Genomic DNA, 56,833 nt, shown 5'->3' with positions numbered 1-56,833 from the left:
GCCTGGGCATCGCCCTGACCGTAAAGCACCTGGGCCTCACGGTTGGCCTCGGCAAGGATGAGGGCCTTCTGGCGGTCGGCATCGGAACGGATGCGCGTGGCCTCTTCCTGGCCTTCGGAACGGTACTGCTTGGCCTGGCGCTCACGCTCGGCCCGCATGCGGTCAAAAATGGAGCGCTGGTTCTCCGTGGGCAGGTCGGTGCGCTTGATGCGCACGTCCAGGACCTCCACCCCGTAGGGCTTCATGAGGTCGGAGACCTTTTCCGTCACGCGGGTCATGATGGTGGCGCGCTCCTTGGAGACCACCTCGGTCAGGGTGTAGGCGCCCACCAGGGCCCGCAGCTGCGAATAGACCACGTCGTCCAGGCGGGCCTGCGCACCGGGGATGGTACGCATGGTGCGGTAGAACTGCAGGGGATCGCTGATGCGCCAGCGGGCGTAGTTGTCCAGCACGATGGTCTTCTTGTCCACGGTGAAGGCCTCGCGCGAGCTGGCGGCGTAGTCGAGCACACGGGCGTCGAAATAGACGACCTTCTGGATGAAGGGCAGCTTGAAGTGCAGGCCGGGCCGGTAGATCTCGGGCAGAGGATCGCCCAGCTGGAGCACCAGGGCCTGCTGGGTCTGGTGCACGGTGAAGCAGCACTGGGTCACGAAAACGGCCAGCACCAGCAGCAGGACACCGTAAAGGAGGGGATTCTTGGTCATTATTTCTTCTCCGAGGGCAGGACGCCGAAAGCGGGCGTACCCGGAAGAGGCATATGCGGCAGCACCTTGCCGGAGACCCCGCTGTCCAGCAGGGTCTTGTCCTTGGAAGCGGCCAGGATCTCTTCCATGGTTTCGTAATACAGGCGCTGGCGGGTCACGTCGGGAGCCTTTTCGTATTCCTGGCGCAGCGCGTCGAAACGGCGGGACTCGCCTTCGGCCTGCTGCAGGCGCGCCACCCGGTAGGCTTCGGCCTTGTTGAGGATGGCCGCGGCCTCACCGCGGGCCTGCGGCAGCAGGGCGTTGCGGTAGGCTTCCGCCTCGTTGATGATGCGGCTCTTGTCTTCGCGGGCACTGGCCACGTCCTTGAAGGCATCGCTCACTTCCTGCGGCGGATGCACGTCCTGCATCTGTACGGCCAGCACCTGGATACCGGCCTCGTAGCGGTCCAGGACCTCCTGGAGCAGCACCGTGGCGTCGCTCTGGATCTTCAGCTTGCCGTCGGTGATGGCCGAGTCGATGAGGCTGTTGCCGATGACCTCGCGCATGGCGGCCTCGGCGGCGTTACGCACCAGATTGGTGGGGTCGCTGATGTTGAACAGGTACTTGACCGCGTCGCTGATCTTGTACTGCACGCTGAACTGGACGTTGACGATGTTCTCGTCACCGGTGAGCATGGAGGCTTCCTTGGGCACGCTGCGCAGCTCGCCCTGGCGGAAGGTGGTGGCCTGCCCGGTGGAGCGGAAGCCCACCTCGCAGCGCAGCACCTGGGTCACCTGGGGTTTGTAGACGGTCTCGATGGGAGCGGGCAGCGCGTAATGGGGGCCGGGGCCTTCGGTGCGGTCGTACTTGCCGAAGCGCAGCACCACGCCCTCCTCGTCAGGGTTGACGATATAGATGCCCGACAAGAGCCACAGGCCCACCAGGCCCAGTACCAGCCAGATCACCATGCCGCCCGGCATCTTCATGCCGGAAAGCTTTTTCAGGGCATTCCTGCCGTCGAAGCCGTTACCGTCGCCCCCGTTGCCGGAAGGCGAACGCCGGGCGCGCCGGGGCTGCTCGTCCTGAGTGTCGTTATCATCATCACCGAAGAGCGGACGGGAGGGGCGCTGCCCCTGCTGCCGTTGCCGTTTTTCCTGCAATTTATCCCAATCCCAAGTCATGTGGAGGACATCCCTTTTGCTGAATGGGGTTAAAGAACGCCTTAGGACCGGCGATCACAGCCGGAATGTCCGGCCCGTACGCCGTTGCCCGCGGCAGGAACCATCCTGCCGGAAGCCCGCTCATCCTGCGGGACAGGCCTGACGCGCACGGTAAAGGCTACAAATATTAAGTTGATACGTCACTGTGGTCAAGGCGAACGGTCTTTCTTGACGACCGGGCGCAAAAGACAGGCATTATGGCAAGAAATACCTGTCCTCTGTCAGCATGCCCGCCTTTCCGCATCATGCCAAAAAAAGTAAAACAGGGCCGCGGCGGCACCACTCCTCTGTTCATTCCTGTAAAGATTCAAAAGAGTCATACCTCGCTGACGATGGGGACGACCACCGGATCACGTTCCAGGACCCGGCGGAAAAAGCGCCGCAGCGAGGCCCGGATGCCTTCCTGCAGACGGGTGAGCTGGCCGGGGCGGACGGATTCGATCTCGTCCAGCACCAGGCATTTGGCATCTTCCAGCACATGGCTGTAGTGCTGCTCGAACACGAAGCCCTTGGAGAACATCTCCGGCCCGTGCAGCACGCTGCCGGTCTCGGCATCCAGCACCAGCACCACGATGACCATGCCCTCGTCGCCGAGGATGCGGCGCTCGCGCAGCACGGCCGAGCCCACGTCGCCCACGCCCTTGCCGTCCACCAGCGTGCATTCCACCGGCACGGGCGGCTCCAGACGGATGCCGTCCGGCAGCAGGGTCAGGGGACAGCCGTCCTCCAGCAGGACCACGTTGTCGGGCTTGACGCCGCACTCGCGCGCCAGCTGCCCGTGCTTGAACAGATGGCGGTACTCCCCGTGTACGGGCACGAAATATTCAGGCCGCACCGCGCCCAGCAGTTCGCGCAATTCGTCACGGTGGGCGTGGCCCGAGGCGTGGATGGCCCGCACGCTCTCGTACAGGACCGTGGCCCCCAGGCGATACATCTCGTTGATGAGGCGCGACACGGCCTTGACGTTGCCGGGGATCATGCGCGAGCTCATGACCACGGTGTCGCCCTTGCGGATGCTGAGCTGGCGGTGGCCGCCCAGCACCATGCGCGACAGCGCGGACAACGGTTCGCCCTGGGCGCCGGTCACCACCAGCACCAGCTGCTCGTCGGGCAGATCGGGCACGCCGTTATGGGCGTTGAAAAAGCTGGGCGGCAGCTTGGCGATGCCCAGATCGCGGGCCATCTCGATATTGTTGGCCAGAGACTTGCCGCTGATGACCACGGTGCGCCCGCGCTCGCGCGCCAGGTCGAAGACTTCCTGGATGCGCTGGATGTGGCTGGAGAACAGCGTCACCACGATGCGGCCCGGGGCCTCGTCGAAGACCTTGCCCAGGGACTCCATGACGGCCCTTTCGGTAAGGGAACGGCCGTCGCGCTCTACATTGGTGGAATCGGAGAACAGCAGGCGCGCGCCCTCCGGCCCGGCGAAGTCGCGAAATGTCGCCAGATCCGTGCCGCTGCCGGCCAGGGGCTGGGGATCGATCTTGAAGTCCCCGCTGTGGACGATGCGGCCCACGGGCGTCTCCACGCCCAAGCCGAAACCTTCGGGGATGGAATGGCACACGGGGAAAAAATGGAAGGTCATGTCGCCCAGGGCCACCTGGTCACCGGGCTCCACCGGGCACAGCTCCACCCAGTCCAGCAGCTCGTGCTCCCTGAGTTTGTGCTCCACCAGGGCCAGGGTGAAATAGGAGCCGTAGATGCGCGTGCCGCGCAGCTGGGGCACCAGCCACGGCAGGGCGCCGATGTGGTCTTCGTGGCCGTGGGTCAGGACGATGCCCAGCAATTTGTCGCGCACGGCGCTCACCGCGCCGAAATGCGGGATGACCACGTCCACGCCCAAATGGAAATCATCCGGGAACATCAGGCCGCAGTCCACCATGACCACGCCCGCGGAAGTCTCCCACAGCTGGCAGTTGAGACCGATCTCCCCCAGACCACCCAGGGGGGTCACTGTCAAAAATTGTTCAGAATCACTCATACGGGACCGTCTATTTTCTTCTGGCGGCGCCACCTTCCCGCAGCAGGTCGGGATGATATTCGCCCATGGCTACATAGATCTGGGAAAGGGCCGTCAGGTAGTCGGCCTTGGCACCGGTCAAAGAGGACTGGGCCGAAGTGAGATTGGCCGAGGCGTCCAGTACGTCGAAGTTGGTGCCCACATGTTCGTGGTAACGGGCCAGGGCCACGTTATAGGCCTCCGTGGCCTGCGCCACGCTGTTCTGGGCCACGGCGATGCGCTTGCGGGCCTCCTGCACGGCCAGATACTTGGACTTGATGTCGTAGCCCACTTCCAGCTTGAGGTTCTCCTGCTCGTAACGCATCTTGGTCACCTGCCAGCCGGCCTGCTTGTCGGCATAGTAGGTGGTGCCCCATTCGAACACGTTCCAGGTGGCCTGCGCCCCCACTTCCCAGTTGGTGACGTGCGAGCCGTTCTCGCCGGAACGCTGCATGCCGGGCGTATTGCCGCTCTGCGTCATGCTGTAATAGCCCTCGATCTGGGGATAGTAGTCGCTCTGCACTTCCTTCTGGCTCTTGCGGGCGATCTCCACGGCCTTCTGGGCCACATACAGGTCGGGGCGCTGGCGGTAGGCCAGCTCCAGACACTGCTCCAGCGTATAGCGGAAGCCCACTTCCTTGAGCGTACCGGTATAGGTATTGACGGCCGTGGCGTCGAAGCCCAGCAGGGTATTGAGCCTGGCCAGGGCGGTGGCCTGGGTGTTCTCGGCCTCGATGAGCAGGCTCTCGGCCTCGCTCACGTCCACCTCGGCCTGGAGCACGTCCAGACGGGGGCTCAGGCCCACTTCGAAATAGGCCTGGGCGATGCGCAGCTGTTCGCGCAGGCGGGTCAGGCTGTCGCGCATGCTGCGGGTGTTCTCACCGGCTTTCAGGTATTCCAGGAACGCCGTCTGCACCTGCTCGGTCATGTCCAGCTCGGCCTTGCGCAGCGAGGCCTTGTCGCTGTCGGCCTGCAGGGCGGCCTTCTGGTAGGTGGAGAGCAGGCGGAAGCCCTGGAAGATGGGCTGGGTCACTTCGATGCCCCAGCTGTAGACGCCCATCTTGGGGTTCTTGGTGCCCATGGTGGCGGAAGGATCACGCTTGCTCTCGGTCTTGGTGGCGGAATAGCTCACGCCCAGGCGCGGACCGAAGGCACCGCGCGCGGATTTTCGCCCTTCTTCGGAGGAACGGCTCTCGGCTTCCTGCGCCCCCAGGCCGGGGTTGAAGCGCAGGGCATGCTCCACGGCATCGGACATGCCGATGCTCTTGCCCGCCACGGGCCTGTCCGCCGTCTCGGCCGAGCGCTGGCCGCTATAGACGGGCTGCCGGGCAACGGCATCCTGCCGGCCGGCGGACGCGGCAAAAGAAGTCTGGGAAGACCCCAGCAGGACCACGCACAAGACCGCCGTGCCCAGATGCCGGACACAGCGTCCCCGGAAGGAAGAAAAGCTTTTCATCAACATAGGTCGCAGCATACACCCTCACCGGCGGGCTTGCAATGCGCTTGTCGGCGGCCTGGGCAAGGGCGGCGCGGGATAGCGGCCTTTTGTCCGCAACACTCCACATTTCGATCGTTTCACCTCTTTTTTGCAAAAAACGCATTGCGGCAGCCCGGCCCATATGCAGAAAAAGACATAATAAAAACAATATATTAAATATTATTTTTTCTTTGGCACGCTGCTTGCTCAGCTTGTGAACAACATCACATCGGAGCAAGCCATGATCATTATCCTCCTGGCCGTCGCCCTCATCGTCGGCGGCCTCATCGGAACAGTAGGCGTGGGCGGCATCCTGCTGATCCCCGCCCTGAGCGGCCTTGGCGGCCTGACGACCCATGCGGCCATGGCCACGTCCCTGTTCAGCTTCATCTTTACCGGGCTTCTGGGTACCTGGCTGTACTGCAAACACGGCAGCATCCACTGGGGCATCACCATACCCGTCTGCATAGGCGGTCTTGTGGGCGGCTACCCCGGGGCCCTGGCCAACGCCATCGCACCGGCCTGGATCCTCAACCTCATCCTGGGGTGCATCATCATCTTCGCGGGCATCTATGCCCTGTTCCCCGCCAAAGGCGGCACCATCACCTACCGCCCCGGTGACGGCCGGCAGCGTCTGCAACTGCTGCTCATCGGCGCCACCGTGGGATTCGGCTCGGGCCTGACCGGCGTGGGCGGCCCCGTGCTGTCCGTGCCCCTCATGGTCATCCTGGGATTCACCCCCCTCACCTCCATCGCCACCAGCCAGGTCATCCAGATCACGGCTGCCACTTCCGGCTCCATCAGCAACTTCGCCAACGGTTTCGTCGACCTGCACATGGCGCTTCTGGTCACGGTGGCCGAGCTCGCCGGTGTCGTGGCCGGCGCGAAGCTGGCCCACAGCGTCTCGTCCGGCATCCTGAAAAAAATGGTTTCTGTCGTCTGCATCGTCGTGGGCGCATTCATCTTCGTCCGCGCCCTGCTGCAGGCCTGATCGAAAAGACCCCCAACGTCAAAAAATCCCCAACAAGGAGAAAAACCATGCCTCTCAACCTCCAAGAACGTCCCATCTTCATGATTGGTGCCGAACGCTCCGGCACGACCCTGGTCATGGCCCTGCTGGGTTGCCATTCCCGCATCGCCGTTCCGGAAGTGGTCTGGTACTATCCCCGCTTCTACCCCTATCTGCACACCTACGGCGACCTGTCCGTCGAAGCCAACTTCCGCACTCTGGCCCAGGAGATGGTCTTTGGCCTCAAGACTCCTTTCTGGGGGATGAAGGTCAACCCCCGTACCATCGTCGATGAAGTCATCGAGCTGGCCCCCGAACGCAGCTTTGCCGGTCTGTACGCAGGTATGCACATGCGTTTTGCCCAGTATGTGAACAAGCCCCGCTGGGGCGAAAAAACGCCGCACAACCTCTACTTCGTGGGCCCCATGCACCACGATTTCCCCAATGCCCAGTTCATCTACATCACCCGGGACGGCCGTGACGCCAGCGTAGACTACATGGAATCCTCCTTTGGCCCCACCAACATCTATTGCGCGGCCCAGTCCTGGAAGCGCTGCTGGAACGCCGTCAAGGAATGGCGCGAACCTCTGCGTGAAAAAGGTCTGTGGCTGGACGTGCGCTACGAAGAGCTGGTGCGTGAACCGGAAAAAGTCATGCGCGGCGTGTGCGAGTTCCTGGGCGAGGACTTCGAAGAAGGCATGTTCGATTTCTACAAGACCGATATGTGCAAGGCTCGCGGCGCTTCCCGCGACCATGCGCCTCTGGGCAAGCCCATCAGCGACAAGTATATCGGTATCCACAAGGATCTGCTCTCCCTGCGTGACCAGCGCATCTTTGCGGCCGTGGCCGGCAAGGAGCTGGAAGAAGCCGGCTATACCAACACGGTGGAGCCCGAGATGCCCAGCCAGCGCATGGTCGAAAAATATCTGGAATTCGACGGCCGCATCCGCGCCGCCACCCTGGATGGTTTTGAAGGCCACATCGTCTTCGAGAGCTATAATGACTGGCTGGTGGACCAGCGTGAAGAACGTCGCAAGCAGGGCCTGTGGGATCCCGCCACGTCCCCCAAGGTTTTCCCTGCCGGCGATCCCGACGAGGAATACATCATTGGCCTGCGCGCGTCCGACAAGTGGAAGAAGCACTTCTCCATCAAGCGCCGCTATGTTGGTGATGTCGTCCTTTAGGACGCCCGGCCATCTGTAGTCTGCCCGGATCCCTGCGGGCGGCATGATATCGAGGGGCGGGCCACACGGCCCGCCCGGAATAAGGACTGGAGCCCGTCATGTCTGAATCGTCGTCTTCTTCCCGTCTGCTGTACCTCCTAGGAGGGCCGGCCCTGTTGCTGCTTGCCTTGGCCATGCCCATTTTCGGCCCCATCGAATCCCGCTTCGGCTTCGGCATCCTGTTCTGGATGGTCTTCTGGTGGATCACCTGCGTCGTTGACATCAAACTGACCTGCCTGGTGCCCATCTTTGTGGCCTGCGTGTACAGCTACATGCCGCTGGGCAAGGTACTGCAGGCCTATGTGCATCGTGAAGCCGTCCTCATCGTCGGCGCCACTGCCATCACCTGCGCCTGGGTACGCTGGGGCTTTGCCCGCCGTCTGGCCCTGAACTTCCTCATGCGCGTCAACGGCAGCGTGCGTGCCCAGACCGCCGGCTGGTTCCTCCTGTGCGGCGTCACGTCCTTCGTGGTGGGCAACACCACGGTGGCCGCCATGTTCGCGCCCGTGGCCGTGGCTTCGCTGATGTACTCCGGCTTCAATACCAATGAGCAGCGCTGGCATTCCAAGGCCGCGTCGAACATCCTCATCGCTGTGGCCTGGGGCGCCAGCGTGGGCGGCATGGCCACCCCGCTGGGCGGCGGCCAGTCCGTGGTGACCTATGGCCTGCTCAACAAGTACCTGGGGCACGACATCTATTTCATCGACTGGACCCTGCGCATGGTGCCCGTCTCCCTGCTGGTCATCGCCGGTGTGGGCCTTATGATGTACTTCATGCACACGGATATGGAGCGCTTCAGCGGCAGCAAGGAGTTTTACCGGCAGGAGCTGGAAAAGCTCGGCCCCATGACCTATGAGGAAAAGGTCTCCCTCTACGGTTTCGCCCTGGCCATCCTCCTGGCCGTCCTTCAGCCCCTGTACGCTCCGTACACCAAGGGGCCCCAATGGGCCTGGCTCAAGCCGACCCAGCTGTTCTGCATCATCCCGCTGCTCATGCTGTTCTGGCCCGCCCGCAACGCCAAGGATGAGACCATCCTGTCCGTCAAGGCCCTGCGCGAGCATTTCCCCATCACCATCCTCTTCATGTGGCCCGCCTCTGTGGCCCTGAGCAAGATCTTGGCCACCACGGGCGCCGGTACGGTGTTCGGGAGCTGGATCACGCCCCTGGTCGGCATCAATGACACCCTGTCCATCGTGGCCTGGAGCGTGGCCTCCAACGCCCTGTCCCAGGTGACCAGCGATACCGCGGCCGCCGGTGTCATGGTGCCCCTGGCCATCGAATCCATGGCCAACTGGCGCGGGCTGGCCTTTGGGGCCGTGCCCTGGGTCTGGGTGACGGGCTCGGCCATCAGCTGGTCGTACGCAGTGGCTTCCGCCACCGGTGCCCAGGGCATCGTGGCCGGTTATGGCGCCAACCTCCGCACCATGTTCGTCTGGGGCATGATCGCGGCGCTCATCTCCGTGCTGCTGACGATCCTCTACTTCTGGTTCACCGTCGTGGTCCTCGGTCTGGACTTCTACATCATGCCGCCGGTGTAGCGACCATGTTTCCCGCCATGTCCGGCCTGTTCCCTCGCTTCCGGGCCCGGCATGGCGGCAGATATTCGGCAAGGCGGCCGTGCCGCCCTTCCGATCCCGCGGCGGGGTACACCACACCTCCCCCGCCGCTCCGGGGCTGTCGTACCGAGCGACAGTCCCGGACCTGCATTGACAGCCGCGACATCCCAAGGCAATTTTATGGATAAAGATGAGAAAACTAGCTAATGCATAGACGATACTGAAAGATGTCGTCCGTCGCCTGTCTTTGCGGGCCCCCTGCCTCTTGAAGCCGTATGCCCGGTGTCATTCCGACGGCCCGCACCATATCCCATCGGAGCAGGAGACATTATGTTGTCTACTTCCTTTTCCTTCGCCTTCGTTTCGAACTCCGCTGTGGTGGCAGAAAAGGTCCAGACCTATGCCCAGGAGCATGGGTGGCCGCTGGAAGAAGTCCGTCTGGCTACCATGGAAGAGGCGCTGCCCGTGGCCAAACAATTGTTCGACCAGGGTGTGGATGTGATCCTGGGCGGCGGCGGAACCGGGAAGCTCCTGCGCCGTCATCTGAACGAACCCGTCGTCACCATCTCCCGGAGCCATATGTCCATCTTGCAGGCCCTGATGGAAGCCCGCGAATATACGGACAATGTGGCCGTGACATGCTATAACGCCACCCCCCCCTGGTCGGAACTGTTCTCCCGCCTGCTGCACATCCGCCTGCAGCCTATCCGTTTCACCAACTCCCGGGAACTGACCCTGGGCATCACCCAGGCCATCGCCCAGGGCGCCGGCTGCGTCGTGGGGGGCGGCGTCTGCGTCTCCATCGCGCAGGCCCACCACTGCCCGGGCATCGTGGTCTGTCCGGGCAACGAGGCCCTGGAACGGGCCTTCGAGGAAGCGTCCAACATCGCCCAGGCCCGCCGCCGTGACCGCGAACACGCGGCCTGGCTCCAGGACGTGGTCGATGCCCTCCATGAAGGAGTCATCGGGGTCGACCCTGCGGGCAAGCTGGCCCTCAGCAATCCCGTGGCCAGACAGGCCCTGGGACAGGATCGGCTCCGGGACGGCTGGGCACTGCAGCACCTTGGCCTTGCCGAAAGCCTGGAAACGGGACGGCCCACAGAAGGGACCCTGAAAGGCGAGAACGGCCAGGACCTTGTCTTCACCAGCAGCGCCGTCGTGGTCGATGGCATCCAGAAAGGAGCCCTGAGCGTCCTGACACCCGATGTTGTCCTGACGGATCTGCAACGGCGGCTCAAGCATTCCCGCCAGGCAGGCCTGCGGGCCAAGTTCACGCTGAACGACCTTCTTGGCGAAAGCCCTTCCATGAGGACCCTGCGGGTACACGCCCAGCGTTTCGCCGAGTCCGACGCGGGGATATACATCCACGGGGAAAGCGGGACGGGCAAGGAACTGCTGGCGCATGCCATCCACAATGCCAGCCCCAGGCGCCACGCGCCCTTCGTGGCCGTCAACTGCGGCGCCCTGCCGGAAAGCCTGCTGGAGAGCGAACTGTTCGGCTATGCCGAAGGGGCGTTCACCGGCGCCCGCCGCGGCGGCAAGCAGGGCCTGTTCGAACTGGCGCAGGACGGCACCATCTTCCTGGACGAGATCGCGGACATCAGCGCCGCCGTGCAAGTCAGGCTCCTGCGCGTTCTGGAAAGCGGCGAGATCTTCCGCCTTGGCGGAGACAGGCCCGTGACCGTCAATGCCCGCGTGGTCTGCTCTTCCTGGAAAGATCTCGTGCAGGAGGTCAGGGAAGGGCGCTTCCGGGCGGATCTTTATTACCGCCTGACGCTGCTGCGCCTGGAGATGCCCCCCCTGCGTGAACGCCTCCAGGACATGACCTTGCTGGTCCGGCATATCATGCGCCGCATGGGGATGATCCACAAAAAGATGCCCCCCGAAGCCATCGAGCTTCTTTGCAGCTATCCCTGGCCCGGCAACGTGCGCGAGCTGGACGCATTGCTGCGCCGCTACTGCCTGATGTCCACCAGCGATGCCTTCCAGATGCCCCTGCTGCAGGAGCTGCTGCTCGACATGCGCCAGACGCAGGGCATCCTGGCCTCGCCCCGCAGGGTACCCGAGAACCGGGAGGAACAGGACCTGCCCGCAAGCGGCAGCCTGCGCCAGCGCCTGCGCCTCATGGAAAAGAAGATCATCCGCCAGGAACTGGTCCGCCAGCAGTACAGCAAAAAAAGCACTGCCCGCTCCCTGGGGATCAGCCTCAATACCCTCTGGCGCAAGATGTGCGATGCGGACTAGGGCGGGAGACAGCGCTCCCTGCCGCCGTCCTCCCCGTCGACACAGAAAAAACGCTTGAAAAAAGACGGCGAACGTTGCATTCTCCGGGCGGTTCAACGCCGCGCACAGCCGTTGTCTTCCGGGTCGCCGGATGACAGGGGCTCTTTGGCGTTTCTCTTTTTTCCGATACCTGCCACGGCGTGTCCGGCAGGTGCAGGATCCAACCAGGTACACCATTTTCCATCTCCAGGAGTGATACATGGAGTTCAGTTTCTTTTCGATGATCAGCCAGGCCAGTCTCGTGGCCAAGATCGTGCTGTGCATCCTGGTGCTCATGTCCGTGGGCAGCTGGGGCATGATGATCCAGAAAACCCTGGCCCTCAACGCCGCCTACCGCAAGGCCCTGCAGGGCACCGACCTGTTCGAGAAGGCCCCCAGCCTGCGTGAGGCCGTGCTCTCCCTGGGCTCCGACCGTGCGTCCCCGCTCTATTTCGTGGCCCATCAGGGCGTGATGGAGTTCAACCGCTCCAAGGAAGCCGGCAACAGCAGCGAGATCGTGGTGGACAACGTGCGCCGCTCCCTGCGCCAGGGCGTGGCCAGCGAGATGGCCCGTCTGGAGCGCTCCCTCTCCCTGCTGGCCACCGCCGCCAACACGGCTCCCTTCATCGGCCTGTTCGGTACGGTGTGGGGCATCATGCACTCCTTCCACTCCATCGGCATGCTCAAGTCCGCCTCCCTGGCCACGGTGGCCCCCGGCATCTCCGAAGCCCTGGTGGCCACGGCCATCGGTCTGGGCGTGGCCGTGCCCGCCACCATCGGTTTCAACATCTTCATGGGCAAGCTCTCGCAGGTGGACACCCTGCTGGTGAACTTTGCCGGCGTGTTCCTCAACCGCGTGCAGCGCGAACTCAATGCCCACCGCCCCGTGCAGCGCACGGGCGCCACGGAGATGTAAGATGGGCGCCAGCGTGGGCGGCAACAACCGCTTTGTCTCCGAGATCAACGTGACGCCCTTCGTGGACGTCATGCTGGTGCTGCTGATCATCTTCATGGTGGCCACTCCCATGATGAGCCAGGGGCTGGAAGTGGACCTGCCCCAGACCAAACAGGTGGAAGTGCTGCCGACCGAAAACGACAACATGATGCTGACCGTCCGCCACGACGGCAAGATCTTCCTGGACGAATACGAGGTCCAGACCATGGACGATCTGGAAGGTTACCTCCAGACCCTGGTCAAGGAAAAGAACAAGACCCTTTTCCTGCGTGCCGACAAGGAAGTCCCCTACGGCGTGGTGGTGGATGTCATGGGCCGCATCAAGGCCGTGGGCATCGAAAAGCTCGGCGTGGTGGCCGATTCCTCCGAGAGCCTGTCGCCCGCTGCCGCCGCGGCAGCCGCCAAAGGCGGGAAGTAGTCAGCGATGAACTGGGCCTCGTATCTTCTTTCCCTCTGCCTGCATCTGGCGGTCTTCCTGCTGATCATGTTCTGGCCCAGCTCGCCTCCGGTGAACCTGGAGACGCCGCCGGTGATGATCAGCCTGGTGGACGGCGCTCCGGGCGGCAACCGCACGCCCTCGAGCATCCTGGGCAAGATGGGCAAGCCCACGGACGGCCCCAAGGACGTCTCGCCCCCGGCCAAGAAGGCCGACGCGGCCGCGCCCGAACGGCCGGAGGTCAAGGCCGACCCCACGGCGGACAAAGCCCGTCCGGTGGAGGCCAAGCCCGAACCCAAGGTCGAGCGCAAGCCTGAGCCCAAGCATGAGGTCAAGCCCAAGCCCGAACCCAAGGACGCCACTCCCGTGGCCGACAAAAAAGACAAGAAAAAGAAAGAGGACAAGAAAAAGGACGACGACAAGAAGCCCGAAAAGCCCAAGAAGGACGACAAGAAGAAGGACGATAAAAAGTCCACGCCCAAGGACGACAAGAAGACCGACAAAAAGGCCGACAAACCGTCCAAGGGCGACCCCGTGGCCGCGGCCATGAACCAGGCCCGCCGCGAAGCCACGTCCCGCGTCGAATCCGGGGACAAGGGCAGCAGCGTGGAACAGGCCCTGGCCCAGGCCCGCCGCAATGCCGGCGGCGATGGCGGCGGCGGTGGCGGCGAAGGCGACGGCCCCGGCGGCGGTGGCCTCAACGACGTCTATATGGGTCAGGTCATGCTTGCCGTGCGTCCCAACTGGAGCTTCACTTCCGCCACGCGCCTGAACCTGGTCTGCGTGGTCCGGGTCAAGGTCAACCTGCAGGGCGAAGTGGAAAAAGTCGACGTGACGCAAAGCTCCGGCAACGCGCAGTACGACTCCTCGGCGGCCAACGCCATCTGGCGCACCAGCCGGGCGGGGGCGTTCCCGCCGCCGCCGTCGGAACAGTACACCGAGCTGGACCTTGTCTTCACCCTCAATGAACTCATGGGCCGCTAACCGGTCCGTCAAGGCGGTCGTGCCCGGTGGTGCGGCCGCCTTGCTGTCTCGAGATCCCGCTGTTTTTGGGGAAGGTCCCATCTTTCCCCAAAGATGCGCCATTCTGGAACGGCATTGCTGCATAAAAGCCGCATCGGCATGCACATATGCCTTCGTGGAGGTCACATGAAACGAATCCTTTCCCGCCCGACGGCCCTCCTGGGCCTGCTGCCGGTGCTCATGCTGTGCCTGGCGCCCCTGCACGCACGGGCCGCAGGCGCCGCTGCGGCGGACGTGGCCAACGGCTATGCCGGTGAGGCCATGGAAAAGATCCTGGCCAACTGGGCCGCCCCGGCCGACCGCGGCAAGGTGCGCATCGTGGTGCGCGTGGACGCGGAAGGCAAGGTGGAGCGCTGCGGCTATCTGGAAAAGTCCGCCAGCCAGGCCCTCAATGATTCCGTGTGCGGCGCGGTCATGAAGACCGCCGACCTGGGCAAGCCGCCCTACGGCATGAGCCAGGACGTCTACCTGACCTTCTGGCAGGGCAACATGGCCGACCTTTCCGGCATCAGCCGCCGCAAAGCCGCCGCAAAGCCCGCCGCGGGCACGGCCGCACCTGCCGCCGCTGCCCCCGCGCCGGAGGCCAAGAGCGAGCCCGTCACGCTGGACACCAAGCCCGCCACCCTGACCACGCCGCTGAAGGCCCAGGACGCTTACGGCCCCAAGCACGCGGCCTATTTCCGCAAGCTGGTCATGGAGCTGCGCAACGCCACCTTCATCCCCGCGGAACTGGCCAAGGGCACCTATTATGCCACGGTGCGCCTGGAGACGGACGCCTCGGGAAAGATCCTCAATTACAGCATCCTGCAAAGCAGCGGCAGCGAGCTGCTTGACAGATACGTCCGGCAGGGCATACGCCGGGCAGGAAAGGTCAGCCCCCCGCCCGCGGCTGTGGGCAGATTTGTGAACGTCACCCTAACTCTGGTGCGCTAGACACCACCACAAGGACCATTACGCCATGAAACGTCTTGCCATCCTTTTGGCCCTGGCCGTCACGCTGTCCCTGGGCAGCGCCGCCCAGGCCGCCATGCGTGTCGATATCTACGGCCCCGGCCAGAATATCGTGAACCTTGCCCTGGCAGCCCCCCTCACCGGCCCCCAGAAGCAGGCCAACGGCATGGGCGCCAAACTGCAGAAACTGGTGGAAGAGAACCTCAGCTTCCTGCCCTTCATGCGCCTGACGCCCGCCTCCTCCGTGCTGGGCGGTACCCTGCTGCCCGGCTACGAGCCCCCGAGCCTGGACTTCAAGCGCTTCCAGCTGGCCGGCTCGGACATCGTGGTCACCACCTACTGGCCCAACGGCGACAGCGGCACCAGCTCCGTGCAGATCCGCGCCTTTGAGACCAACACCGGCGGCCGTCTGTTCGGCAAGGAATACCCCCAGGTGCGCGCCAGCGACCTGCCCGAAGTGGCCGACCGCTTCTGTGCCGACCTGCTCGAAGTGCTGACCGGCAGCGGCGCCTTCTTCCGCTCCACCCTGGCCTTCGTCAAGAAGTCCGGCCGCCTGTCCGCCAACGTGTGGCTGGTCAAGCCCACGGGCCGCGACCTGCGCCAGATCACCAACATCAAGGGCGAAGCCATGTCCCCGGCCTGGTCCCCGGACGGCCGCTTCATCGTCTTCACCCATATCGACGAAAAGTCCCACTCCCTGGGCGTGTGGGACCGCAAAAAGGGCAGCGTGCAGCGCGTGCGCTTCCCCGGCAACGTGGTCATCGGGCCTTCGTTCACGCCTGACAACAAGGTGGCCGTGGCCCTTTCCAACGGCCGCTACCCTGTCATCTTCCTGCTGAACCACGGCTTCCAGAAGGAACGCATCCTCGAAGGCGGCAACTCCATCAACGTGTCGCCCACCTTCGACAGGACCGGCACCAAGATGGTCTTCACCTCCTCGCGCCTGGGCGGCCCCCAGATCTTCATGAAGGACCTGAGCTCCGGCAGCATCACCCGCGTCAGCAAGAACGGCGGCTACAATACCGAAGCCAACCTCTCGCCTGACGGCACCCTGGTGACCTACAGCCGCATGACCGAATACGGCCACCGCATCTTCGTGCAGGACATGGTCACCGGCCTGGAACGCCAGATCACCTTCGGCCCCGGCAGCGACGAGCAGCCCTCCTTCTGCGGCGACAGCTACTTCATCGCCTTCGCCTCCAGCCGCGGCGGCTCCCGCGGCATCTATCTGACCACCCGTCATGGCGGCGATGCCAAGAAGGTGCCCACCGGCGGCGGTGCGGCCTCCTTCCCCCGCTGGGGCATGCCTGACGGCAAGTAGTTTTTGGCAGATTTTGTAAAATCCGGAGGTCCTGCCCGGCTTTTTCGGAAAAACCGGGCAGATTTCTGGAAAAAATAGGGGAATCCCCCCTATCCTGACTTGACAAAACTTGGTTCACATATACCATCCGTTCTGCGGATGGGATACCGCCATCCGCTGTGTACAGAAAGGAAAGGTACCTTTTTGGAGTTAGAGCTGTTCAGGAGGACACACAATGAAACGCTACGCTCTTATCCTTGCTCTGGTTATGGCCCTCGCCGCCGGTTTCGGCTGCGCCAAGAAGACCCAGGACGCCACCGGCGATGTCGATGACATGAGCCCCGAAATGCGTGCTGCCATCCAGCAGATCACTGACGGTCGCGTGCTGTTTGCTTTCGACAAGTTCGACATTCAGCCCCAGTACAAAGACATGCTGACCGCCAAGGCTGAACTGATGAAGAAGTACCCCAGCATCCGCGTGCGCATCGAAGGTAACTGCGACGAACGCGGTACCCAGGAATACAACCTGGCCCTGGGCGAACGCCGCGCCCGCGCCGCTTATGACTACATGGTTCGCCTGGGCGTGAACCCCGGCCAGCTGGAAATGATCAGCTACGGCAAGGAAAAGCCCGTGGTGCAGGGTTCCGGCGAAAGCGTGTGGGCCCAGAACCGCCGCGACGACTTCTGCGTGATCGCTCACTAGTCGTCAGCCATCCGGCTTTTAAGGGTCGCCCTTCGGGGCGACCCTTTTTTTTCGCCCCCCGTCCAAGGGCCGCCCCTTGCGGGGGCGTACGCCTAAGGCTACACTGCTCCCGAAAAAGCGGCGACAGCCCCTTTTTCTTCCCCTGCCTGTCCGGGCAACAGGCCATGCAGACACTGCCTGCCCGTTTTGCAGTGCGCGCAGCAAGGATCAAAATGAAGATAGTTGTGCTTGACGGCGACGTCATCAACCCCGGCGACATCAGCTGGGCGCCCCTGGAAAAACTGGGCGAGGTGGCCATCTACGGCGATACGCCCGAAGACCTGATCGTGGAACGGGCCGCCGGCGCGGAAGTGCTGGTCACCAACAAGGTCCCCCTGCGGTCGGGCACGCTGTCCCGCCTGCCCGACCTGCGCATGGTGGCCGTCCTGGCCACAGGTTACGACATCATCGATACTGCCGACGCCGCCGCACACGGCATCCCTGTCTGCAACGTGGTGGCCTACGGCGTGGACGACGTGGCCCAGCACGCCTGGGCCCTGCTGCTGGAGCTGTGCCGCCGTACCGGCGAGCATACGGCCAGCGTCTGCGCCGGTGAATGGAAAGACACCTGGTGCTACTGGAAGACCACGCCCGTCTGCCTGCGCGGGCGGACGCTGGGCGTCATCGGCTTCGGCTCCATCGGCCGCCGTGTGGGCGAGCTGGGGCACGCCTTCGGCATGTCCGTCCTGGCCAACTGCCGCACCCCCCGCAACCCTCCGTCCTACAGCCCGTTCGCCTTCACCTCCACGGACCAGATCTTCCAGCAGGCCGACGTCATCTCCCTGCACTGCCCGCTGACCGATGCCACCCGGGCCATCATCAACGCCAAGGCCCTGGCCCGCATGAAGCCCGGCGCCATCCTCATCAACACGGCCCGCGGCCCTCTGCTGGATGAGGCCGCCGTGGCCGAGGCCCTGCACAGCGGCAAACTGGGCGGCCTGGGCGTGGACGTGCTGGCCAAGGAGCCCCCGGCGGCGGACAATCCCCTGCTGCACACGCCCAACACCCTCATCACGCCCCACATGGCCTGGGCCACGGCCCGTTCGCGGCAGAACATCATCAACCTCACGGCCGAGAACATCCTCCGCTGGCAGCAGGGCACCCCGGTCAACGTGGTCAACGGCGTGAAGGAATAACCAACGAACCAACACCGGAAGGCGCGGGCACGGCCAGTGCTGCGCCTCCGGTCACGGAACGGCAAAAGCACCAGCCTCCCTGTCCTTTCCCCACCGGCCTTTTCCCCAAAAGGAAGCGGCAGGAGATCAGGGACGCATTTTCCACAAGACATCCGAGCCCATCATGTTTTTCGACATCCACACCCACGCCTTCCATCCCAAGATCGCCCACAAGGCCGTGGACCATCTCAATACGGTCTATCACCTGGACTGCCGCGGTGACGGCACCATCGAGCACCTTCTGGAGCGTGAGAAGGCCGCCGGCATCGACAGATGCATCGTCCTCTGTGCGGCCACGGCCCCCGCGCAGGTCATCCCGGCCAACAACTACGCCATGAAGCTGCAGCGGGAACATGAGGAAGTCATCGGCTTCGGCACCCTGCACCCGGCCTATGTGGACTGGGAAGACGAACTGGAACGCATGAAGGCGGGCGGCCTGCGCGGCATCAAGCTCCATCCCGATTTCCAGGGTTTCGCGCTCAACGACCGCCGCCTGCTGCCCATCTTCGAGAGCGCCCAGGACGACTTCGTCTTCGAGATCCATATCGGCAGCGACGATCCCCTGGACAAGGCCCCTTCCAGCCCCTTCATGCTGGCCGACCTCATGCGCTCCTTCCCGCGCCTGCGGGTCATCGGTGCCCATTTCGGCGGCTATCAGATGTGGGATTACAGCCTGGAGGCCCTGGGCGACTTTGAGAACCTCTGGATAGACACCTCCAGCACCACGCCCTATGTGACGCCCTCGCTCCTGCAGCGGCTGCTGGCCCGTCACTCCCCGGACAGGCTGCTGTTCGGCACGGACTGGCCGCTCTATGATCCCGCCCACGAGCTGGAGCGCCTGCGTACCATGAGCGGCCTGAGCGAGGACGCCATAGAACGCATCCTCAGCAATGCGGGCCGCCTGCTGGGGATCGGGGCTTGACAGCAGCCCCCTTTTACGGCTAGCTTGCCTTCAAGCCGGACGGCGGCAGCACTGCCAACCCCGTCAGGTTCGAAAGAAAGCAGCGGTAACAGCCGCTGCCGGGTGTCCGGCCCACAAAAGCCGCGAGCGTGGAAACGTTCGCGGCTTTTTGCGTTTGCAGCAAGCGCTTTGGGCAAGGCGCTTTTTTGGGGGGAAGGGAGCCCCCTCATCTCTTCTCTGCTGTCGATGCCCGTAAAGCTCCTTCGTCGCTAACGGGCACGGCCCTTCTGGCCGCCATTCGGTCGCTACTCGCGCGAGAGGCTTCCCTCCCCCCATCCCCTTCCCGGCGCGCTTTATAGGAACGCTGGCGCCGGTGCGTCACGAGATACGGCGTGGTGGCCTCTACGGAGCGGCATCAGGCCCGATGCGCCCCGTCAGGCTCCCGCCCTCTCCAGGCCCCGGTCCCCTGCCCTGGCACACGCTTCAAGCCGCCCGCCAAGTCACGGGAACAGCCTCCCAAGAGCCCGCACGAAGGGAAACAGCCTGTCCTCACAAAATACCTCCCCGAACGGCCTCCCCCAAAAACAAAAAGGCCCTGCCGGAGGACCGGCAAGGCCAGTAAGATCTTCATGTCACGACAGCCGTCGGGGACCTGAATAAAAGGTTTTGGAAAGGTGGGGGGATCGGGGGGAGGGAGAACCTTTTTCCCGAAAAGGTTTCCCTCCCCCCGCAAACATCCTTCCCCACCCTAATGCCCGGTGATGGCGTATTTCTTGAGCTTGTACTGCAAAAGGCTCTTGGAGATGCCCAGCAGCTCGGCGGCCTTGACCTGCACCAGATCGGCGCGTACCAGCGCACGGCGGATGAGGGCGGCCTCGATCTTCTCCAGGGTATCGGCCAGGTCCAGCTGCACGGGCAGCAGGTCCACGGCGCTCTTGAACTGCGAATCCTCGTCCCGGATCTCGGCGGGCAGGTTGTCCACGTCGATGACCGTACCGGGCACCAGCACCATGCAGGATTCCACCACGTTCTCCAGCTGGCGGATATTGCCGGGCCACTCGTAGCCGCTCAGGTAGTTGAGGGCCTCGGTGGTGAACTTTTTGGCCGGCATGTCGTTCTCGCGCGCCACCTTGTCCATGAAGTGGGCCACCAGCAGCGGGATGTCCTCCCGGCGCTCGCGCAGGGCCGGCAGAGGGATCTGCACCACGTTCAGGCGGTAGTAGAGGTCATCGCGGAAGGTGCCCTTCTCCACCATGGCGGCCAGATCCTTGTTGGTGGCGGCCACCACGCGGATGTCCACCTCGATCTCCTCACCGCCGCCCACGCGCTCGAAACGGCGCTCCTGCAGCACACGCAGCAGCTTGACCTGCAGATCGGGCGTCAGCTCGGCGATCTCGTCCAAAAAGAGCGTACCGCCGTCGGCCTGCTCGAAACGGCCGCGCCGCATGGCCACGGCACCGGTGAAGGAGCCTTTTTCATGGCCGAAGAGCTCGCTCTCCAGCACGCCGGGGTTGAGGGCCATGCAGTTGACCGAGACGAAGGGCTTTTCCTTGCGCGGGCTGGCGTAATGGATGGCGCGGGCCACCAGTTCCTTGCCCGTGCCCGACTCGCCGGTGATGAGCACCGTGGAGCGGCTGGGCGCGGCACGGTCCACCATGACCAGCACATCGCGGATGGCGCGGCTGCGGCCCACGATCTGGTGCACGCTGTAGCGCTCTTCCATGGCTTCCTGCAGCAGGCGGTACTGCCGGTGGGCGCGGGCCAGCTCCGTGGCGTTGTGGATGGAGAGCAGCAGTTCGTCGTTGGAGAACGGCTTGGTGATGTAGTCGAAGGCCCCGTATTTCATGGCCTCCACGGCGCTTTCGATGGAGCCGAAGGCCGTCATGATGAGCACCGGGATGTAGGGCCAGCTCTTCTTCACGTGCTGGAGCACCTCGCGCCCGGAGACCTTGGGCATCTTCATGTCCGTCACCACCACGTCCACCTCGCTCTCGGCCAGGAAGGCCAAGGCCGTCTCGGGGTCGCTGATGGCGGTGACGGTGTAGCCCTCATCCTCCAGCAGGGTCTGCAACACCAGCAGGTAGTTTTTTTCGTCGTCGATGACCAGAATATGCGATTTGTCACTCATGGTGTTTCTCCCGGTACAGGCGTGAGGCGGCTCCGATCAGGCCCAGGACCGTATTGCCCGCAAAAAACTGATTTTCTGCCAGCAGCTCCGCCGATGAAGGACGCTGCGGCCAGCCTGCGACATTTTCCTGCCCAGGCTGCCCGCAGGCGGGAGGCGGCCTGGCGTGCGGGCACGTCTAGCTCTCTTTGCCGGGCTCCGGCGTCCCGTTTTCCCTGTCGTCGGCGGGCCGGGCGGCGGCTTCCCCGCTTTCCGCGGGGGCGGACTGGGCTTCCGCGGCAGCGGGGATCTCAGGCTCTTCAGACTTTTCCGGCTCCGCCGCAGGCAGCAGGATGCGCACCAGGGCCCCGCCTTCGGGGCCGTTGGCCAGCCGGATCTCGCCGCTATGGCTGTTGATGATGGAACTGACGATGGGCAGGCCCAGGCCCGTACCGCCGTCCTTGGTGGTGAAGAAGGGATCCAGCACGCTGTCCAGCAGGGCCGGATCGAAACCCGGTCCCGAGTCCAGGGCCTCCAGCACCACGCGCCCGTCGTCGCTCCGTCGGCTGCTGATGCGGATGATGCCCGGCCCGTCCATGGCCTGCTGGCCGTTGACCAGGATGTTGTAGATGGCCCGGTAGAGCAGGTCCTTGTCACCGCGCACCCACAGACCGGGCGAGGTGGCCCGCTCGATGGCCACGCCCACACGGCCCAGCTCACCTTCCAGGAAGGCCAGCACCTGACTCAGCACAAGATCCAGATCCACCAGATCCTGCCGCGGCTGGCGGGGACGGGCATAGTCCAGAAAATCGTTGACCGTCTGCGACAGACGGACGGACTCGTCATAGATGGCCTGCAGGATGCGCGAGGTCCCGGCATCGGCCTTGCCCATACGGCGTTGCAGCAGCTCCGCGCTGGAGCGGATGATGCCCAGCGGGTTGCGTATCTCATGGGCGATACTGGCGATGACGCGGCCCATGCTGACCAGCTTCTCGTTGCTGTGCAGCTCGTTCTCCAACTGGCGGTTCTTGGCCATGCGGTCGGCCAGGACGCGTTCCGCCCGCTGGATGAGCATCAGGAGCAAGGCGAACATGATGACCGACGACAGCAGGCAGGTCACCACCACTACGCCCTGGAAAAGCAAGATCTGCTCGTAATCGCTGGTGATGTCCTGCGTCAGCTCCAGCGCCCCCATGATGGGCGGCTCCGCCCCCGGCTGGAGGGGCTCCCCGCGCAGGGGATAGAGGGTCCGCAGGACGAAGGTCCCCGACGGCAAGGGCAGGTGGAAGATGGCCCGCCAGTCCGGGATATTGGAGATCAGCTCCGGCTTGGGCACGCCGCCGCGCAGGGTGCTGTCCAGGCTTTCCGGGCCCACGCCCATGCGGCCCAGCTCTTCCTTGCTGGTGGAATAGGCCACCACCCGCGTGAAGTCATAGATGCGCAGGCGTTCCATGGGCAGCCCGTGGACCACGGACTGCACCACCTGATCCAGCCTGTCGTACTGGCTGGGCTGGCGCAGGGCGATGCGCCCGTGGGCCAGCAGCGTGGGCAGGGCGAAACGCCGGTAGATCTGGTGGTTGAGGTTCTCGGCCAGCAGGCGGGAGAAGTTCTCCTGCCGTGTCAGCAGGGCCTCGCGCGCCGAATTGGCGATGAAGAACGACAGCACCAGACTGGTGGCCATGATGACCAGCAACGAGAGCCAGGACAGCGTGCGGGCATAGCTCAGCGGCAGATCCTGCTCTGCCGTCGCTCCCGCTGCGGCGGTACCACCTTTGAACATGCGATGCTCCAGTCTGCCGCCCACGGCCCGCAACAGGGCAGGCCGGAGGCGCGGCAGGGAAAAACGGGCTCCCTAGAAGCTCTCGGGCTCCTGCGCCACAGCCAGAAATTCGGCCAGGTCGGCAGCCTCCCGGGGATAACCGGACGCCCCCAGACGGGTGTTGGCCAGCCGCTTGCCCAGTTCCACCGCGGGCTGGTCCAGCGGATTGATGCCCATGAGCCAGCCGGTGAAGACCGTGGCCGCTTCCAGCAGCAGCATCATGCTGCCCGCGGCGCGGGGCGTGCATTCGCCCATCTCCATGTGCAGCAGGGGCACGCCGCTCTTGCACAGGGCCATGCGCGTGCCCAGGCCTTCGGCTTCCAGCAGGGCCCCGAAGGGCTTGCCGCGCAGCCAGCTCCAGTGGTCAGGCAGGTCCCGGCCGAAATGCCGCCCCTGCTCCAGTCCCCTGGCGGTCACGAAGATGCAGCCCTTGTCACGCTGCCCGTCCAGGAACATCTGGTTGACGGAATGCTGGTCCGTGACCCCGGTGGCGGGCACAGGCATGATGCCCTTGCCGTCCTTGCCCAGGCTCTCGGCCCAGAGCTGGGCGAACCAGGGGCCATAGGTGGCCCATTGCGGCACATAGCAGAAAAACACCAGCTGGCTGTAGCCGTGGCTTTCCAGAGCATTGGCCCAGCAGGCCAGATGGAAGGCGGGATGCCCGGCAAGGCAGGACGGACCCTGGGCCAGCGGACGGGCCACAGCGGCCGCCCCGTCCAGCAGGGCCTGCCAGTCGATACCCAAAAAGGCGGCGGGCAGCAGGCCCACGGCCGAAAGGGCCGAATAGCGGCCGCCCAGATTGTCCGGCACTTCCAGCGAATCCAGAGCGTAGCGGGAGGCCTCCTCGCGCAGGAAACCCTGGTGCAGGTCCGTGACCACGATCATGTGCTCGTGCCAGCGCTCGCCCAGGGCCTTGCGCAGCCAGTCCCGGCAAAGGAAGTACTGGGCAAGGGTCTCGATGGTGCCGCCGGACTTGCTGATGCAGACCACCGTGGTCTCGTGGGGCGGCAGCTTGGCCAGCCAGCTCTCGAAGGTGGCGGCGCAGACGTTGTCCGCGATCCAGAGGCAGGGGCCGTCATGGCAGGGACCGTCCTGCCCGGGCGCAAAGGCGCGCTGCAGGGCGCGGGCCCCCAGTGCGGAGCCGCCGATGCCCAGCACCAGCATATGGCGCCGCGCACGGACCCGGGGCAGCAGGGGCGGCAGTTCCCGCTCCAGGCGTTCCCGGTACGGCATGGTCAGGAAAGGCAGCGAGCCTTGCGCGCATTCCGTCTCCAGACGGCGCGACAGCTCCGGCGCACGCGCGGCGAAAACGGCGGCAGCGTCCCGCTGCAGACGACCGGTATAGGCGCGGGACCATTCAAGCGTATGCATCATGGTGTCCTCCCCCTGGATGGGGCGTCTTCCGCAAGGGAAGCCAAAAGGACCGGCAGGGCCGGAAAGAGGCCCGGAGCGGCACCACGATGATGCCGCTCCGTGAGATCAAAACAGTTTCAGGGGCTTGGGGGCAAAAAAGCGCCGCCGCACCTCTTTGTAGGTCTGCGGTCGCACGCCGAAACGGTAGCGCCACAGCACGCAGTCCTCACGGGCGGCACACTGGCGCACGTCGGCACGGCTGCCGGCGCACATCATGCACTGCCCGCGGATGACGCGCAGGGCACGGCGCGGCGCATCCGGGCCATGCCATTCCGGACGGCTGTCCGCCTCGATGGCGGCCATGCGCCAGCCCCACAGGGGGCAGTCCTCATCCGCGCACTGACGCACGGAACGGGAGGAATTGCCCTGACATTCAAGACAAAATTGCCGGATGGCGGCAACAGGGCCAGGATTGGCCATGGATCCCCCCGCCTAGGCCGATTCCCGGCCGCAGCACTTCTTGTACTTTTTGCCGCTGCCGCAGGGACAGGGATCGTTACGGCCCACCTTGGGCTCGGGACGACGGTAAGCCTTGGGGCGACGGGCCACGCCGTCCACATAGTACAGCTTGCCGTCCTTGCGCTGGAAAAAGCTGCGTTCGCCGATCTGGCGCACGGAACCTTCCAGTTCGTAGTAGGCATAAAATTCGGCCGTATCGAAGAGCTCGCCGTTCTCGCCTTCGGGCTGGTCCTTTTCACAGGGGCCCATGTCCAGACGCAGCCAGTGGACGTCACGGGTCTGCTCTTCCAGCATCTGGGCGGTCAGATCTTCGCGATAGGCGGGATGGGTGGTCTCCACCAGATAATCGAATTTGCCGAGGCAATAGGCGCTGAAGCGCGAGCGCACCATGGTGTCGGCATCATCGGGCCAGGCCTTGCCTTCCAGGTAGGGACCACAACATTCGTCCAGAGGGCGGCCACTGCCGCAGGGACACAGTTCAGACATCTTGCAGTTACATCCTTGTTATGACAGCTGCCATGGCAGAGCCACGGCGCTTTGCAAGTGTAGCCCATGGCCGCCCCGGCGGCAAGCAGGACAGGCGGGGGACGGCGGAACGGGGCGCGTTGCGGGGCATGACGCTGTTCCCGCCCCGGCGGCCCCTCTTCCGGGAGACAGCCGGACACCGGCCCCCCTTCCCTTCCGGGACGGGACATGCCGAAAAGCCCGGCGCGCGGCCGGAGCTCCACAGACGATGAAAAAGGGCCTCCCTGCCGGGAAGCCCTCCATGCGATCTTTTTGGGCAAAAGACTCAGTTGCGCGGTGCGGACAGACGCACGTAGCAGCTTTCCGGGATTTCGCCGTCGGGCAGTTCCCCGGCAGCCATCCGCAATTCCATGCAGGTGGCGGCCTTTTTCTCCAGCCTGGCCCGGCCTAGCAGTTGCCCACCGACATCCACCACCTCGCACAGGGCCCCTTCGGCGGGGCCTTCCTTCTTGGAGCCCGAACACCAGAGCATCAGGCTGCCGTCCTTCCGGGCCTCCGTGCGGAACACTTCGCTGAACCCGGCGTACCAGAGCAGCCTGACGATGCGCCGCCCGGACAGGAAGGAGAGCAGGCCCGGCACGACGCCGATACAGGCCAGGATGCCGGACAGCCAGAAGGGATTGAAGCCCAGCAGGGACACGGTCAGGGAGTAGGCCCCCTGACGCAGGCTGGCGGCGTCGCTCCAGACGGTGACCTCATAGCGCTGCGTGGCGCTGGCCGGTGTGCCGCGCACCCGGACGCTCAGGGCATAGGTGCCGGGAGTGGCCCCCTGCTCCGCCACGATCTCGCCGCGCCACATGCCGTTGCCGAACCAGTAGCTGGCAAAAAAGCCGTCCAGACGGAAGCTCAGCGGCGCGCCTTCCGGGGTCACGGAGACCAGCAGGTCGCTGTCGCGCGGCTTGTCGATGCCGATGGGGCCGGAAAGCATGGTCCCCTGCCCGGCAACGATGTCCAGATGGTAGGACCCGGCACGCATGAGGGCCTGCAGACCGTCCACAAGAACGAGGACAGCCAGCCCCAGCACAAGAGCGGCCAGCAGACCTGTGCGGCGCTGGCGTTCTTTGAGGGCTGGCAGTGCCTGCCAGAAGGAATTGGAGGAATCGCTCATACGGGCAGTCTAGAGGAAGAGCGGCCTTCCGGCAAGCCCGCCGCCTCCGCTTCGGGCCCCGGCCCAAAGCGGCGGGGACGGAGGGCAGCGGGCTTTTCCGGAGGCGAATGTCAGCGAACGATCCCCAGGTGGTGCTGGGGCTGTTCCAGGACCCGCCAGTAGACCAGACTGGCGCCCTGCCGGGGCAGTTCGATGTAGGTGGCGCCTTCATCGGCGTAGACCTGGCGGATCTTGCGGATCAGGGCGAACGCCCCCATCCAGACAGGAATGGAGATGCCAAAGAACCAGAGGCAGAACGTGCTCATGGAGGACATGGGCAAACGGGAGGCCATGTACATGCCCAGGAAGACAGCGCCTATCATCACCACATTGGCAACAATGCGGACGATGCTGGAATACAGGGAACGCTTGTAGCTGCTGGTCATGACGGGCTCCTTGGCGGGAAGAAGGTCTGTTATCAAAAGACTGCCGGGAAAGGCTTTTCACGGCAGTCTCGTCTAGCAGGAGGGGGTGGGGGGCGGAGGGCCGCCCCCCGGGTTGTGGATGCTGCTGTTGTTTACTTCTTGAAGATGTTGGTGCGGGTGATGTTCATGAACCGCAGGGCCTGATGCTTGGCATTTTCCTTGTAGTACATGCGGACTTCGTCACCGGCTTCCCAGGTGGCCGGGGGCAGGTCGATCTTGTCAGCGGGGATGGTGAAGGTCACCAGGGCCTGCAGGCGGGCCGAGTATTCGGTCACAGACATCTTGTCCTTGTCGATGATGGGGAAGGTCTTGCCGTGCACCTTGGGATGGGTGCGCTTGATGCCCTTCTCAACATCGGTGAACTGCACGTTCAGGACTTCCAGAGCCTTGGTCTCGGGGTTGAAGATGGTGACGGTGGACTTTTCCAGGTCGAACATCACGCGGCCGCCGGGAACGGGCAGGGGACCGATTTCAGACGGATCGGCAGGCAGGGTGTACTCATGGACGCCGCCGGAGTAGTGGGGGTTGCGCTGGTCATGATTGACGTCCAGCACCACCAGAAGAGTTTTGGTTTCCGGATTGAAGGCCACGCAGCGGCCCTGTTCCACCTGGCCAAATTCGCACGCGGTCAGACCGAGGCTGAGAGCCAGTACCAGAGTCAGAATTACGTTACGCATTCTCATGTGCTGCCTCCTTACGCCTGGCGCTTCTTGGCGGCCAGTTCAGCCTTGGCGCCCTGAACCATACGGACGGTGATGTAGAGGGAGATGGCGCTCACGAAGCCCAGAACCACCACGGTAGCCACGCCGTTGATGAAGCCGGCATAGGCGGGGAAGTAGGGCTGGATGAGCTTCAGGACCACGGAAGCGAGGCAGCCGATGACGGCGCAGCCGAAGGCGATACGGATGCCGTAACCCTTGATGTACTTGGTGGCGACAGCACCGATCTGGGCACCGATGGCGGCACCGACCAGCATGATGAGGGCGGCCACGAGTTCAGTACGCCCCTTGAAGGTGAAGGAAGCGGCGCCGTACAGGCCGGAGATGGCCACTTCGAAGAGGTCCGTACCCACGGCCACGTGGGTGGGGCAACCGACCAGGTACACCAGGGCGGGCATGCGGATCAGACCGCCGCCGATGCCGAGGATACCGGCCAGCCAGCCAGTGAACAGGGAGACCGCGATGGGCAGCCAGGCGGAGCAGTAGATACCGGCGCCGTGGAAGTGCACCATGGGGGGAATGCGGATGGCGTGCAGCTTGGAGGCCCAGTCGATACCGGTGGCGGTAGCGGAGAGCTCTTCACCGCGGGCGGCGGCTTCGCGTTCCTTCTTCTTGCGCAGGGCCACGTCATGGAAGACCATCCAGGCCATGCAGATCAGCAGCACGACGTACAGCCAGCGCACGACCTTGTCGACGGAACCCAGGCGTTCCAGCCACATCAGCATCTGGGCGCCCAGTTCCACGCCCACGATGGTACCGACCAGCATGGTCAGGCCGAGCTTGTAGTCAACGTTGCCGAACTTGCCGTGCCGCAGGGTCGAGATCAGGGATTTGCCGGCCATGTGGGCAACGTCCGTGCCCACGGCGAAGGCCATGGGGAAGCCGAGGATGTTCAGACCGGGGGTAACCATCCAGGCACCGCCCATACCAAAGAAACCACCGATGATGCCGACGCCGAGACCCAGAATGATCAGACCGGGCCAGAAAATCGTCACGCCGGAGATGGGCATCAAAACATACAACCAATCCATGTTTTCCTCCCTTCCGGCCTAGTGTTCAGCCAGCTCGCGGTGCTTGAGGTCGATACCGATGTGCGACATCACAACGTCGGCCAGGAAGCCGAAGATGCAGCCGACCGTCGGGATGATGATGATGGTCAGGATGGTGAAGTACAGATGACTGTCATTGTACATCTGCGCCCACCACAGCATGATACCGTCCAGGCGGCGGGTATCGGCCACGATGACCACGTTTGCCGCCGCCTTCTTGGCTGCCAGGGCCAGGGAAGGCATCATGACCAGCAGCATGACGAAGCTGCCCGCAATAGCTGTCCAGAGCTTGCGCATCATTTTCATGTTCTCCTCCGGGTCTTGGGGTTGTTACATCCAGATCCTGCGTCCCACGGCAGGACCATTCGTCCCAAACTTCACATGCTCGTTTTAAGCAACACCCGTGCCAATTTCGCTAAAAAACCCGAAAATCCTTGATTACCAACACTGCCAAGCGTTTTTCCTCTTGCGCAAACTGCGCATTGCGGATAGATTTTCAGGAAAGTTGCACGTTTTTTGCGTTATCGGGAGGACGTATGCGCATCTGGACCAGACCCGTCCTGGGAAATTCGCTGGAAACCACCCGGTTCTTCGTCAACCGCAGCATGACAAGCCGGGTGCTTTTGCTCGGTTTACCGCTTTTGACGCTGGTTTTATTACTTGTTTTCCTCGCAACGGGACGCAGTATCGAAGCCATGGTCAATCGCGCAATAGCCCGCAATGCCCAGTTGCATGCCCAGGCCATGAGCCTTTCGCTTGAGCAAATTCTCACAGAGACCCGAAACCAGCTCCTCATCCTGGCCGCGGGTTCCATGGAGCCCAAGGACATGGTACGGCGTCTCCAGTTCCGCGTGCGTGCCGAGGGCCTGCGCTATCGCGAGGTGGCCTTCATGGGCACGGATCCCTCCCAGCGCTATCTGCTGCTCAGCTACGGGGGCGAGATCATCTCCATCCCTCCCGATATCGCCTCCGCCACCGTGGGCAACCCCTTCACCAGCCTGAGCGCGGCCCAGCGGCCCGGCCATGTGCAGGTCAGCCAGCCCCTGGAAGTGGTCTATTCCATGGTCCCGCTCAACGATTCCGTGCAAAGCATCCCCCTTTACGTCATCCGCTTCTCCACGCCCATCTACGACAGCCAGGGCGTCTTTCAGGGCATGCTCATCCTTTCTCTGGACCTGACCGTCCTGCGCGACGCCATCAGCATGTTCTCGTCGTCGTCCGCTCCCCTGCGCACCGCCGACGACGAGACCCGCATCCGCAGCATCTTTTTCGACAACCAGGGCTGGATGCTCTTCCAGTCCGAGAATCTGGAGGCGGACGATGCCAGCGGCCGCCTCAACAGCGACTCGCTGCGCGCCGGCTTCCAGGGCGAGTTCGGCCGCGCCGGCTTCAGCACCGCCTTCCGGCCAGGCTCCAACCACGTCAATTACTGGTCCATGGTCTCCAACGTCCAGAGCGGGCATTCCGGCCAGATCTTCCTGGACAACGGCGATGCCTGGGGCCATGGGGACAACGCCGTGGAAGGCGTCAGCTTCGCGCCCGTCACCTTTACCGCCAACCCGGACAGCCCGCACACCATCGTAGGCGGCCTGGCCGTGCTGGACACCAGCTTCACCGCCACCCGCACCGGCATCCAGATCATCGGCATCTACGGCATCTGCCTGCTGGCCGGCATCTGCCTGCTGGGCCTGGGCCTGGCCTGGCTGGCACGCGGCACCACCAAGCGCCTGCGCCGCCTGTCCAATGAAGTGAACATGCGCATCGACAGCCACAGCTCCAACCCGCTGGTGCTGCCGCCCATGCCCCGGGAGCTCGAACAGCTCAAGGATGCCATCAACGCCCTGCTCCACCGCCTGCGCCGCAGCGAGGAGGAACAGCTCAACCAGCAGCTCATGCAGGACGCCCGCTGGGCCCGCGAACCAGCCGAGAACATGCCGGAGCTGGACGACATCCCCGAAAACGGCCTTGTGGGCACCTCCGCCGCCATGCAGGACCTGCGCGCCAACTTCCTCAAGGCCGCGCCCACCATGGCCGACGTCCTCGTCATCGGCGAGACGGGCACCGGCAAGGAGCTTGTCTCGGCGGCCATCCACCAGGCCAGCCCCCGGGCCAACGGCCCCTTCATCACCATCAACTGCGGTGCCCTGGACGAGAACCTGCTCATGGATACCCTGTTCGGCCACGTCAAGGGCGCCTTCACCGAGGCGCGCCAGCCCCGCAAGGGCGCCTTCCTCACGGCCGAGGGCGGCACCCTGATGCTGGACGAGATCGGCAACGCGGCCCCCAAGGTCCAGCAGGCCCTGCTGCGGGCGCTCTCCACCCGCATGATCCGCCCGCTGGGCAGCGACGAGGACGTGCCTTTCGATACCCGCATCATCGCCGCCACCAACGCGGAGCTGTTGCAGGACGCCCAGGAAGGTTCCTTCCGCGAGGACCTCTATTACCGTCTGGCCGTCATCACCATCCGCACGCCCCCCCTGCGCCGCCGCAAGTCCGACCTGCCCCTGCTGGCCGTCTTTTTCCTGACCCGGGCCGCGGAATCCCAGGGCCTGCCCACGCCGCGCCTCAGCCGCGGCGCCCTGCGCAAGCTCCAGGAATACCACTGGCCGGGCAACGTGCGCGAGCTGCAGAACTGCCTGACCCGGGCCCTGGCTTTTTGCGAAAATGGCCTCATTTTTGCAGAAAACATCCAGTTGGGACCGGATACCCTTCCCGGAGACATTGCGCGACCGGAACGCGGCAAGCTCTCCTGCCCGCCCGCACGGGCCGACAGCAGGCAGCCCCACGGCGAGGCTGCGGAAACGGCAGAAAGTCCTGTTGCCCAGCCCGTTCCGGCCGAAAGCGAGGATCAGGGCGCGATGCCCGCTGCGGAAGATGCCCAGCCGCGCCTCAATGCCCGTCTTGCCCGTCTGCTGCCCCAGATAGTGGAGCTCGGCAGCATCAGCCGGCAGGAATATCAGGACATGGCAGGCAAGGACATCTCCATGCGTACCGCCCAGTACGACCTGCAGATCCTGGTCCGTCTGGGCCTTGTCCGCAGGGAAGGGCGCGGCCCGGCCCAACGCTATATAGTGTTGCCGGCAGCACGCGGGTTCCGCGCCTGAGGCAGCCCTTCCGTGACATGACGGCACGGCGGTAGGCCGCCTGCCGGATGCCGGACGGTCTGCCCCGGGCGGCCGCGGCCTCCAGGAACAGGCCGGGCGTACCTGCGCCGTCTGCCTTCCATGCCCTGCCGGGGGAAGCAAAAGGAAGTTCCATGACCACGACCATCAAGACTCTCAAACGCCTGTTTGGCCTGGAGCCGCGCATCAGCCGCGAGCAGGCCATGGCCGCTTTTGGCCGTCGCTACGCCTCCTTCAACGAGCTGCTCCAGTCCAATGCGGACCTGGCCGCCATCCTGGCCAAGCTGGACGCGGCCCAGCGCGGCGACAAGCATCTGGAGACCCATCAGGTACGGCGCATCGCCCGCAAGGCGGTCTTCCACTGCGAACGCATGGCGGCCTGCCTCAACGACATGTCGCGCAACCGCTACAAGGATCTGGAAAAAAGCGTGGCTGCCATCGGGCGGCACATCGAGAACGAGCTGGAGAAGCATACCCGCGGCGACGTCAATGCGCTCATCCTGCCCCTGACGGAAGTGGACGCCAGCATGGGCTACAGCGTGGGCGGCAAGAACGCCAACCTGGGCGAACTGAGCAACATGCTGGACATGCCCGTTCCCCCCGGCTTCGCGGTCACCATCCAGGCCAGCAGCCTGGCCCTGCTGCGTCCCAGCGGCCTGTTCAAGAAGATCCATTCCACCTTGTGCAAGGTGGACGCCGACGTGCCCCACAGCCTGCAGGACGCTGCCCGTACCGTGCAGAACCTGATCCTGGAAGCCCCTCTGCCCGAAGAAGTGGAAAAAGCCCTGCTCGACGGCTGGGACGAAGCTTTCGGCAAGGACAGCCAGGTACAGGCCGCCCTGCGCTCCAGTGCCGTGGACGAGGACGGGGTGCAGTCCTTTGCCGGCCAGTACCTGAGCATCCTCGGCGTCACGCGCGAGAGCCTGCTCACGGCCTTCAAGCGCGTGCTGGCCAGTCTGTTCTCGCCCCGTGCCCTGGCCTACCGCGCCCGCAACGGCTATCCGCTGGACGCCACCAGCATGGGCATGTGCTGTCTCAAGATGGTGCAGGCCAAGGCGGCCGGCGTGGCCTTCTCCCGGCATCCCGTGGACCTGCGCTCCAACTGCGTCATGATCCAGGGCACCTGGGGCCTGGGCGAGATGGTGGTGGACGGCACGGCCACCCCGGACAACTGGCTGGTCTCGCGCGCCAACCTGCGCATCCAGCAGGAGACCATCGCCCACAAGGAGGTCCGCCTCGTGCTGGCTCCCGGACGCCACGGCGTGGAGAGCAAGGAAGAGGACGTGCCCGAAAGCCTGCGCAACGTGCCCAGCCTGTCGCATGAGCAGGCGCAGCAGCTGGCCTCCATGGCGCTGGAACTGGAACGCCACTACCAGTACCCGCAGGACGTGGAATGGGCCGTGGACGAAGACGACCAGATCATCCTGCTCCAGACCCGGCCCATGGGTCTGGACGCCTCGGTCAGCGAAGTGACGGCCCCGGCGCTCTCGCACCTGCGTCCCCTGCTCAGCGGCGGCGAAGTGGCGGCCAAGGGCGTGGGCTGCGGCCCCGTCATCCATGTGCATCCTTCGCATGACCTCACCCACTTCCCCGAAGGCGCGGTCATGCTCCTGCAGCACACCTCGCCCGACGCCATGGTGGCCATGCAGCGGGCCTCGGCCATCATCGCCGAGACGGGCAGCCTTACCGGTCACATGGCGTCTGTCTGCCGTGAATTCGGCATGCCCACGGTCATCAACCTGCCCGGTGCCACCAGTTTGCTGGAAGAAGGCGAGGTCGTCACCGTGGATGCCATCGGCGGGCGCGTGTTCAAGGGCGAGATCCCCGAGCTGCTGGCCCTGCGCCTGCAACCCCGCCGTCCCGCCGCGGATACCCCGGCCCTGATCCTGCTGCGCCGCATCGCCAGCTACATCATGCCCCTGCATCTGGTGGACCCGCATTCGGAGCTCTTCAGCCCGGCCAACTGCACCTCGCTGCACGACGTCATGCGTTATGCCCATGAAAAAAGCTACAGCGAGATGTTCCTCATATCCGACAGCGTCACCGAGGGCAGCATGGGCGCGGCCAGCCAGCTGGTCTGTCCGGTGCCGCTGGACCTGTACGTCATCGACCTCGGCGGCGGCCTCAAGAATCCCGAGTCCCGCCGCGTCACGCCCGAGGACGTCATCAGCGAGCCCTTTGCCGAAGTGCTGTCCGGCATGCTCAATCCTGCCGTCCAGGCCCGTGGGCCCCGCCCCATCAACATGCGCGGCTTCCTGTCCGTCATGAGCCAGAACATGAGCGGCGGCAACCAGCAGGGCGGCCAGCGTTTCGGCGACCGCAGCTACGCCATCGTCTCGGACCGTTACGTGAACTTCTCCTCGCGCGTGGGCTACCACTACGCCATCCTGGACAGCTGGTGCGGCGAGACCCTGAGCAAGAACTACATCCGCTTCGAATTCGCCGGCGGTGCGGCCGGCAGCGTGCAGCGCGAACGGCGCGTGCGCTGCATCGGGGTCATCCTGACGGAGCTGGGCTTTACTGTAGAAATAGTAGGCGACCGTATCCGCGCCCGCTACCAGAAGTACCCCCGGCTGGATGTCCTCTCGCGCCTGGACCAGCTGGGCCGCCTGCTCATCATGACCCGCCAGATGGACATGCTCATGACCTCCGATGCGGCCGTGCACGGCTATGCCATGAAATTCCTCAACGGCGAATATCACTGATCCCCGGCGGAGGATCGTATTCTGTCACGGAAGCCCCTCCCCTGCGGAGGGGCTTTCCTGTTCCTCTCTTTCGGCAGAGTAGCCACTTTTTTGTGCGGATCGGGTTGCGGACGCAACCAAATAGCCTTAGATTGTCTCGTCTCCCTCTCCCTTTTCAGCAAGGCGGTCTCCCATGCTCCCTACGCTGCCCGAAAACGAAAAAAAACAGACCCTCTTCAGTCGCGACTTCATCCTGCTTTTCTGCATGGCCATGTGCAACAACAGCTATATGGCCGTCTTCTACTGTTTCGAACAATGGCTGGAAGGCTTGCAGGTCAGCCCCAACTGGCGCGGCATCCTGCTCTCGGCCCTGTTCGCCATGGTCCTGCTCTGGCGGCCCCTGGCCAGCATCGTGCTGCTCTCGCGCAGCAAGCTGCCTGCCCTGCTGGTCACCATCTGCCTTTCCAGCTGCATCATGCTGGCCTATCCCTTCATCCACGGGCCCGACAGCATCTGGCTGATCCTGGGCCTGCGCATCGCCCAGGGCATCTCGCTGGCGGTCTACTCCAGCTGTGTGGTGGCCGTGCTGGTCAGTTGCATCCCCAAGGGCCAGAGCGCCCGGGGCTTCGCCATCTTCTCCCTGACCACCCTGCTGCCCTATTCCATCATCCCGGCCGTAGGCGAACAGATCCTGCCCCTGCTGGGCGGTGAGCCCCGTTTGTTCGCCCTCATGGCCGTGCTGGCCATCCCCGCACTGTGCATGCTCGTGCCCCTGGCCCCCAAGCTGCGCAAGCCCGAGATCTCCGCCGATACGGCCAAGAACCAGATGACGCCGCGCGCCATCCTCTATTCCATGACCCACTCCGGCCTGGGCTGCATCTATCTGGCCTGCCTTTCCTTCAGCATCATGACGGCCCTGGCCATCTACTTCATGAAGGGCCTGTGCGTGACCACCGGCGCCACCCCGGCCATGTTCTTCATGGGCTACACCACCACCATCATCCTGGTGCGTCTGTTCGGCGGCCATGTGCTGGATACCCTGCCCCGCTACCGTATCGTGCCCCTCTGCGCCGTGGCCCTGGCCATCAGCATGACCGGTCTGGCCTGGGGCCCCCTCTGGGCCTTCCTGCCCCTGACAATCCTGTACGGCATCGGCCTGGGCCTGCTCTATCCTTTGCTGGCGGCCACCATCTACGACCGCTCCACGGACGCCACGCGCTCCATCAACTCCAACGTGATGATGCTCACCTTCGATGCCAGCGGCATGCTGGGCCCCCTGCTGGGCGGCGCCGTGATCCATGCCGGTTTCGGCTACCGGGGCGTCTTCATGGCGGCGGCCTTCATGGTGCTGTGCAGCGGCGGCTTCATGGTCCTCGACCGCCTGCGTCTGGCCCTTTGGGACCGCAGGGAACAGCGGAAGCACTGATCCCCCGCCGCCCCGCCTGCCTGCCGGAAGGGAGGCTTGCCAGTGCGTTTTCCCGCCAAAACGCAGAAAACCACCCGGTAGAACGGGTGGTTTTCTATTTTGCCTTTAAAAAAGGAAGGGAGGCCAGTCCCCGGCGGGCCGTCCGGGATGGAGCACGGGCTTGCCCTGCGCCGCAGGGCAGGCTCTGTCCCGCTTGCACCTCGCGGGCGCCGCTGCCTTCCAGACCGGAACCGACGCCGTCCGAAGCGCCTAGCTTCCCAGCGCCTGGGCCTCCTTGCCCAGGATGACGAACAGCTGGCGCAGGTTCTCCACGGCCACCACGCGCGGGCTGCCCCCGGCATCGCTCACCCGTGCACGCACGGCATAGCTGTTGCCGTTGCCGTGGTCACGCAGCACGAAGGGCACGATCCAGTCCTTGCCCTGCCGCACGGGCGTGCTCACATTGCGGATCTCCTTGCGGCCCATGGACACGGACTCGAACAGGGGTGCCACCCAGCCTTCCGTCCGGTAGTCCTGCACGCTCTTTCCGGCAAAAGCCCCGGAAGCGATGCCATTGTGCACGAAGGCCCGGGCTTCGGAGACCAGCAGCTTGCGCACGCCCAGGCCGTTGTCCTCGGCCATGGCGGCCCCGGAGAACATCAGGGCCAGCATGGGCGGCAGCAAGGAAGAGTTCTCCGGCTTGGCGGCCTCCTTCATAAACAGGTCCACGGCCTCATTGAGGATGGCATCCATATCCACGAGCTGCTCGAAGCAGGCCGCATCCGCATTGTCCACGGCCCCGCCCGCCTCCACCACGCAGGCCCGGGCCGCATCGGACGAAAGGGCGCGGGCCCCGGCAGGCCAAAGGCACAGGCAGCACAAAAGCAGCGCACAGCACAGGATGCTGCCGCGGCAAAACATGTCATTGATGACTACAGCGCGCATGGCACGCCTCCTTGCGGGCACGGGCCCGCCGTTAGAACCGGGACATCCCGACGGACCGGGAGGGGCCGCCAAGGCTCCCTTGCCCGGCGTGTGAAAAAGGGGAGCCGCCCGAAGGCACTCCCCCTCTTTGCCTTGAAATGTGAGAATCGTGAAACTGCCGGGACTCCGGCCGGATCCAGCCTGCCGCGAAAGGACATCCTTCCCGCATGGCCGTATGACCGGGGACGACTGCCATACCGCCCAGCCTCCGCCCTTCCCGTTCCTGCTTGCGGGAACGGGCCGGACGTCGTCTCCCTAACGGGACGGGGCCGGTGCGGGCAGCACGGGACCGCCGGCTGAAGCGCCTCCCGTTGCCGGGGGCTGGGCCGCAGGCATGGGCACGGACGCGGGCGCCGCAGGTGTTTGCGGGGCCGCGAGGGCCGGAGGCGTGACCGTCCCGCCGACGGCAGGCCCCTGCGCGGGCAGGGCCGCCGGAGCAGTCCCTTGCGGAGCGACCGCCGGTGCCGCTACCGGAACAGCCGGGGCAACAGGCGCGCTCCCGCCGGCCGCAGCCGGAAGTGCAGGAGCTGCCGCCGGACGGGGCCGGGCCTGCTTGGGGCCGGGCCGCAGGGGAACATCATTGACGGCAGGGGCCGCAGGCTGTTCCGCAGCCGCCTTGCCGCTGGCGATCCGGGTGCAACGGCCCGCCATGTCACGCAACGCGGCGGAACCGGCGCGGACGGTGGCCAGGGCCTTGCTGTCCTGCTGCAGGCGGCGGCCCACCCACTGGGCCACGAACAGCAGGCTGTCGTCATCCAGGGCGGCACCGGCATGACGGCGGATGTCGCCCACCAGAGCATGCTGGGCCGCCGTGCGGGCATCCATGGCCTGACGGTAACGGCCCGTGATGTCGTCCACCCGCAGCTGCGCCGTGGCGATGGCGGCGGCATCGTTGCGCTGCCGGGCCTCGTCCAGCTCGAACACCGTGCCGGCCATGCGGCCGTAGATGTCCAGCGATTCCTGCAACAGGCGCTCGCTCTCGGCCAGCCGTGCGCTCAGGTCCGGTACGGCGGCCACGCCGTCCAGGGCAGCGGCCCAAGCATTCAGACGCCCGGCAAGGGCCATGTGCAGCTGCCGCTTTTGCAGGTCGCTCCAGTTGCGTTCCGTGCACTGGCGGTCAAGGCTGTCCAGGAAGCGGTCGGCATAGATGGTGTACAGGCTGCGCAGCATGTCGGGATGGAAGGCATAGCGCAGCACCGCGGCACGGCTGCCGCCGGCCAGGCCCGTCAGCTTGACGCCATAGCGCTGGTTGAGGGACGGCAGGCTCAGATCGAGACCGCTGCCCTGGAAGCGCTCCAGCACATGTCCGGCAAGGTCATCCACGAAAGCGGGCTGCACACGGCTGTCCGCAGGATACTGGCGCTTTTGGGCTTCCTGCCCTGCGGGGACGGGCGCGACGGCCCCGGGCGACACGAAGTCCGTCCTGACCAGAGCACTGACCGTCCCCTGCACCGTGGGACCGGCCAGCGTGCCCGGCTCCGTGGCGGGCGTGGCCACCGACGGCGGGGGCGGGGGAGGCGTCTCGCGCAGCAGGTTCATGAGGGGCGCCAGGGCCGTGCCTTCCAGCTTCGCATCCAGCCAGGTCACGGCGTCCTTGCGCCAGGCATCGCGGGTGGCATCGTCACGGGTCAGCCACACGGCGGCCCCGGCCACCAGCAAAAGGGCCAGCAGGGCCAGACAGCCCAGCTTGTGTCCGCCGCGTGACGTCCTGGGGGCGGGCAGGTCATCCAGCCGTCCGCCGGACGGGGACGCGGAGGCGGGGGTAGCGAACCGGCTTTGCACCGGTGCCTTGGTTTCCAGTTTCATGCAGGACCTCCGGGCGGCGGGAAGGCACGCCCATAAAAACTCGCTGCCGACGGTACGGCAGGCTGTGGGCATGCTAGCATCCCGGCACACGGCTGTGAAGGCATTTTGCGCTGCCCTCCCCGCCGCTGCCCGGCGGACCCGATGCGCCTTGGGCCCCTGCATGGCCCGAAGTTTTTGTTCCTGGAGAATGCGCTCCAGCCGCCCCGGGGGACAGCCTGAAACAAAAATCGTGCCAACTACCTGTTTTTCCGAAAAAACCCCCTCTTCCCCGGCGGGCATGGACGCCCCGGCAGCCGCACCGGCAGCGGAAAAAAAGCATTCCCCTCTGTTGACGCCCCCCTTTCGCCATGCTAATCACGAACCCCTACTAACAATGGGCAGCCGGACGCCAAAGGCACGGCTGCCGCTTTCACCTTTTAACCGGAATAGCCGCAGAGGGAGCGGATACTATGCCGAATTACGTTTACTTTCTTCTTGCCGTAGCCGGCCTCATCGTGGGCTACATCATCTACGGTTCCATCGTCGCCAAAATCTTCGGTGCGGACGAAAACCGCCCCACCCCCGCCAAGACCATGGCCGACGGCGTCGACTACGTCGAAATGCCCATGTGGAAGGTCTGGCTCATCCAGCTGCTGAACATCGCCGGTGTGGGCCCCGTCTTCGGCCCCATCCTGGGCGCCCTGTACGGCCCCAGCGCCCTGCTGTGGATCGTTATCGGCACCATCTTCGCCGGTGCCGTGCATGACTACTTCTCCGGCATGCTCTCCGTGCGTTACAAGGGCGCCAACGTGCCCACCATCGTGGGTTACAACCTGGGCAACGTGGCCAAGCAGGTGATGCGCGTGTTCGCCGTCATCCTCCTGCTGCTCGTGGGCGTGGTCTTCGTGGCCGCTCCCGCCGGCCTGCTGGCCAAGCTGACCCCCGACTACATGGACCAGATGTTCTGGGTCGCCGTCATCTTCGCCTACTACTTCCTGGCCACCATCCTGCCCATCGACAAGATCATCGGCCGCCTCTACCCCCTGTTCGGCGCCGTGCTGATCATCATGGCCGTGGGCATGACCGTGACCATGTTCACCAACGGTTGCGAATTCTACAACTGGGCCTCCTTCCCCAATAACCATCCCCAGCAGCTGCCCATCTTCCCGCTGGTGTTCATCACCATCGCCTGCGGCGCCCTGTCCGGCTTCCACGCCACCCAGTCGCCCCTGATGTCCCGCTGCCTGTCCAATGAAAAGCAGGGCAAGGCCGTGTTCTACGGCGGCATGGTGGCCGAAGGCTTCATCGGCCTCGTGTGGGCCACCGTGGGCATGACCTTCTACACCAGCCCCGAAGCCCTGGCCGCTGCCGGCGGTCCCGCCAACGTGGTCAACGAGACCGCCCGCGCCCTCATGGGCCCCGTCGGCGGCGTGCTGGCCATCCTGGGCGTGGTGGCCCTGCCCGTCACCTCCGGTGACACGGCCTTCCGTGCCGCCCGCCTGACCATCGCCGAAATGTTCAACTTCAAGCAGTCCGCCATCCCGGCCCGTCTGGCCATCGCCATCCCGATCTTCGCCATCGGCGTGGTGCTGAACTTCGTGGACTTCAACGTGATCTGGCGCTACTTCGGCTTCGCCAACCAGGCCCTGGCCGCCATCATGCTCTGGGCCTCCGGCGCCTACCTGTACCGCAAGCATCGTCTGCACTGGATCTGCACCGTGCCCGCCACCTTCATGACGGCCGTGTGTATCTCCTACATCTGCTATGAGCCCAAGATGGGCTTTGGCATGGGCATCGAGATCGCCGACATCATCGGCGTGATCGTGGCCGTCGTCAGCCTGGTCGCCTTCCTGGCTCTGGGCCGCAAGCCCATCGCCGGTGCTCCCAGCATCGACGAAGTGTAGCGCTCACCGCTCCACAGCCACGCACAAGGGCAGGGATCTTCCCTGCCCTTTTTTCGTGCCGACGGTACGGCGTACCCGGCCTGACCGCCCGGCATTGCGCCGTGCCCTGAGGCAGCGTATAACCCTGCTGTCCGGCCGCTTGTGTCCTACGGCCGTCAGACCGCCATCACAGAACAGGAGATATCCATGCGCACCCCCAACATCCTGACCATTGCCGGTTCCGATTCCGGCGGCGGTGCCGGCATCCAGGCCGACCTCAAGACCATCATGGCCCTGGACGGCTACGGCATGAGCGTCATCACGGCCCTGACCGCCCAGAACGGCCTGGGCGTCACCGGCATCCACGCGCCCGAGCCCGAATTCGTCGTGCTGCAGCTGCGCGCCGTGCTGGACGGTTTTCCCGTGCACGCCGCCAAGACCGGCATGCTGTTCTCGGCCGGCATCATCAACGCCCTGGCCGACGCCCTGCGCGACCGCAGCTTCCCGCTGGTGGTGGACCCTGTTTCCGTGAGCCAGAGCGGCAGCCGCCTGCTGCGTGAGGATGCCGTGGAGGCCCTCAAGGAACGCATGATCCCCGGCTGCGACCTGCTGACCCCCAACCGCCCCGAAGCCGAGATGCTCACCGGCATGACCATCAGCTGCAGCGATGACGCCGCTGCCGCCGGTGAGGCGCTCATCAGGATGGGCGCCAAGGCCGTGCTCATCAAGGGCGGTCATATGGAAAGCTCCATCGTGGTCACGGACTGCCTCTGCCAGGCCGGACAGGCGCCCAAGTTCCTGCCCCAGCCCAAGGTGGAGACCAACAACAACCACGGCACCGGCTGCACCCTGTCGGCCGCCATCGCCACCGGCCTTGGCCACGGCCTGCCCCTGCAGGTGGCCGTGACCCGCGCCCAGGAATTCCTCAACCTTGCCCTGCGCAAGAGCTACGCGCCCGGCAAGGGCTGCGGGCCCGTCAACCACGCCGCCCGCCGCTAGGCATCACTGCACGACTGATCGGAGAAAAGGGCTGGGAAAGGGACTGCTTGTGTATGACACAAGAAGGCTCCTTTCCCCCGGCCCTTGTCCTCCCCGGATGCGCCCTGCCCCTCAGCGCCACGGTGAGAGCCCGGCAGCCAATAGCCTCCCCCCCGGTAAGGGATGGAAAAGCGCCCACCCCGGCATCAAGCCCAAGACTTGCGGATGCCGGTCCCTCCCCTGCGGGAAAAGGCTTCCGGGCAGGTCCCTGACCGTCACCAGCCGGGCTGCGGCCCCGCCGCCTTTCTTTCCACATCAACCCCAGAGCCTCCATGCCGGACATTTCTTCCATCATGCGTCTCAGGCTGTTGCTGGCCTATGACGGCAGCCGTTACTGCGGCTGGCAGATCCAGGACATCCCCACCCCGCCGCCCACCGTGCAGGGCGCCGTGGAAGCCGCCGTGGGCCGCATCGCCGGGCGGCCCGTGCGCGTGTTCGGCTCCGGTCGCACCGATGCGGGCGTCCATGCCCACGGTCAGGTGGCCCATTGCGATGTGCCCCGCCGCCCCGGCCTGGACTGGCGCCACGCCCTCAATGCCCTGCTGCCTGCGGACGTGCGCGTCCTGCACTGGCAGGAGGCCACCCCCGACTTCCATGCCCGTATCAGCGCCCTGCGCAAGACCTATGTGTATGATTTCTGGCAGGAGAAAGGCTTCGTCCCGCCCCGGCTGGCACCCTTCGTCTGGCGCAGCGGTCCCCTGGACGCCGGGGCCATGCGCGCGGCCCTGCCCTTTTTGCTGGGCAGCCACGATTTTGCCAGCCTCCAGAACGCCGGCACCGAGATGGAAAGCACCGTGCGGGAGCTCCAGGCCGCCACACTGACGGAGCTGCCACCCGTGGAGTTCATGCCGCCCTACCTGCCCTGCCTGCGCCTGACCGTCACGGCCAACGGTTTTTTGAAGCAGATGGTCCGCAACATGGCCGGACTGCTGGCCGCCTGCGGCCGTCACAAGCTGCGCCCCGACCAGATCCCCGCCATCCTCGAGGCCGCCGACCGCCGCGCCCTGCCCAGCCCCACGGCCCCGCCGCAGGGCCTGGCCCTGGCCCATGTGGAGTACCCGGACTAAGGCCTGCCTACATCCCCGAAAATAGAAAGACCACCCGCCGGCGGGTGGTCTTTTGTTTTGTCCTGCCGCTCCCGGCAGGCTGGCAGGCGAATGCCCTGCCCTTTTCCTTTCCGGGAAAGAGCTTCCTTATTTTCCACTATCTGGAATGATATGCTGGTATCCTGAAAACGGCATCATGCCGTTCTTCATGCCCGACGGTCCCGATAGCGGGCAGCGGCCGTTCCCCGGAGACCGGCCGCCCCTTTGCCTGCCACGTTTCCCGCAGCCTGTCTCCATCGCTCTACGCCGGTAAGGGCCGGAGCCTCCGCACCAGCAAAAAAGGACGCCCCGCAGTAGCAGAGCGTCCTTCTGTAGCCATCCTCCCGGCAGGGGGATGTCCTTGGGGTCATCGTCAGTATCTACCGGGATGCGGCATCCCGCCTGTTATGGGCTTCCACGAACGCATTATAGGCTTCCTGGGCTTCCTGCAGCACCAGATTGAGCTGGCGGCGCGTCGCATTGCTGAACGCATCCTCCTGTCCCTGGGCCACGGTGCGGGGGAAGAGATCGGCCTTGTCCAGAAAAGCCTGCCAGAGACGCCGCTCTTCTTCCGTCATGCCCCGGGTGTGGCTACGGGCCACGGCCAGGGCCTCTTCCATCTCCTTGCGCCAGCCCGCCACGGCCACGGTGTCGGGATTGCCCTCACGCAGCAGGATGCCGCCCAGCAGGAAGCGGCTGAACAGGAAGCGGGCCGAGCTGATGGCTTCTTTCAGCGGATTGCCCTGAAGCAGCACGTCCTCGGCCTGGCGGCTGCGGTCACGCACCAGCACCAGCAGGGCATCACGGGCCCTGGAAAACTCGGTATGCGCGTCCTGCAGGCGACGCAGCAGCTTCTTGCCCTGCGCGCCGTCGTCCACGATGCTGTCGTCCAGGGCGTACTTGCGGAACGCCGTGCCCAGCTTTTCCATGCTGGTCAGCGTCCGCCGCATGGTGGCCATCAGATCCCGCAAACGGGCGGCATCGGCCTCGCCCCACACGGATCTTTCCACAGCGGGCCTGTCGTCCAGCTCCGCAGGGCGCTGCGGCTCCTTGGCCAGCAGCCAGGTACGCATATAGTCCTCGGCCTGCCGCAGCAGATGACCGGCATGGATGCCCGCCACATCGGCCCAGCGCCAGACGGCATTACCGGCATCCAGCACCCTGGCGGCCGCGGCCGCTTCCTCTGCCGGGGCCGGAGCCTCCGGCGCCTGCAGACCGGCGGCGGCCTTCGCCACCACGGCGGACGCGGTCTCCTTGTCCAGCGCCGCTTTGGGGGCGCTCTCTTCCTGACAGGCACACAGGCCGAAAGCCAGTGCCATGAGGCACACCAGCCACAGAAAACGAACGGGACGCCGCATCATTCCACATGCTCCGCGATCCAGGCATCGAGCCCGGTCAGATCAGGCCCCCAGGGGAAATCCCCGCCCCTGAGATCAGGCCCGGTGCCGTAGAACAGGGTGCCCACCTCTTCGGCGGCATTGCGGTCCGTGGAGGCGTCGCCCACCATGAGCACCTCGTCAGGCAGGACGCAGGCCTTGTCCACGATCATGGCCAGCAGCTTGGCCTTGGACGGCGGCGAGCCGTAGATGCCCGTAAAGCAGCTGTCCAGGCCGCGTTCCTTGAGGATGAAGTTCAGTTCTTCGTGCGGTGCGCCGGAGCAGACATAGAGCGGCAGTTTGCCCTGCCAGTGTTCCAGCACCCGGGCGATGCCGGGGATGAGCTCGCAGCGGCGCACTTCGTCCAGGGCATACTCGGCAAAGCGCCTGCCCCACTCCTCGGACTCGGCGGGCGTGATCTCCCTGTCCAGGATCTCGCGGAAGAACCATTCGAATTTTTTGTAACGGCTCACGCCGCCGTGCACGGTATGGTACATGACGAAGCGGTCGCGGGCCTCCTCGCCGTAGGGCTCGGCCAGACGGGCAAAGGCGCGCGTCTTGACCGGCACGCTGTCGAGGATCACGCCGTCACAGTCGAAAACAAGACATTTCAGGGCCATGCAGACTCCTTGTTCGCGCCGCCGGGGACGACGCCGTACAGGAAGGATACGGGGACAGGCCCGCGCCCCGCCGCCAAAGCGGCCGAGCCTTGCGGGCCGGAGCCGGCAGGCGGCACACACCGCCTGCCGGTCAGGAAAAATACCGGGGATGCGGGGACGCCGGGCATTCCCGCCCGGGGCTACGACCGCTCCGGGCATCCGCTGCGGTCGCGGTGACCGATGGGACGTGCCGGGACACCGCCCACGATGGTAAAGGGAGCCACATCACGGGTGACCACGGCGCCCGCGCCCACCACAGCGCCCCGGCCGATATGCACGTCGGGCGTGATGACGCAGTTGGCCCCGATCCAGACATCGTCCCCGATGACGATCTCGCCCGGATGGTGCCCCTGTTGCAGGATGGGCACATCATGCCGGGAAAAACAGTGGTTGGCGGCCCGCAGCACCGTGCCGGGGCCCACGGCCACATGCCTGCCCATGACGATGCGCCCGCCGTCGGCCGCCACATGGGCATAGGGCGAGATGGACACGCGGTCGCCCAGGACAAGTTCGCCGTCCCCGGCCGTGATGATGCAGCCCCTACCCAGACGGACGGCATCGCCCAGCCGCATGTGGCGACAGCCCACGAAGCTCAGGCCCGTGCCGAAGCGTACCGAACCGCAGCCGGCAAAGAGCCAGCGCCAGGCCAGCCAGCGCAGGGCCAGGCCCAGCGGCGTGGGTATCCAGGCGAAACAGGCTATCCAGAGCTCTTCCCAGGCAGCCCGGAGGCGGGACGGCAGACCCATCTACTTCGCGTACTCCCGCATGAGGGCATCCCCTTCCATGAGCCGCGTCACGCGGGCCAGGTCTTCAGGGGTATCCACGCTCCAGGTGCGGGCATCGGTGGGCACCATGCGGACTTTTTCCCCATGTTCGAGGATGCGCATCATGTCCACGGACTCGCAGATCTCCAGCGGGCTTTCCTCCATCTCGTTGAAGCGGATCAGGTAGTCACGGCGGAAGGGGATGATGCAGACCTGCTTGCGCATGGGCACCTTGTCGGCCCCCTTTTTGCGGGAGGGGATGGGCTCGCGCGAGAAATAGAGGGCATCGTTGTTGCGGTCCACCACGACCTTCACCTCGTTGGGGTCCTCGAACTCTTCCAGGGTGTCCATGTCGGCCATGAGGTTGACCACATTGATGGTAGGATCCTTGAGCATGGGTTCCACAGCGGCGTCGATCATGCCGGGCAGCACCATGGGCTCGTCCCCCTGCACCATGACCACGATGTCCGCCTTCCGGCCCGTGGCCGCCTCGATCTTGAGCAGGGCCTCGGCCGTGCGGGTGGAACAGCGCACATGATGGTCGCCGGTCATGACGCACGCAAGGCCCGCCTCCTTGCAGTAATCTTCGATGACCGTGTCACAGGTGGCCACATAGGTGGCGGAAAGGCAGCGGCTCATGGCCGTGCGGAAGGCCACATGGCCCACCATGGGCACACCGTGGATCAGGGCCAGAGGTTTGCCGGGAAAACGGCTGGAGCCCATGCGGGCGGGGATGATGGCGATGATGTTCATAACTTCTCCCTGGGCAGGGACTGCCCGGCAAGGGGATGACGGGAAGACGGGCGCGGCCCCCGGCGGACGTTTCATGACCGGGACGGGCCTGGCGCCGCATGGGAAAAGCCCGGAACCGGGCACACGCCGGTGGCACCGGCAGGCAGGCCGCCGGGAAACGTGCGGCCTCAGTCGTCGGTGGATACCAGATAGCCGCCCTGGCTCTGCAATTCCGGGTGGATCTGGCGGTGTTCCTCTTCCATGACGCGCAGGATGCCCTGCCCCAGGTCGACGGTCAGCGGCGGCACCAGCTTGCGGCCCATCCGGGGCATGAAGGCATAGGGCGTCACCTGATAATGCCCGCTGTTGGGGTCGTTCTGGTATCTGATCTCCAGCTCCTTGCCCAGCATCTCGCCGATCATCCTGAACAGATCGGCCACGCGCATGGGCTGGTTGCCGGAGATGATGATGTTCTGGTTGGCGAACTCCGGCCCCAGGACATGGAGGGTGGCGGAGGAGGCATCGTCCACGTGCACGTACTCGCGCAGGGCCGTGGGCGTCCCGTAATAGGTGATGCTGCCCGTGGTCAGGGCCTCGTGCACGAAGCGGTGGATGGCATTGCGCATGTCGGCACGGGGGCCGTACAGGGAACCGTAGCGCAGGATGGTATACGGCAGGCCGTACATGGCCTGGTAATTCTCAATATAGATCTCGCAGGCCTGCTTGCTGCACCGGTAGAAGCCGCCGGACTTGCCGTAGACATAGAGCGAGCTGGCAAAGATGTAGCGCCCGGTACCGGCCCGGCGGCAGGCCTCCAGGACCATGACGTTGCCCACCACGTTGAGGCGGGCCGTATCCACGGGGCGCTCGTTGGCTTCGCCGATGTCGGCGATGCCCGCGTAGTTGAAGACCACCTCGGCCCCTTCCACGGCGGCCTGCACGCAGTCCTCGTCCAGGATGCTGCCCACCACCATCTTCTGGTCGTCACGCAGCCAGGGAGATGGACGCACGTCCACGATGGTCACGTCGTGCCCGGCATCGGAGAGCTTGTCACAGATATGCGATCCCAAAAAACCGGAACCGCCGAAAACAGTCACCTTCACGGCCTTCCTCCCGATGCCCTGCCCTACGCTCCGGCGGGCCGTGCGGCCGCCTGCCAGAGGAAGACCGAATCGATGCCGTAGGCGATGAAGCGGCAGCCCGCCGCCACCTGACGGCGCAACTCCCCGGGGTCGGGCTGCACCACATGCAGGCCCATGCGGGCATGATGCCGCCGGCAGGCCTCATGGATGCGGGCCATGACGGCCTTGAAATCAGGATGGTCGAACTGCCCCGTCAGGCCCATGGAGCCGGAAAGGTCATAGGGGCCCACCATGATGGCGTCCAGACGCGGCTGGGAAAGGATGGCGTCCAGCTCTTCCACGGCGCGGATGTGCTCGATCTGGGCCACCAGGAAGATCCGGGGCGCCGTGTCCCGCATGTAGGCATCGAAATCCCTGCCGAAGGCATTGGCCCGGCAAAAGCCCACGCCGCGGTTCTCGCGCAGGGGCTCTCCGTCCCGACGGCCGTCGTCGTGGCCGGGATACGTGGCCCAGCTGATGGCCTGGTCCAGCTGTTCCCGGCTCTCTATCATGGGAAAGATCAGGCCCTGTGCGCCCGCCTCCAGCGCGGCCTTGATGGCGGTCTTGGAAGCGATGGGCAAACGGGCAAAGGGCGCAGCCCCGCCGCACTGGATGGCACGGAAGATGTCGGGCAGGCCGGTGCGGCCGAAGGAACCGTGCTCCATGTCCACCGCCACCCAGTCATAGCCGGCACGGGCCATCAGCTCCGCCACATCGGCGGAAGGCAGCTGCAGCCAGGTGCCGATGGTGGGTTCATCCTTTGCCAGTTTGGCGCGAATATCATGAATATCCATAGGAAACGGCTTGCCGCCGCCGGGCTTGGGTTATGCCGAAAGGCCCGGTCAGCATAGCGCGAGGCAGCACGGGGCGCAAGCAGGCCCCGAAGAAGGGAACGGCAGACGGATGGCATAAAAAAACCCGCCCGGAACCGGGCGGGGGAGCGCCGGGCCATGAGGAGGAAGGGCCACGGCTGCGTGGTGCGCTCTAGAAGTATGCGTCGCCAGAGGTGAAAAATGCGGCACGGAGTCTGGCGGGCCGTGCCGCACTGGAGAAAATACTGTTTGACCAAACAAACAGCCACGCACGAAACGAGATTACGCAGAGCCTGCTCTGCCGTCAAGTGTTTGCTCCAAAATTCACGAAGATTTTTCTCCATGGATCTTGGAATGGGGCCATCCGTTGGGCTGGTTATTTTTTATGAAATTTTTTATGAAAAATCCATCTTTTTTTTGAGGAAAAAACAAATTCAAAAATGGCAAGGCAATACGCTGGATTTGCATATTTTTTTGCCAAAATTCCCCGAATTTCCTGCAGGGGGCCCGAATTTATTTTTTCGCCAAACTTTTGTTGCTGTCGCAACTAGCACGGAAAATGGCCGCTGTACAGGAAAATATGGCAGGCCCCGCCATCATGTTATTTTTTTCACAACATATGTCATCCTCCAACGGATGACAAGTCCCCTGCCCTGACCTATACTGCCCATGCTGCGCTCCGTATCCGGGAGCGCCTGCTCCGAACACAACCATTCCTGTCATAAAGGAGTCATCCCATGAAAGAGATCAGAGCTGCCGCGCGCGAGCGCATGAAGGGTCACTGCCGCGTCTGCCCCGTTTGCGATGGCAAGGCCTGCTCCGGTGAAGTGCCCGGCATGGGCGGCCTGGGCACCGGTGCCAGCTTCCGCAACAACCGCGAAGCCCTCAATGCCTGCAAACTCAACATGACGGCCCTGCACGACGCCCGCGAGCCCCGCACCAACTGCACCATCCTGGGCATCGACCTGAGCTTCCCCGTCATGGCGGCCCCCATCGGCGGCGTCTCTTTCAACATGAGCGATGCCATGAGCGAAGACGACTACATCTTCGCCATCCTGGAAGGCAGCCGCGCCGCCGGTGTCATCGGCTGTACCGGTGACGGCGTGCCGCCCTTCATCATCGACGCCGCCGTCAAGGCCCTGAAGGCCTGCAACGGCCACGGCATCCCCTTCATCAAGCCCTGGGAAGGCAAGGAACTGTTCGAAAAGATCGACCGCGTGCTGGCCGACGGCAGCCCCATCCTGGGCGTGGACGTGGACGCCGCCGGTCTCATCACCCTGCGCAAGATGGGCCGCCCGGTCATGCCCATGTCCGTGACGGAACTGGAGACTGTGGTGCGCTATGTGCATGACATGGGCCGCAAGTTCATCGTCAAGGGCATCATGACCCCCGACGACGCCCATCGCGCCATCGACGCCGGCTGCGACGCCATCGTGGTCTCCAACCACGGCGGCCGCGTGCTGGACCACTGCCCCGGCACCGCCACCGTGCTGCCCGCCATCGCCGATGCCGTGCGCGGCAAGATCACCATCCTGGCCGACGGCGCCGTGCGTGACGGCGTGGACGTGCTCAAGATGCTGGCCCTGGGCGCCGACGCCGTGCTGGTGGGCCGCCCGCTCTGCATCGCGGCCATCGGCGGCGGTGTGGAAGGCGTGACCAAGTACTGGCAGCAGATGCAGGGCCAGCTGGTGCAGGCCATGCTGCTCACCGGCTGCGCTTCCCTGGCCGACGTGCGCGAGCACATCATCTATCGCGGCTAGTTTTTCCGGCGAACCTGCGGGGAGGGGCGGCAGCCCCTCCCTTCTTTCTTTTGCCCCGGCGGGCACCGGCACCGGCGGCCTCCCCTGCCTGCCCCTGCGGCAGGTTCTTTTTTTCAAAGGACATCATCATGCAGTTTTCCGTGGATACCGACCGCTGTGTCTCCTGCGGCCTGTGCCTTTCCGACTGTCTGCCCCGCGCGCTGGGCATGGACGAGGAAGGCCACCCCTACATCAAGGACGAACGCCTGTGCATGCACTGCCACCACTGCCTGGCCCTCTGCCCCACGGGCGCCATCAGCGTGGACGGACACAACCCTGACGCCTCCCGTCGCATCCTCAATGCCTGGCCCCAGCCCGAACAGCTGGAGAACCTCATCAAGGGCCGCCGCTCCGTGCGCCAGTACCGGCCGGAAAACGTGGACCCGGCCCTGCTGCAGCAGGTGCTGGACGTGAGCGCCCACGCCCCCACCGGCGTCAATGCCCGCAAGCTCTGGGTGGGCGTCATGGACGACATGGACCGCATGCAGGCCTTCCGTGAGGACGTCTATGCCCGCCTGGCGGACAAGGCCCTCCACAATGCCCTGCCCCAGTGCCGCCGCACGGCTTTCTTCGCCGCGGCACCGCGCCTGTGGAAGGAACAGGGCATCGACGGCATCTTCCGCGGCGCGCCCCACTTCGTTCTGGTGGGCAATGCCAAGGACGCTCCCTGCCAGGAGCAGGATCCGCTCATCTATCTTTCGTACATGGAGCTCTACGCCCAGAGCCTGGGGCTGGGCACCACCTGGTGCGGCCTGCTCTACTGGTGTCTGCAGCTCATGCTGCCCGAACTCCTGCCCGAACTGGGCCTGCCCGAGACCCACAGCTTCCAGTACGCCATGCTGCTGGGCGAGCCTGCCATCCGCTACGCGCGTACGGTGGAATACGGTCCGGCCACGGTGCACCGCATCCAGTGGAAGTAACGCTTTTTTTCATCCCGCCGGGGCGGAGGGGATGCCTCTCCGCCCGGTGATGACGGACGGCGGCATGCGGGCCTTCCCGCATGGCCGCCTTTTTTTGCGCCTTGCCGCCGGTCTGTCGGCGCCGGGCCCCCCGGCGGCGTTGACCTGGGCACGGCTTTCCTGCACCATCTTGACAGGAAGGCCTTTCAGGAATATTTTGCCAAATGACCAAATAAAGGGACAACATGCAGCACAACAAGGAATTCATCGAGGCACAGGCCCGGATCTTCAAAGCCCTGGGCCATCCCAGCCGTCTGCTGATGGTCGATGCCCTGCGCGACGGCGAAAAATGCGTCTGTGACCTGCAGGCCCTGGTGGGGGACGACATGTCCACCATTTCCAAGCATCTGGCTGTCCTGCGTGATGCCGGTGTGGTCACCCGGCGCAAGCAGGGCGTGAACATCTATTACAGCCTTGCCCTCTGCTGCCTGGACCAGTTCCTGGCCTGTACCGGCCAGCTGCTGGAAAAGCGCATCCTGAGCCAGATGGACATGCTGCGGAACAAATAGGCAGGCCCGCTGCGGCGGGATTTTTTTACCCTCAAATTTGGCAATTTTGCCAATAAGGAATATTTATGGACAAGAGCCCTTCCTCGCCGCGTCCTTTTTCCGCCCCGCGTTACGCCCTGACCCTGCTGGCCGTGCTGCTGGCCTGGACGGGCCTGTACGTATCCATCCAGCCGCTGGCCACCTGGCTGACCTTCGACCTGCTCTCCCTGACGCCCGGCGGGGCCCCGGGCCTGGCTCTGGAATTCTTCCTCTATGACAGCGCCAAGATCCTGCTCCTGCTGGTGCTGATGGTCTATTGCATCGGCTGGCTGCGGGCCGGGCTGCATGTGGAGCGGGTACGCGACTATCTTTCCGGCAAGGGCCGGGGCATCGGCTATCTGCTGGGGGCCACGTTCGGCGCCATCACGCCCTTCTGTTCCTGCTCCAGCATCCCGCTCTTCCTGGGCTTCACCATGGCCCGCATCCCGCTGGGCATCACCATGGCCTTCCTCATCACCTCGCCGCTCATCAACGAGATCGCCGTGGTCCTGCTCTGGGGCCTGCTGGGCTGGAAGTTCACCGTGGTCTATGTGGTCGTTGGCATGGCGGCCGGTATGCTGGGCGGCTGGCTGCTGGATCTGCTCCGCGCCGAACGCTGGTTGCAGCCCTTCCTGCGCGGCATGCTGGGGGTCTCCGGCCAGGCGGCGCGGGATGAACGCAACACCCGCCTGGGGCTGGAAGAGCGGCACCGTTTCGCCTGGGACGAGATGACCGGCATCTTCCGCCGCGTCTGGCGCTGGGTCATTATCGGCGTGGGTCTGGGGGCGCTCCTGCACGGCTTTGTGCCGCAGGACTGGTTTGCCGCCCATCTGGGCCAGGGGCAGTGGTGGTCCGTCCCGGTGGCCGTCCTGGTGGGCATCCCCCTGTACAGCAATGTCACGGGCGTGGTGCCTATCATGGAGAGCCTGCTGCTCAAGGGCCTGCCCGTGGGCACCACCCTGGCCTTCTGCATGAGCACGGTGGCCGCCAGCCTGCCCGAGATGCTCATGCTCAAGCAGGTCATGCGCTGGCAGCTGCTGGCCCTTTTCCTGGGCCTGTTGCTGGTCATCTTCACCCTGGTGGGCTGGCTGTTCAACAGCCTGCAGCTCACGCTGTTCTAGCGTAAAGCGGGCCCGTGCCTCATGCCGCACGGAGCTTTGCTCCGGCATCACAACGGTCACGGCAGGGGCAAAGCAGGGGGCGTACACGTCCTCCCCGCATCGTGGCGGAGGGCGGTCCCCCCCATCCAGCCCTGCCGCTTCCTCTCAATATCCTGCCAAAGGAGGCAGCATCATGATCATCAAAGTCCTCGGTCCCGGTTGCTCCAAATGTGTCGAAGCGTACGAGATCGTCAGCAAGGCGGTGGCCGCTTCCGGCAGCGACGCCACGGTGGAAAAAATCACCGACCTGCGGGAGATCATGGCCCTGGGCGTGCTGGCCACCCCTGCGGTGGTCATCGATGGCGGCATCATGTGCACGGGGCGCGTCCCCAGTGCGGAAGAAGTCCGGGGCTGGCTCGGCGCCTAGCCTTTCGGCGGTCACGCCATACCAAGGGAAATGACGGTCGCGCAGTACCGGCGATGTCTGGTCTGCGCGACCAGTGCTGCAACCATGCCAAGATACCGGGCCGAAGAGCGGATGCCTTTCCTGCCTTCAACCTGATCCCATGCCCGGCCCGCCTTTCTCTCCCTCCCATCCGGACAGATCCCCGTCCCACGCCTGGGGTCGGCAGTTACAAAAAGAAGACTTTCTTTCCCGCTCCACGGCCTTATGAAGCGCGCACGTCCCATGGTCAGCCCGGCCATACCTCCCCTTTCCTCCGTGACCATAGCTCCCTCTCTTCCATTATCCCGGGCAGGGACAGCCAATGCCGCAGCAGCATTGCTCCGGCAGGAAAAGCCGTCTATGCTGGCGGCAAACATCATGGGAGGTCATCCATGCCGAAACTGCGTCTTCTGCTTTGCTGTCTGGCCCTGCTCTTTCTGGCGGCCCCGGCCATGGCCGAAGAAGATGAGCTGGCCCCGGGCTTCGATCGCTGCATGGAACAGAGCGGCGGCGTCACCACAGAGATGCTGAGTTGTCTGCAGCAGGCCTACGAGTACTGGGACGCCCGGCTCAATACCAATTACAAAAAGGCCCGGCAGGCCTGCAAAAGCTCCAGTGATCCCAAGGCTTGCTCGGACAAGCTGCTCAAAGGCCAGCGGGCCTGGGTCCAGTACAAGGAAGCTTTCACCGATCTGGTGCAGCTGCCCAACGAAGGCGGCAGTATGGCCCGTCTGAATTCCATGAGCTTTTTGACCGGAGAGACCCGCAAACAAGCCCTGCTGCTGGGACAGATCGCCGGAGAATAGGCAGCCTCCGGGCCGTGAGGTCTGAAAAAATGCGTGTCTGTCCTGCCCAAGACCGGCACAGCCTGCGTCATAATCATGCCCTTGGAAGTCCGCTCCCTGCCCGATCCGGGCTGTCAGCGAACCTCCTGCGGGATGCGCCCCGCTCCCGGCCCCGCCGGGTCCCTTCCGCAACTCTATTGTCCTCTCCTGTGCCTTTTCCCAGGGCCTCTGCCTGCGCGGAGGCCTTTTTCATATCTCCAGTATAGGGGCTCTTTTTCCTGATGCTGCTGCTCCCCCGCTTTGTTTTCAGCACTCCCTCCCCCGCAACAGGGCGTGTCAGCCATCCAAAAAGCTTCCGCTGCCTCCGGTGCCATGCGGCATCCGCCTTGCCTGAAACAAAAAAATCCCCTGCCGCTCAAAAGCGACAGGGGACAAAGAGTCGAACCGCTTATGGCCCGTTAGACCATGCGGGAGATGATGTCCATGCGTTCACCGCGCAGCATGGCGATGGGCGGCACTTCGATGAGCGTATGGCAGCCGGCCTGCAGACGGGTCGTGGCGCGAGCGCAGGAGACCAGCACCTGAGCGGTCAGGGCCGGGTTGTTGATGCGCATGTCGAACTTGAGGATCTGGTTGTCGGTCATGCCGGAGGCACCGGTGCGCTCCATGAGCACGCCGTGGGACTGGTCGGCCACGAAAGCCAGTTCTTCGCGGTCACGGCACTGGCGCACGTCCAGCGGATCGTGGGCGAAGTAATCGTCGGCCTTGATGCGGGCCGTCACGTCAGCCAGATTTTCACCTTCTTCCAGCACCACATAGACCAGGCGCGAATGGCGACCGCCACCCACGGGGATGGTGATGGACACGGCATCGGCCACGCCCTTGATGGCGCGGGCAGCCACGGAATGGCCCATGGAACGGCCACGGCCGAAGTTGGTGAAGGTGGTGCCGCGGGGCACCATGGCTTCGAACAGGGCGCGCAGCACGGAGTCCGTGCCGGGGTCCCAGCCGGCGGCCGTGATGCTGACGCTGTTACCGGCCTTGGCGGCGGCATCCAGACGGGCCACGGTGGCGGGGATCTCGGTGTGGATGTCGAAGCTGTCTACACAATTGTAACCCTGCTTCAGAAAAGCTTCCGCCGTTTCCGGGATGCTGCGCGAAGGCCCGCACAGGGCGATGACGTCGGGGCGGCCCTGGGCAGCTTCCAGGCTGGCCAGATCGGCAAATTCAGGCAGGCCACGCAGGGCATGGCTCTGCGTGCCCAGGGATTCGGCACGGCGGATCACGCCGAGGCACTGGCAATCAGGGGCGGCAAGGGCCGCTTCCACCACACGGGTACCGATATTGCCGAGACTGTGGACGGCGAGAGTAAACTTTTTCATATGCATTCCTTTGGCAAAAAACCGGGAGCGGCCTCCTGGCCACTCGCAAGACATTCCTGACTTGGTCAGTAGGCCATTTTTTTAGATGTAAGTGCCGCCCGTCGTCAAGGGCATGCTGTCTCCCCGCTCTACAGGCAAAAAGAAAACATCCGGCTCCGAATGCCGCGAACCCCAGGCGCTTCTTTTGCCGATCCCCCTCTTTCCGCAAAGGCGGAAAACTTACCTCGCACATCGCGCAATATCTATTTCAACCTCCCGCAACCCTTGATTTTTCGAAAAGCAACCCAAAGTTGCCCGATTGCAACCGATAATGGGTTGCCTGCTGCGAGCAAGTATGATTAGGTAAAAATTCCCATTTGGGAATCAACCGACAGCACCGCTGTCCAACGCATCGAGGTATGTATGAAAAAACTTTGGCTCCTGCTGGCCTGCGCCCTGCTCCTGTCCACCACCTCCCTCGCGTCGGCTGCCTGCTCTCCTGAGGAAGCTCAGAAGAAAGCCAACGAATTCGCTGCCGCCGTCCAGAAAAAATCCCAGGCTGACCCCCAGGGCTACGCCAAGATCATGCAGGAACTGCAGCCCCAACTGCTGAAACTCCAGCAGGAACAGAATCTGGAAAATATGTGCAAGTTCTATGATGATGCGCTGGAAAAGCTGAAGTAGATCTTGCCTGCCGAAGAGGTGGCCTTGCGCCACCTCTTTTTTTCTCCTCTCCGCAATCTTTCCTATGAAAAACGCACGGATCCGACTTGGGCAGGAGATCCTGCGCCGACGCAAAGCCATGGGCATGACGCAGGAAGAACTGGCCTCCCGCATGGGTGTTTCGCGCCAATCCGTTGCCAAATGGGAAACAGGCCTGTCGTCCCCGGACATCGACCGGCTTGCCCTGCTGCGGGACGTGCTGCAGACGAGTCTTGATGAACTCATCGCTCCCGCAGGTCGGGAGCTCATTCCCGAACCTGTCCCTCCTGCGGAAGACAGCGTGCGCCCGGCACCAGCCGGGCCCGTGCGCAACCTCCGGCTCCTTCCCCTGATCCTGGGCACGCTGCTGTTCTGCTGCGGCCTGGGCGGGTTGGCGGCCCTGTGGGTACTCTCCCGCTTGCATCCTGTCCGTCTCGTGGACTGGGATGGCTCCTTGCATACAGGCCTGGAAGGCTATCTTATGGCGACCGGCCTCTGGCCTGCCCTGCTGCTGGCCTGCATCCTGCTTGGCTGCGGCAGCCTTACGCTGCTTTATCTGTGGGGCACGCGCAGAAAAAACAGCTGACCCCGACAGCGCTGTGCCAGCAGGGCTGTGCCTGTCCGTCATCCTGTGCGACGATGGCAACACACTGTGATGCATGCAGGAGTGCCAGCCTCATGCGCTCTCTGGTAGCGTCTTGAATGAAGGCTCCGCGAACCGCATGCCCCTGCACTCCCCCATGAGCAAAACCATCTGAAACGACAACGGTACGCCGATCTCCCAGCTGCACTCCCCAAAACACATGGCAGATCTGCGAGGCGTACAGCCCCTAAAAAAGGGCAGGGAATCCTCAGCACAGGCGCCCAGCGCTCACGGCTCACATAGCGGAAAGTCTGCACCAGTTGGCAAGGCTGCCCCGGGATAGCCTCTGTCATGCCCCAGCTATTCCTTTTCGCTCCTTTCCGCCAACGCCTTCTGCCCTCAAAAGGCACGGATTTCCATGCTGCCCGGGTACAGACTTTCGGGCACGGAAACCACTCCGGTCTTAGGCAGATTCTCCCATCCTCACACAGACCCAGCGGCAAAAGTTTTTGGAAGGGAGGGGCGCGGGGAGGGAGAACCTTTTTACAAA

General features: G+C 64.5%; 50 protein-coding genes and 1 other RNA gene (1 of these 51 cut by a window edge). 28 read left to right on the top strand and 23 right to left on the bottom strand.

The window, feature by feature from the left end:
• The 4 genes from hflC to ACQRAG_RS09225 form a co-directional block, all read right to left on the bottom strand.
• A protein-coding gene (gene hflC / locus ACQRAG_RS09240; protein WP_204625364.1) for a protease modulator HflC crosses the window boundary here: on the bottom strand, positions 1-704 show its 5' portion. The gene continues 145 nt to the left of window position 1, outside the view; only the first 704 of its 849 coding nucleotides appear in the window; it begins with the start codon at positions 702-704; its stop codon lies off the left edge, out of view.
• Positions 704-1,864 (bottom strand): FtsH protease activity modulator HflK, encoded by a 1,161-nt coding sequence (hflK, locus tag ACQRAG_RS09235; RefSeq protein ID WP_204625363.1) that lies wholly within the window; start codon positions 1,862-1,864, stop codon positions 704-706. The genes hflC and hflK overlap by 1 nt, the downstream gene beginning before the upstream one ends.
• 355 nt (positions 1,865-2,219) lie before the next feature.
• Positions 2,220-3,884 carry a ribonuclease J gene (locus ACQRAG_RS09230; protein WP_006009140.1) on the bottom strand — a complete coding sequence of 555 codons (1,665 nt, stop codon included), beginning with the start codon at positions 3,882-3,884 and terminating at the stop codon, positions 2,220-2,222.
• Between the two features lie 10 nt (positions 3,885-3,894).
• Entirely contained in the window at positions 3,895-5,376 is a 1,482-nt protein-coding gene (locus ACQRAG_RS09225; RefSeq protein ID WP_297137567.1) for a TolC family protein, read from the bottom strand.
• A 244-nt stretch (positions 5,377-5,620) separates the two neighbouring features.
• Here ACQRAG_RS09225 and ACQRAG_RS09220 point away from each other — a divergent pair, with 244 nt between their 5' ends.
• From ACQRAG_RS09220 to ffs, 13 genes are all read left to right on the top strand, one after another.
• Complete coding sequence (locus ACQRAG_RS09220) at positions 5,621-6,370, top strand: sulfite exporter TauE/SafE family protein (RefSeq protein WP_329968406.1); 750 nt, start codon at positions 5,621-5,623, stop codon at positions 6,368-6,370.
• Positions 6,371-6,417: 47 nt separating this feature from the next.
• Complete coding sequence (locus ACQRAG_RS09215) at positions 6,418-7,572, top strand: sulfotransferase family protein (protein ID WP_418735981.1); 1,155 nt, start codon at positions 6,418-6,420, stop codon at positions 7,570-7,572.
• Positions 7,573-7,670: 98 nt separating this feature from the next.
• A complete protein-coding gene (locus ACQRAG_RS09210) occupies positions 7,671-9,149 on the top strand; it encodes an SLC13 family permease (protein ID WP_168935131.1) in 1,479 nt (492 codons plus the stop codon).
• A 348-nt stretch (positions 9,150-9,497) separates the two neighbouring features.
• Complete coding sequence (locus ACQRAG_RS09205) at positions 9,498-11,411, top strand: sigma 54-interacting transcriptional regulator (RefSeq protein WP_297137570.1); 1,914 nt, start codon at positions 9,498-9,500, stop codon at positions 11,409-11,411.
• A 238-nt stretch (positions 11,412-11,649) separates the two neighbouring features.
• Entirely contained in the window at positions 11,650-12,345 is a 696-nt protein-coding gene (locus tag ACQRAG_RS09200; RefSeq protein WP_204625362.1) for a MotA/TolQ/ExbB proton channel family protein, read from the top strand.
• Position 12,346: 1 nt separating this feature from the next.
• Entirely contained in the window at positions 12,347-12,802 is a 456-nt protein-coding gene (locus ACQRAG_RS09195; RefSeq protein WP_006009120.1) for an ExbD/TolR family protein, read from the top strand.
• Between the two features lie 6 nt (positions 12,803-12,808).
• Positions 12,809-13,804 carry a cell envelope integrity protein TolA gene (gene tolA, locus ACQRAG_RS09190; protein WP_204625361.1) on the top strand — a complete coding sequence of 332 codons (996 nt, stop codon included), beginning with the start codon at positions 12,809-12,811 and terminating at the stop codon, positions 13,802-13,804.
• Between the two features lie 165 nt (positions 13,805-13,969).
• Positions 13,970-14,776, top strand: a complete 807-nt coding sequence (locus tag ACQRAG_RS09185; protein WP_204625360.1) for a TonB family protein — start codon at positions 13,970-13,972, stop codon at positions 14,774-14,776.
• Positions 14,777-14,801: 25 nt separating this feature from the next.
• Positions 14,802-16,115, top strand: a complete 1,314-nt coding sequence (locus tag ACQRAG_RS09180) for a PD40 domain-containing protein (protein WP_168935141.1) — start codon at positions 14,802-14,804, stop codon at positions 16,113-16,115.
• 214 nt (positions 16,116-16,329) lie between these two features.
• On the top strand, positions 16,330-16,797 hold the full coding sequence (gene pal, locus ACQRAG_RS09175; RefSeq protein ID WP_006009112.1) for a peptidoglycan-associated lipoprotein Pal: 468 nt from the start codon (positions 16,330-16,332) through the stop codon (positions 16,795-16,797).
• Between the two features lie 212 nt (positions 16,798-17,009).
• Complete coding sequence (locus ACQRAG_RS09170) at positions 17,010-17,972, top strand: D-2-hydroxyacid dehydrogenase (protein ID WP_427804022.1); 963 nt, start codon at positions 17,010-17,012, stop codon at positions 17,970-17,972.
• A 163-nt stretch (positions 17,973-18,135) separates the two neighbouring features.
• A complete protein-coding gene (locus ACQRAG_RS09165; RefSeq protein ID WP_168935145.1) occupies positions 18,136-18,933 on the top strand; it encodes an amidohydrolase family protein in 798 nt (265 codons plus the stop codon).
• Positions 18,934-18,964: 31 nt separating this feature from the next.
• Positions 18,965-19,050, top strand: an RNA gene (ffs, locus tag ACQRAG_RS09160) — signal recognition particle sRNA small type.
• A gap of 610 nt (positions 19,051-19,660) precedes the next feature.
• Here ffs and ACQRAG_RS09155 read toward each other — a convergent pair.
• From ACQRAG_RS09155 to ACQRAG_RS09110, 10 genes are all read right to left on the bottom strand, one after another.
• Complete coding sequence (locus ACQRAG_RS09155) at positions 19,661-21,040, bottom strand: sigma-54-dependent transcriptional regulator (RefSeq protein WP_072334933.1); 1,380 nt, start codon at positions 21,038-21,040, stop codon at positions 19,661-19,663.
• Between the two features lie 175 nt (positions 21,041-21,215).
• Complete coding sequence (locus tag ACQRAG_RS09150) at positions 21,216-22,796, bottom strand: sensor histidine kinase (protein ID WP_427804023.1); 1,581 nt, start codon at positions 22,794-22,796, stop codon at positions 21,216-21,218.
• A gap of 72 nt (positions 22,797-22,868) precedes the next feature.
• Positions 22,869-24,209, bottom strand: coding sequence for a glucose-6-phosphate isomerase (locus ACQRAG_RS09145; protein WP_304020407.1), 1,341 nt, complete (start codon positions 24,207-24,209; stop codon positions 22,869-22,871).
• 105 nt (positions 24,210-24,314) lie between these two features.
• Positions 24,315-24,668 (bottom strand): hypothetical protein, encoded by a 354-nt coding sequence (locus ACQRAG_RS09140; RefSeq protein WP_168935149.1) that lies wholly within the window; start codon positions 24,666-24,668, stop codon positions 24,315-24,317.
• Between the two features lie 12 nt (positions 24,669-24,680).
• Entirely contained in the window at positions 24,681-25,193 is a 513-nt protein-coding gene (locus ACQRAG_RS09135; protein WP_040370146.1) for a YchJ family protein, read from the bottom strand.
• Between the two features lie 304 nt (positions 25,194-25,497).
• Entirely contained in the window at positions 25,498-26,340 is an 843-nt protein-coding gene (locus ACQRAG_RS09130; RefSeq protein WP_304020411.1) for a hypothetical protein, read from the bottom strand.
• A gap of 110 nt (positions 26,341-26,450) precedes the next feature.
• Positions 26,451-26,765: a hypothetical protein gene (locus tag ACQRAG_RS09125; RefSeq protein WP_168935152.1), complete on the bottom strand. Its 315-nt coding sequence runs from the start codon at positions 26,763-26,765 to the stop codon at positions 26,451-26,453.
• A gap of 131 nt (positions 26,766-26,896) precedes the next feature.
• Positions 26,897-27,487 carry a DUF4881 domain-containing protein gene (locus ACQRAG_RS09120; protein WP_168935153.1) on the bottom strand — a complete coding sequence of 197 codons (591 nt, stop codon included), beginning with the start codon at positions 27,485-27,487 and terminating at the stop codon, positions 26,897-26,899.
• Between the two features lie 11 nt (positions 27,488-27,498).
• A complete protein-coding gene (locus ACQRAG_RS09115) occupies positions 27,499-28,554 on the bottom strand; it encodes a sulfite exporter TauE/SafE family protein (protein WP_168935154.1) in 1,056 nt (351 codons plus the stop codon).
• A gap of 18 nt (positions 28,555-28,572) precedes the next feature.
• Positions 28,573-28,878, bottom strand: coding sequence for a DVU0150 family protein (locus ACQRAG_RS09110; RefSeq protein WP_168935155.1), 306 nt, complete (start codon positions 28,876-28,878; stop codon positions 28,573-28,575).
• Positions 28,879-29,108: 230 nt separating this feature from the next.
• Here ACQRAG_RS09110 and ACQRAG_RS09105 point away from each other — a divergent pair, with 230 nt between their 5' ends.
• The 3 genes from ACQRAG_RS09105 (at position 29,109) to ACQRAG_RS09095 (ending at position 35,804) form a co-directional block, all read left to right on the top strand.
• Positions 29,109-31,676: a sigma 54-interacting transcriptional regulator gene (locus ACQRAG_RS09105; RefSeq protein ID WP_168935156.1), complete on the top strand. Its 2,568-nt coding sequence runs from the start codon at positions 29,109-29,111 to the stop codon at positions 31,674-31,676.
• Positions 31,677-31,828: 152 nt separating this feature from the next.
• The gene (locus ACQRAG_RS09100; RefSeq protein WP_303955947.1) at positions 31,829-34,399 is read left to right on the top strand and encodes a PEP/pyruvate-binding domain-containing protein; all 2,571 of its coding nucleotides are present in this window, start codon (positions 31,829-31,831) and stop codon (positions 34,397-34,399) included.
• Positions 34,400-34,571: 172 nt separating this feature from the next.
• The gene (locus tag ACQRAG_RS09095; RefSeq protein WP_204625349.1) at positions 34,572-35,804 is read left to right on the top strand and encodes an MFS transporter; all 1,233 of its coding nucleotides are present in this window, start codon (positions 34,572-34,574) and stop codon (positions 35,802-35,804) included.
• 249 nt (positions 35,805-36,053) lie between these two features.
• Here the strand turns inward: ACQRAG_RS09095 and ACQRAG_RS09090 are convergent, their stop codons facing one another.
• Positions 36,054-36,728, bottom strand: a complete 675-nt coding sequence (locus ACQRAG_RS09090) for a hypothetical protein (RefSeq protein ID WP_303955948.1) — start codon at positions 36,726-36,728, stop codon at positions 36,054-36,056.
• Positions 36,729-37,022: 294 nt separating this feature from the next.
• Entirely contained in the window at positions 37,023-38,573 is a 1,551-nt protein-coding gene (locus ACQRAG_RS09085) for a hypothetical protein (RefSeq protein ID WP_168935160.1), read from the bottom strand.
• A 449-nt stretch (positions 38,574-39,022) separates the two neighbouring features.
• Here ACQRAG_RS09085 and ACQRAG_RS09080 point away from each other — a divergent pair, with 449 nt between their 5' ends.
• From ACQRAG_RS09080 to truA, 3 genes are all read left to right on the top strand, one after another.
• On the top strand, positions 39,023-40,456 hold the full coding sequence (locus tag ACQRAG_RS09080) for a carbon starvation CstA family protein (RefSeq protein ID WP_168935161.1): 1,434 nt from the start codon (positions 39,023-39,025) through the stop codon (positions 40,454-40,456).
• 186 nt (positions 40,457-40,642) lie between these two features.
• Positions 40,643-41,434, top strand: coding sequence for a bifunctional hydroxymethylpyrimidine kinase/phosphomethylpyrimidine kinase (gene thiD, locus ACQRAG_RS09075; protein WP_289616205.1), 792 nt, complete (start codon positions 40,643-40,645; stop codon positions 41,432-41,434).
• A gap of 311 nt (positions 41,435-41,745) precedes the next feature.
• Positions 41,746-42,540 carry a tRNA pseudouridine(38-40) synthase TruA gene (gene truA / locus ACQRAG_RS09070; RefSeq protein WP_300645958.1) on the top strand — a complete coding sequence of 265 codons (795 nt, stop codon included), beginning with the start codon at positions 41,746-41,748 and terminating at the stop codon, positions 42,538-42,540.
• 398 nt (positions 42,541-42,938) lie between these two features.
• Here truA and ACQRAG_RS09065 read toward each other — a convergent pair whose 3' ends face one another.
• The 6 genes from ACQRAG_RS09065 to ACQRAG_RS09040 all read right to left on the bottom strand — a co-directional run bounded on the left by ACQRAG_RS09065 (position 42,939) and on the right by ACQRAG_RS09040 (position 48,004).
• A complete protein-coding gene (locus ACQRAG_RS09065) occupies positions 42,939-43,877 on the bottom strand; it encodes a hypothetical protein (RefSeq protein WP_427804024.1) in 939 nt (312 codons plus the stop codon).
• A 38-nt stretch (positions 43,878-43,915) separates the two neighbouring features.
• Positions 43,916-44,554 carry an HAD family hydrolase gene (locus ACQRAG_RS09060; protein ID WP_168935164.1) on the bottom strand — a complete coding sequence of 213 codons (639 nt, stop codon included), beginning with the start codon at positions 44,552-44,554 and terminating at the stop codon, positions 43,916-43,918.
• A 179-nt stretch (positions 44,555-44,733) separates the two neighbouring features.
• Entirely contained in the window at positions 44,734-45,339 is a 606-nt protein-coding gene (locus ACQRAG_RS09055; RefSeq protein ID WP_427804025.1) for an acyltransferase, read from the bottom strand.
• Complete coding sequence (locus ACQRAG_RS09050; protein ID WP_204674623.1) at positions 45,340-46,110, bottom strand: 3-deoxy-manno-octulosonate cytidylyltransferase; 771 nt, start codon at positions 46,108-46,110, stop codon at positions 45,340-45,342.
• A gap of 167 nt (positions 46,111-46,277) precedes the next feature.
• The gene (locus ACQRAG_RS09045; RefSeq protein ID WP_006009051.1) at positions 46,278-47,192 is read right to left on the bottom strand and encodes an NAD-dependent epimerase/dehydratase family protein; all 915 of its coding nucleotides are present in this window, start codon (positions 47,190-47,192) and stop codon (positions 46,278-46,280) included.
• A 23-nt stretch (positions 47,193-47,215) separates the two neighbouring features.
• Positions 47,216-48,004, bottom strand: a complete 789-nt coding sequence (locus ACQRAG_RS09040; protein WP_297158556.1) for an HpcH/HpaI aldolase family protein — start codon at positions 48,002-48,004, stop codon at positions 47,216-47,218.
• Between the two features lie 360 nt (positions 48,005-48,364).
• On the opposite strand from ACQRAG_RS09040, the gene ACQRAG_RS09035 reads away from it, so the two are divergent.
• The 7 genes from ACQRAG_RS09035 (at position 48,365) to ACQRAG_RS09005 (ending at position 53,658) form a co-directional block, all read left to right on the top strand.
• Positions 48,365-48,679, top strand: a complete 315-nt coding sequence (locus ACQRAG_RS09035; protein WP_304026412.1) for a hypothetical protein — start codon at positions 48,365-48,367, stop codon at positions 48,677-48,679.
• An 80-nt stretch (positions 48,680-48,759) separates the two neighbouring features.
• Positions 48,760-49,782: an alpha-hydroxy-acid oxidizing protein gene (locus ACQRAG_RS09030; protein ID WP_006009040.1), complete on the top strand. Its 1,023-nt coding sequence runs from the start codon at positions 48,760-48,762 to the stop codon at positions 49,780-49,782.
• Between the two features lie 128 nt (positions 49,783-49,910).
• Complete coding sequence (locus ACQRAG_RS09025; protein ID WP_204625339.1) at positions 49,911-50,741, top strand: nitroreductase family protein; 831 nt, start codon at positions 49,911-49,913, stop codon at positions 50,739-50,741.
• Positions 50,742-50,965: 224 nt separating this feature from the next.
• Positions 50,966-51,289 carry an ArsR/SmtB family transcription factor gene (locus ACQRAG_RS09020; protein WP_168935170.1) on the top strand — a complete coding sequence of 108 codons (324 nt, stop codon included), beginning with the start codon at positions 50,966-50,968 and terminating at the stop codon, positions 51,287-51,289.
• A gap of 65 nt (positions 51,290-51,354) precedes the next feature.
• Complete coding sequence (locus ACQRAG_RS09015) at positions 51,355-52,428, top strand: permease (protein WP_204625338.1); 1,074 nt, start codon at positions 51,355-51,357, stop codon at positions 52,426-52,428.
• 172 nt (positions 52,429-52,600) lie between these two features.
• On the top strand, positions 52,601-52,834 hold the full coding sequence (locus ACQRAG_RS09010; RefSeq protein ID WP_006009027.1) for a thioredoxin family protein: 234 nt from the start codon (positions 52,601-52,603) through the stop codon (positions 52,832-52,834).
• 410 nt (positions 52,835-53,244) lie between these two features.
• A complete protein-coding gene (locus ACQRAG_RS09005) occupies positions 53,245-53,658 on the top strand; it encodes a lysozyme inhibitor LprI family protein (protein ID WP_303934439.1) in 414 nt (137 codons plus the stop codon).
• A gap of 437 nt (positions 53,659-54,095) precedes the next feature.
• Here ACQRAG_RS09005 and ACQRAG_RS09000 read toward each other — a convergent pair whose 3' ends face one another.
• The gene (locus tag ACQRAG_RS09000) at positions 54,096-55,019 is read right to left on the bottom strand and encodes a diaminopimelate dehydrogenase (protein WP_168935173.1); all 924 of its coding nucleotides are present in this window, start codon (positions 55,017-55,019) and stop codon (positions 54,096-54,098) included.
• 402 nt (positions 55,020-55,421) lie between these two features.
• On the opposite strand from ACQRAG_RS09000, the gene ACQRAG_RS08995 reads away from it, so the two are divergent.
• A complete protein-coding gene (locus ACQRAG_RS08995) occupies positions 55,422-55,682 on the top strand; it encodes a BTB/POZ domain-containing protein KCTD2 (RefSeq protein WP_204625335.1) in 261 nt (86 codons plus the stop codon).
• Positions 55,683-55,746: 64 nt separating this feature from the next.
• Positions 55,747-56,286 carry a helix-turn-helix domain-containing protein gene (locus ACQRAG_RS08990; protein WP_427804026.1) on the top strand — a complete coding sequence of 180 codons (540 nt, stop codon included), beginning with the start codon at positions 55,747-55,749 and terminating at the stop codon, positions 56,284-56,286.
• Positions 56,287-56,833: the final 547 nt, after the last annotated feature.

The organism is Desulfovibrio sp. SGI.230, from assembly GCF_050313065.1.
GTDB lineage: Bacteria > Desulfobacterota > Desulfovibrionia > Desulfovibrionales > Desulfovibrionaceae > Desulfovibrio.
The sequence above is the reverse complement of the archived record's forward strand: the minus strand, read 5'-3'. Positions and strand labels throughout refer to the sequence as shown.

Coding starts and splice junctions, on each gene's coding strand:
- ACQRAG_RS09065 (WP_427804024.1), bottom strand. CDS start 43,877: ATGGCACTGGCTTTCGGCCTGTGTGCCTGTCAGGAAGAGAGCGCCCCC.
- ACQRAG_RS08995 (WP_204625335.1), top strand. CDS start 55,422: ATGAAAAAACTTTGGCTCCTGCTGGCCTGCGCCCTGCTCCTGTCCACC.
- ACQRAG_RS09165 (WP_168935145.1), top strand. CDS start 18,136: ATGTTTTTCGACATCCACACCCACGCCTTCCATCCCAAGATCGCCCAC.
- ACQRAG_RS09040 (WP_297158556.1), bottom strand. CDS start 48,004: ATGGATATTCATGATATTCGCGCCAAACTGGCAAAGGATGAACCCACC.
- ACQRAG_RS09055 (WP_427804025.1), bottom strand. CDS start 45,339: ATGGGTCTGCCGTCCCGCCTCCGGGCTGCCTGGGAAGAGCTCTGGATA.
- ACQRAG_RS09025 (WP_204625339.1), top strand. CDS start 49,911: ATGCAGTTTTCCGTGGATACCGACCGCTGTGTCTCCTGCGGCCTGTGC.
- ACQRAG_RS09110 (WP_168935155.1), bottom strand. CDS start 28,878: ATGAAAATGATGCGCAAGCTCTGGACAGCTATTGCGGGCAGCTTCGTC.
- ACQRAG_RS09090 (WP_303955948.1), bottom strand. CDS start 36,728: ATGCGCGCTGTAGTCATCAATGACATGTTTTGCCGCGGCAGCATCCTG.
- ACQRAG_RS09205 (WP_297137570.1), top strand. CDS start 9,498: ATGTTGTCTACTTCCTTTTCCTTCGCCTTCGTTTCGAACTCCGCTGTG.
- ACQRAG_RS09155 (WP_072334933.1), bottom strand. CDS start 21,040: ATGAGTGACAAATCGCATATTCTGGTCATCGACGACGAAAAAAACTAC.
- hflK (WP_204625363.1), bottom strand. CDS start 1,864: ATGACTTGGGATTGGGATAAATTGCAGGAAAAACGGCAACGGCAGCAG.
- ACQRAG_RS09000 (WP_168935173.1), bottom strand. CDS start 55,019: ATGAAAAAGTTTACTCTCGCCGTCCACAGTCTCGGCAATATCGGTACC.
- ACQRAG_RS09050 (WP_204674623.1), bottom strand. CDS start 46,110: ATGAACATCATCGCCATCATCCCCGCCCGCATGGGCTCCAGCCGTTTT.
- ACQRAG_RS09135 (WP_040370146.1), bottom strand. CDS start 25,193: ATGTCTGAACTGTGTCCCTGCGGCAGTGGCCGCCCTCTGGACGAATGT.
- ACQRAG_RS09145 (WP_304020407.1), bottom strand. CDS start 24,209: ATGATGCATACGCTTGAATGGTCCCGCGCCTATACCGGTCGTCTGCAG.
- ACQRAG_RS09180 (WP_168935141.1), top strand. CDS start 14,802: ATGAAACGTCTTGCCATCCTTTTGGCCCTGGCCGTCACGCTGTCCCTG.
- ACQRAG_RS09080 (WP_168935161.1), top strand. CDS start 39,023: ATGCCGAATTACGTTTACTTTCTTCTTGCCGTAGCCGGCCTCATCGTG.
- ACQRAG_RS09195 (WP_006009120.1), top strand. CDS start 12,347: ATGGGCGCCAGCGTGGGCGGCAACAACCGCTTTGTCTCCGAGATCAAC.
- pal (WP_006009112.1), top strand. CDS start 16,330: ATGAAACGCTACGCTCTTATCCTTGCTCTGGTTATGGCCCTCGCCGCC.
- ACQRAG_RS09140 (WP_168935149.1), bottom strand. CDS start 24,668: ATGGCCAATCCTGGCCCTGTTGCCGCCATCCGGCAATTTTGTCTTGAA.
- ACQRAG_RS09035 (WP_304026412.1), top strand. CDS start 48,365: ATGGATCTTGGAATGGGGCCATCCGTTGGGCTGGTTATTTTTTATGAA.
- ACQRAG_RS09210 (WP_168935131.1), top strand. CDS start 7,671: ATGTCTGAATCGTCGTCTTCTTCCCGTCTGCTGTACCTCCTAGGAGGG.
- tolA (WP_204625361.1), top strand. CDS start 12,809: ATGAACTGGGCCTCGTATCTTCTTTCCCTCTGCCTGCATCTGGCGGTC.
- ACQRAG_RS09010 (WP_006009027.1), top strand. CDS start 52,601: ATGATCATCAAAGTCCTCGGTCCCGGTTGCTCCAAATGTGTCGAAGCG.
- ACQRAG_RS09150 (WP_427804023.1), bottom strand. CDS start 22,796: ATGTTCAAAGGTGGTACCGCCGCAGCGGGAGCGACGGCAGAGCAGGAT.
- ACQRAG_RS09125 (WP_168935152.1), bottom strand. CDS start 26,765: ATGACCAGCAGCTACAAGCGTTCCCTGTATTCCAGCATCGTCCGCATT.
- ACQRAG_RS09225 (WP_297137567.1), bottom strand. CDS start 5,376: ATGCTGCGACCTATGTTGATGAAAAGCTTTTCTTCCTTCCGGGGACGC.
- ACQRAG_RS09220 (WP_329968406.1), top strand. CDS start 5,621: ATGATCATTATCCTCCTGGCCGTCGCCCTCATCGTCGGCGGCCTCATC.
- ACQRAG_RS09185 (WP_204625360.1), top strand. CDS start 13,970: ATGAAACGAATCCTTTCCCGCCCGACGGCCCTCCTGGGCCTGCTGCCG.
- ACQRAG_RS09100 (WP_303955947.1), top strand. CDS start 31,829: ATGACCACGACCATCAAGACTCTCAAACGCCTGTTTGGCCTGGAGCCG.
- ACQRAG_RS09060 (WP_168935164.1), bottom strand. CDS start 44,554: ATGGCCCTGAAATGTCTTGTTTTCGACTGTGACGGCGTGATCCTCGAC.
- ACQRAG_RS09120 (WP_168935153.1), bottom strand. CDS start 27,487: ATGAGAATGCGTAACGTAATTCTGACTCTGGTACTGGCTCTCAGCCTC.
- ACQRAG_RS09095 (WP_204625349.1), top strand. CDS start 34,572: ATGCTCCCTACGCTGCCCGAAAACGAAAAAAAACAGACCCTCTTCAGT.
- ACQRAG_RS09105 (WP_168935156.1), top strand. CDS start 29,109: ATGCGCATCTGGACCAGACCCGTCCTGGGAAATTCGCTGGAAACCACC.
- ACQRAG_RS09230 (WP_006009140.1), bottom strand. CDS start 3,884: ATGAGTGATTCTGAACAATTTTTGACAGTGACCCCCCTGGGTGGTCTG.
- ACQRAG_RS09085 (WP_168935160.1), bottom strand. CDS start 38,573: ATGAAACTGGAAACCAAGGCACCGGTGCAAAGCCGGTTCGCTACCCCC.
- truA (WP_300645958.1), top strand. CDS start 41,746: ATGCCGGACATTTCTTCCATCATGCGTCTCAGGCTGTTGCTGGCCTAT.
- ACQRAG_RS09200 (WP_204625362.1), top strand. CDS start 11,650: ATGGAGTTCAGTTTCTTTTCGATGATCAGCCAGGCCAGTCTCGTGGCC.
- thiD (WP_289616205.1), top strand. CDS start 40,643: ATGCGCACCCCCAACATCCTGACCATTGCCGGTTCCGATTCCGGCGGC.
- ACQRAG_RS09020 (WP_168935170.1), top strand. CDS start 50,966: ATGCAGCACAACAAGGAATTCATCGAGGCACAGGCCCGGATCTTCAAA.
- ACQRAG_RS09215 (WP_418735981.1), top strand. CDS start 6,418: ATGCCTCTCAACCTCCAAGAACGTCCCATCTTCATGATTGGTGCCGAA.
- ACQRAG_RS09130 (WP_304020411.1), bottom strand. CDS start 26,340: ATGAGCGATTCCTCCAATTCCTTCTGGCAGGCACTGCCAGCCCTCAAA.
- ACQRAG_RS09115 (WP_168935154.1), bottom strand. CDS start 28,554: ATGGATTGGTTGTATGTTTTGATGCCCATCTCCGGCGTGACGATTTTC.
- ACQRAG_RS09015 (WP_204625338.1), top strand. CDS start 51,355: ATGGACAAGAGCCCTTCCTCGCCGCGTCCTTTTTCCGCCCCGCGTTAC.
- ACQRAG_RS08990 (WP_427804026.1), top strand. CDS start 55,747: ATGAAAAACGCACGGATCCGACTTGGGCAGGAGATCCTGCGCCGACGC.
- ACQRAG_RS09030 (WP_006009040.1), top strand. CDS start 48,760: ATGAAAGAGATCAGAGCTGCCGCGCGCGAGCGCATGAAGGGTCACTGC.
- ACQRAG_RS09170 (WP_427804022.1), top strand. CDS start 17,010: ATGAAGATAGTTGTGCTTGACGGCGACGTCATCAACCCCGGCGACATC.
- ACQRAG_RS09005 (WP_303934439.1), top strand. CDS start 53,245: ATGCCGAAACTGCGTCTTCTGCTTTGCTGTCTGGCCCTGCTCTTTCTG.